Here is a 57,671-nt window from a genome sequence, read left to right on the forward strand (position 1 = left end):
AGTTTTCAGATATTTTTTCTAGGTATAATTTTTCAGCTAATTCAGGTTCTTTTTCACTCTCAATTATAGCTTCAGCAGCTAATTTACCACTGTATATAGCATTAGAAATTCCTTCTGCAGTAATAGGATCAGCAAAACCAGCAGCATCACCAATTAAAAACACATTGTTTTTAACAAATCCGTCTGTACGAGGAGAAACAGGAATTTGAAATCCATGCTGAGATTCGCTAACAATATTTGTAATATTTAAAGTTTTTAAATATTGTTGATAATGTTCTTTTAAGTTAATTTTAGTTCTTCTAGCGGAAGCAACTCCAATAGATAAATGCTTCTTCTTTGGAAAATTCCATGCATAACCATAAGGAATTGCATCAATATCAAAACGAACTTCTTTAGATAAACGTTCAAAGTCTTCATCAGAAACCTCTACTTCATATTCTAAAGCAGGAATTAATTTACGAGTATCTTCTTTCCATCCAGCCATTTTTGCGGTTGGACTTAAAGCTCCGTCTGCAGCAATAACAAAATTAGCAGTAAAATTCACCTGAGAAGTTTCTAGAGTAATAATATCATCAGAAAAAGATAATCCTTTTAATTTATGATTTTCTAATAACGTAGCTCCAAATTCTTTTGCTTTTTGAGTAATTAGATTGTCAAAAGAATCACGCATAATCATAGAAATAGTTGGTTTTTCTCTATGCGTTTTAAAATGAAGTTTTTCTCCTAGATAAATATCAACAGTATGAAACTCTTTTTCAACTACCTCTTTAATATCAAAAGGTAAGTTTTTACGCCCTCTAAAAACAAAACCACCTCCGCATGTTTTATAGCGAGGTAAAGTTTCTTTTTCAATAATAACAGTTGAAATACCTTTTTGGGCTAAATAAAAAGCTGTTGAAGCTCCTGATGGTCCGCTGCCAATAACAGCAACATCATAGTGTTGTTTCATAGGTTTGTTTTTAAATCGGTTAAAAATACACTTTTATACCGAATTAAAAATAAAATTACCAGTGTAAGCGAGTCATAACTGGGTAGTGGTCAGATAATTCTATATCGCTATAGGTTTTAAAGTGGTTAATAGTCGTATTTTGATCTGCCAAAATAAAGTCGATTCGCATAGGGTAGATGTAGCGAAAAGATTTACCCATACCCATACCGGCTTCAATAAAAGCATCTTTCTTATCTGTAGCCAGTTGCTTGTAAGCCCATGAATAAGCAGTATTGTTAAAATCACCACATATTATTTTTTTTCCTTTCCAAGTAGCTTCGTGTTGAGTTATCAAATCAACTTGATCAACTTGTTTAACAAACCCATTCTCCAAGCGTTTGAACAAACGTTCAGAACTTTTTTCACCAAAATTCTCTTTTTTCGGATTAAGTTTCAACGATTCTAAATGTACATTGTATACCCGAATAGTATCTTTTTCTACAAGAATATCAGCAAAAATAGTATTGTTAGCACTACTTTTAAAATTAAGAGAACCAGAATTGATAATTGGATGTTTGGAGTAAATAGCTAATCCAAACTTATTTGTTTTCGTTTTTGTTTTTATGTACTTATAAGGAAGTTTAATGCCTAGAAGCTTAGAATTATAAAATTCTTGAATAGCAATAACGTCAGGATTTTCATTATTAATGAGTTTATATATTTTTTGTTCGGTTGTTGTATCATCTTCATGTTTGTAGTGATTAAACAAACGAACATTATAACTCATGATTTTTAAATCATTATTAAGTATAACTTCTTTGTTAGTAAATTTAATTAAAGGAGTAGAAACAAACCATCCTATAATTAGTACTAGGAGTGATAACAAAGCATTTTTATGAATTTTAATAAGCCAATAAATAAAAAAACAAATGTTAGTAACAACTAATAGAGGAACAAATAAACTAAATACTGAAAGAAAAGGAATTGTTTTTGGAGAAATATACGGAAGCGCATATGAAAGTAATAAAACAGTAGCGAAAACTGAATTAATGAAAAATAAAAATTTATGAGTTACCGAATACTTTCTCATTTAGTTTTTTCCTTGTTTGAATAAAAATTCTTTTTCACTTTTACTAAGTGTATCGTAACCAGACTTGCTAATTTTATCTAAAATAGCATCAATTTCTTGCTGATTTTTTGTTTTATTAACGTTTTTAGAAGAAGTTTTATTACCAGATTTATAAACTGTTTTTAGTTTACGTTTTTTTTTAGTAAAAAGTTGCTTTATAGATTTAAAAATACCTAGTTCTTTATTACTAGCACTTCTTACATAAAAGAAACCTAAAATAGCGCCACCAATATGTGCTAAATGCCCACCTGCATTATCTCCTGAGATTTGAATAAAATCCAAAATGATTTTAATTATAGCTATATGCCAAAGTTTTACATAGCCAATCAAAGGTATTTTAAAAGAGTAGTTAGGTATATAAGTTGCTATACCTATTAATATAGCAGAAGTTCCAGCTGAAGCACCTAATAAAACATTTGAATCTATATCTTTTGCAAATAGAGGAAAGAAATTATAACCAACCATAAATATTAGCCCTCCAAAAACGGTTCCTAACAGGTAAAAGCTTAATAGTTGTTTTTGGGTAAAATAATCAACAAATAAATTTCCTACAAAAAAAAGTATAATTAGATTGAATAGAATATGTATAAAGTTGGTGTGTAAAAAACCATAAGTGATAATCGTCCAAGGTTTTGATAAAAAATCATTGAAATTTGCTGGTAAAGCAAACCAATTTATAAACAAGTTATTGTTAGCATGAAACAGTTTGCCAAAGCTACTAGAAAAAAGAACCAACAAAAATACAGCAAGGTTTACATAAATAAGTTTTTCAACTACACCTGCATGTTTAAATCTATATTTTAAATTATCTAGCACGTTCATAACACATAGCTTCTTTTATAAATATACTAAATTACTGAAATCTGAACTGATTTTTCTTCCAGTACCATGCTATTATAAAACCAATAATAGCACCTCCCACATGGGCAAAATGAGCAATGTTACCGATAGAATAATTGGTCATTCCGAAGAATAAATCACTTAAAATAATCAACGGAATAAAATATTTTGCTGCAATAGGAACAGGGAAGAAGATCAATGCTAGTTTAGCGTTAGGGTAAGTTAATCCGAAAGCAACTAAAACCCCATAAATTGCACCTGAAGCACCAACGGCTTCAGCATTAAATAAGTTATGAATTTCGACTAGATTATCACCTAACCCTTGATAAAAATTTAAACTCGAGTTATTAGATAATATAATATTACATTGATTTATAAATTCTTTTGTAGAATAGGAAGAGATATCTAATATTTTAGAGACTTCACTACTTGTAATACCTGATGAAATTAATTGTTCGTAAATTCCATTAAATTGGTAATAATTGGTAAGTGTATAAATTAATCCAGCACCAATTCCTGCAGAAAAATAGAAGAATAAAAACTTATTTCGTCCCCACATTTGTTCTAACGGAGTACCAAAAGCCCACAAACCATACATGTTAAAAAGTAAATGAGCAGGACCACCATGCATAAACATATGTGTAACATACTGCCAAATGCCAAAATGTTCATTTTTAGGATAATGTAAAGCAAACAAATTGGTTAAATCCATGTTTAATAACTGAGGAGCAAAAAATAGAATCACGTTAATGATTATTAAATGCTTTATGGCTTGTGTTAATCTAGGCATACAATTTTTTATTTATTGAAAATGGCATCAATTTCATTTAAAGTTAATGTTTTAAATGTTGGTTTGCCAAATGGTGAAATATTAGGTTCTTTACAAGAAAATAGATTGTTAACTAAATTTTCTTGTTCTTTCATATTTAATGAAGTACCAGTTTTTATAGCTAATGATTTAGCAAAAGATTTTGCCATCACATCAAAGTGGCTAAAGCTAGTATCGGGTACTTCTAATTTTATATCGTCTAATAACTGTTCTAAAATTAGTGTTATTTGACTTTCACTTATTGAAGTTGGAATTCCAGCAATAACCACACTTTCTTTCGTGAACTCATCAAACATAAATCCAGCACTTTCTAAATCAGATTTAATACTGTAAATCATTTCAATATCAGACGAAGAAAATGAAATGTTCACAGGAAATAATAATTGCTGACTACTGGCTTCTTTTACAGTAATGTTTTCTAAAAATTCTTCATACAAAACACGTTGATGCGCTAAGGATTGATGAATTAATACCACTCCTGACTTTATGGAACTTAACAAATATTTTTTTTGAATTTGGAAGGTTTTTCCTGTTTCGGTTTCTTGTTGTGATTCAAATAATTGTTCTTGTTGAATAGGTTCAAAAGTATCAACATTTGTGTACAAAGCTTCCCAGTTACCCGTGTCTTTTTTAAAGCTCGATTGGTAGCTGTGTGTGCTAGCATTTTTAGAAGCTCCATTAGTCTTAGAAGGTTCTTTGTAGCTAGTTTCCGTTTTAAACGGATTAAAAGTAGGGTCTACTGTTATCGGCGGAATAGAAGAATTACCTTTCTTGCTGTAATCATACGGAGTATCTAAAGTGGCATCTCTATCAAAATCTAACACAGGAGCAACATTGTATTGCCCTAAGCTATGTTTTACGGTCGCACGTAAAATAGCGTATAATGCTTTTTCATTATCAAACTTTATTTCCGTTTTTGTCGGGTGTATATTGATATCAATCGTATTTGGTGGTACTTCTAAATATAAGAAATATGATGGATGCGATCCGCCTTCCAACAAACCTTCAAAAGCATTCATAACAGCGTGGTTTAAATAAGAGCTTTTGATAAAACGATTATTAACAAAAAAGAATTGTTCACCACGTTTTTTCTTAGCAAATTCTGGTTTTGCTACAAATCCGTTTACGGTAATAATATCGGTTTGCTCATTAATAGGAACTAATTTTTCATTCATTTTAGCGCCAAAAATTGCTACGATACGTTTACGAAGATTACTCTTTTTTAAATGATAAACTTCATTATTATTATGATGTAGTAAAAAGGAAATGCTAGGATGTGCTAAAGCAACACGCTGAAATTCATCAATAATGTGACGTGTTTCAATAGTGTCAGATTTTAAAAAGTTACGACGAGCAGGAATGTTAAAAAATAAGTTTTTAACTGCAATACTTGTTCCTTTTGCTGTTGAAACTACTTCTTGAGAAACAATTTCACTTCCTTCAATTTTTATTTGTGTACCTAATTCATTTTCTTCCTGCTTGGTTTTTAGCTCAACATGAGCAATTGCTGCGATTGAAGCTAAAGCTTCACCACGAAAACCTTTAGTATTTAAGTTAAATAAATCTTGTGCTTCTTTAATTTTAGAAGTAGCATGACGTTCAAAACTTAGGCGAGCATCAGTTGGGCTCATTCCTTTCCCATCATCAATTACCTGAATTAAAGTTTTTCCAGCATCCTTTAAAAGCAAGGTAATTGAAGTAGCTCCTGCATCAATAGCATTTTCAATCAATTCTTTTACAACAGAAGCGGGACGTTGTACCACTTCACCAGCAGCAATTTGATTGGCAACATGATCAGGAAGTAACTGTATGATATCTGACATTTAGTTATTTTTTAGGGAAAAAGATTGAAAGATCAAAATCAATAATAAATAAGAAAACAAGTGTTAAAATCAATGCGATAATTACGATTGTTTTGTTAAATCGATATCCTGATTCTTTAAGATCGTCTAAAGCAGCATTGAATTTTCCTTTTAAATTCTTCTTTTTTCCAATAGTAGTTCTATATTGATCAAACTTTTGTTTTATCTCATAAGGATTCCCTTCTCCTTTATAATAACGAGGTTTGTAATCGAACTTTTTATTTTCTCTTTTGATAAATCCCATAAAAATGTTGCTTTATTAATAGCTTATGTGGAACAAAAATCACACCAAATAAGTCGAAATTCAAAGTTACTGAATTATAGAGAGGTGGTCAAAAATTGTGGATAAATTAAAGTTAAAAAAGAAGCGAGAAACCTTTATAAGATTTCTCGCTTTTTTATTCTGTTTTAAAAGAAATTAAAATCCTAATGAGTTAGATGTGCGTTCTTGGTTTTTAATAGCAGCCATTTTAATAGCAGCTACGGCGCATTCAATTCCTTTGTTTCCTAATTTTCCGCCAGAGCGATCTAATGATTGTTGTTTAGTGTTATCAGTCAGTACACAGAAAATTACAGGAACATCGTATTTGATGTTTAAATCTACAATTCCTTGTGTTACTCCTTCACATACAAAATCGAAATGCTTGGTTTCACCTTGGATAACGTTTCCAATTGCGATGATAGCATCTAATTTTTGAGTTTCAATCATTTTTTTACATCCATACACTAATTCAAAACTACCAGGAACGTCCCAAGAAATAATATTTTCTTGTTCAGTACCACAGTCTAATAAAGTTTCAATTGCCCCTTTATGAAGGTTTTGAGTGATTTCAGGATTCCATTCTGAAACAACAATCCCAAATCGAAAAGGTTTCGCATTTGGGATTGAAGCTTTATCGTAATAAGATAAATTTGTTGTTGCCATTACTGAGCGTATTTTGCGCTGTTGATATATTTTTCAATATCTCTTCCTTGATCAGAATCAGCGTATTTTTCTTTAATGGTTGTGTATAATTTTTCAGCTTTACTGTACTCTTTTAAATCCATAGCAATTTGAGCTGCTTTGAATAAGAATAAAGGAGTTGTAAATTGATTGTCTTTTTTGTTGGCTGCCTGTTGGTAGTAATCTAAAGCTTCTTTTGGTTGGTTAATGTCTGCAAAAGCATCACCAATAGCTCCTAAAGCAGTAGGTCCTAATAATTCATCATCAGACTTAAAGCTACTTAAATACTCAATAGCTTCTTCATACTTTTTCATTTTTAAGTAAGAAATACCAGCATAGTAGTTTGCTAAGTTTCCTGCTTTAGTACCACCAAATTGATCAGCAATATCAATAAAACCATATTTTCCATTAACTCCTCCTGCTAAAGCTAAGTTGTAGATAGAATCTGCTTTGGCACCAGCAAAAGTAGCAGCTTCATCAAATAAAGCTCTAGGATATGCTAATTCATTTGAAGCTTCTTGTTGTTTAGGTTCAGCAATAAACTTGCTATAAGCTAAGTACACTAAAATTAAAGCTGCAATAGCTACCAATCCGTAAAATAATGGCTTGCTGTTTTTTTCAATCCATTCCTCTGATTTGTTTGCAGTTTCGTCTAAAGTATTAAATACTTCAGCGGTAGTACTTTGCGTTTCATCAAATGTTTCTTCTACTTCTTGTGTAACCTTTTCTTTCTTAGGTTTGTAACCTCTTTTCTTGTATGTAGCCATAGTTGCTTAAAAAATTAGTGGCGACAAAAATAGTTTTTTTAATTGGATTTTAAAAGTCGTTTTTTGGTAAATTTTCGATAATTTGCGCATTCTTTTTTGAAACAACACTTATTCATGTATTTGCAAAAAATATCATTGGTTAATTTTAAAAATATTGAGTCGCAAACTTTTGATTTTCAAAAGAAAATAAATTGTTTTGTGGGGAATAACGGTATTGGTAAAACCAATATATTAGATGCAATTTATTACTTGTCTTTTGCTAAAAGTTATTTCAATTCGATAGCAGGACAGAATATTCGTCATGGTCAAGAATTTTTTATGATTGAGGGTGATTATTTGTTACATGATAGACAAGAAAAGATTATTTGTTCTTTAAAAAGAGGGCAAAAAAAGGTGTTAAAGCGTAATGGTAAAGCCTATGAAAAGTTTTCAGAACATATAGGGCAGTTACCGTTGGTAATCATTTCCCCTGCGGATAGAGATTTAATTGTTGAAGGAAGTGAAACACGTCGTAAGTTTATTGATGGTGTAATTTCACAACAAGATAAGCAATATTTACAAGCTTTAATATCATATACAAAGATTGTAAGTCAACGAAATGCTTTGTTAAAATATTTTGCAGCAAACAGAACGTTTGATGCATTGAACCTTAAGGTGTACGATGAACAGTTGATTGAATATGGGTCGATTATTTATAATAAACGAAAAGTGTTTTTAGAAGCATTTGTTCCTATTTTTAATGCAAAGCATCAAATTATCTCAGGAGCAAAAGAAGAGGTGAATTTACGTTATAAAAGTCAGTTGCATGATACGTCTTTAGAGTTGTTGTTACAGCAAAATTTAGAGAAAGATAAAATTTTGCAATACACATCGGCAGGAATTCATAAAGATGATTTAAGTTTTGAAATAGGGGAGCATCCGATTAAGAAATTTGGTTCGCAAGGACAGCAAAAATCGTATTTAATTGCGTTAAAACTGGCGCAGTTTGAGTTTATTAAGCAACAATCTAACGTAACACCAATTTTGTTGCTAGATGATATTTTTGATAAGTTAGATGAAAACAGGGTAGCTCAGATTGTAGATTTGGTAAATAGTGATGAGTTTGGTCAGATTTTTATTACTGATACCCATGCAGAACGAACAGAGGATGTGATTAAACAGAGTAACCAAGAATATCAGATTTTTAAATTATAATAGCGTTGTTAAGAACAGAGCATAAAGTAGAGTAAATGGCTAAAAGAGAAAATGATAGTTTTTCGTTAAAAGACTTAATGGGAAGTTTTATTGAGGAAAATAATTTAAAAAAAGGGTTTCAAAAAATTCAAATAGATGAAGCTTGGGCAAAATTAATGGGTGCAGGAGTTGCTTCTTATACTAGTGAGGTGAAGCTTCAAAACGGAACATTAATAGTCCGTTTATCCTCTTCTGTGTTACGAGAAGAATTAAGTTACGGAAAAGATAAGATTGTTCGTATGATTAACGAAGAAATGGGTGAGGAGTTAGTGAAAAAATTGATGTTGGTATAGACTTATTTACCTTTTTTTTAAATATAAATTTTGTTTCTTTGATATTTGGGTTTATTTAACTTTTTTGAAGATGACTCCATCTTTATCATTGAATTCAGTAGGTCGTTTACCGTTAAAACCAAATTGTAGTTTAATAGTGTTTTTCTCAATTTTTTCGGCAATACACAATAATCTGCTCATCTCACCGCTTGCTTTTGTTTTAACGATAAAATCAATTTCTATTGGTTTTTTAGAGTAATCTACTTCATATGTCATAGTTGCTTTCTCCTCATTAATAAGAAATTTCTTTCCCCCTAAAGTTTGCCCTTGATACTTAAAGTAAGCATATCCATTCTTTTTAAAAATTAAGTAAGCAGCTTCTTTTTTGTCTTCCCCTTTCCATTTCCCTATAATACTGAAGTCACTTTCGGAATATTTAGTAAACGATGTTAATGATAATGTGATAATTAATAAGATTATTATTTTTTTCATAGGTTTAATTTTTAAAGGTTAAATACAACAAGGTTTACTTGTTAATTATATTCGTTTTTTATAATTTAAAAATTCAACGTAGTTTATGTTCTATAAAGATATGAGATTAAATTTATTAAGTGTGTTTGTTGTTGTGTCTTTTTAAAGATTATTAAAATTATGTACTTTTAGTTTGTAGAATAGATTTATAAAAAAAAATATGCAAACACGTTCATACGATTGTTATATAGAGGTTACAGATATTAAAGGATATAGGCAGGTGAATGAAGATTTTACAGCTGTTATACTAGATCAAGAGACTAATTGTTACACTAATATGTATGTTGATAATATAGCTGTTAGCTTTTTACATTCGATGGAAGAAGAACAGCTAAATGCTATTCATTTTTTTGAAGATAATCAAGATGTTATCATCAGCGTTATCACAGATTATCTTGCAAAAACCTTCAAGAATCCTAAACAAGAATTGGGATTAGACTGTATAAATATTTTAAATGAACATGAGGATGCAATTTGTTATGTGACGTATCGATTTATAGATGCTTCAGGAAATAAGTATTTAATTAAGCTTCATAGAGAAAAGGTAGTAGGATTTGAAATTTTATAATTTTAGAGAAATTAAGTTAAGAGGATAGTAAAGAAATGCTTTTTAAATATTGTTACGATACAATCGCATTAAGTAAAATGAAGAGAAGAAGCATAAACACAATCATTTTCATTTTAGATGTATTTCCTGCGGGAAGGTTGAGTGTTTAGAAGGAGAAATAAAAGTAATGCTGCCTGAAAAGTATATGTCAGAAAATTTTAATGGGATGGTTTCAGGAACTTGTTCTAATTGCAATCAGTAAATAAAACAATAAAAAACTCGCTACAGTTATGCAGCGAGTTTTATTTATTTGTTAGTTTTTCTAGAATAGAAATTAAAACATTTCTCTTCCTGAAAAATGGAAAGCACCTTCGATAGCTGCATTCTCATCAGAATCAGAACCGTGTACTGCGTTTTCACCAATAGAAGTAGCGTATAATTGACGGATAGTTCCTTCAGCAGCCTCAGCTGGGTTAGTAGCACCGATTAAAGTTCTAAAATCTTCAACAGCGTTATCTTTTTCTAAAATAGCAGCGATGATTGGTCCACGAGTCATAAACTCAACTAATTCACCAAAGAAAGGACGCTCGCTGTGTACTCCGTAAAAAGTTTCAGCATCACGCTTAGTCATTTGAGTTTTTTTCATAGCCACGATTCTAAATCCTGCAGCATTAATTTTTTCTAAAATTGCACCAGTGTGTCCGTTTTCAACAGCATCTGGTTTAATCATTGTAAAAGTTCTATTTGTTGCCATTATTAAATGTAATAATTATCAATAAAATGATAAATTCCTTAATTGTTGTTGTTTACACAAACTTTGTATAAATCGGCGCAAAAATACACTTTTTAATGTTATTCACAAGTTAAGGGTATATTTCGTTGATTTCTTGTAGGATAGCTCCGTTTTTACCTCGCATTTGTAGGGTAGCTTTTTTAGTTTTTAAATCTAAAAGTAACGTACCGTAGCTTAAAGAGTTTACAACATTTCCAATTCGGAAGCTATTTTTTTCAGAAGTAAAAGAAGAATAAGCATGAGTTAATCCACTTGAAGTAAAATCAATAATAGGGTATTTTAATCCTTCAACAGTTGTTTTTGAGAATTCAGAAATATGTCTATCTCCTGAAAGAAGAATTACATTCGTGTTTTTAGCCTCTTTAATTAAGTTGAACAGTTTATCTACTTCATGAGGAAAGTTGCCCCATTTTTCAAAACCATGTTCTTTTGATAAGATTTGAATACTACTAACAATTACAGTAAATGTAGCGGTAGAACTGGTAAGTTCGTTTGTAAGCCATTTCCATTGAGTGTCGCCCAAAACAGTACCTTCGTTATAATTGTTTGGTTGAAAACGTTGTCCGTTAGTTCCTTTGGTAAGTGAAGTTCTAAAGTAGCGGGTGTCAAGTACTATAACTTTAACATCACCGTCTTTTGTTTTGAATATTTTTGAGTGATAAACACCTTGTTGCTTTCTTCTAGGAGAATCTTTAGGAATATCTAAAAAATCTAAAAACAACTGCTGACTTTTGTCTTTCATTTCAAATTCTACTCCTGCATCGTTTTTACCATAATCATGATCATCCCAAGTAGCAAGAATAGGAGTTGTTGAGCTTAACTCTTTGTACCCTTTTATGTTTTTTTGAGTTTTATACATGCGTTTCATTTTACGCATATTGTTTGTATCGGCATAAATATTGTCGCCTCCCCAAATCCATACATCTGGTTGCAGTGAAATAATATCTTGCCAAAAAGGATTGTCAAGTTTTTGGTTGTTACATGAACCAAAAGCAATGGTGAAATTTTCTTGACCAAATGAGGTAATAGAAAAAGTAACTAAAAGTATAAATGAAATTAGAGATTTCATAAATGTCATAATGATTTAATTTTTATGCGAAGAAACGAAAAGAAAAGCTTAAAAAGGTTAATAAAGCATTAATTTGTATATTCGCCACTTATGATTTTAAAGCACTTTACAGAACTAAAGCAATTTTTGTCACAACCTAGAAATATTGTGATTATAGGACATAGAAATCCTGATGGAGATGCAATTGGTTCAACCTTAGGGTTGAAACATTATTTAGATAAAAAAGGGCATACAACACAAGTGTTGATGCCAAATGAATATCCTGAGTTTTTACATTGGGTTCCAGGTTCAGAAACTGTAAAGCGTTTTGATAGGCAAAATAAACAATCGGTTAAAGCTTTAGCGAAATCAGATATTGTTTTTTTATTAGATTTTAATGCTTTGCATAGGGTTGGAGATGATATGCAAAATACCTTAGAGCAATATGAAAATGACTTTGCCTTGATAGATCATCATCAACAACCAGATGAATTCATGTATATGTATTCAGACACTTCAATGTCTTCAACATGCCAAATGGTATACAATTTTATTGAAATGATGGGAGATGTTGATTTGATAGATAAGAATATAGCTACTTGTTTGTATACAGGTATTATGACTGATACGGGTTCTTTCCGTTTTCGTTCTACAACGAGCACAACTCATAGAATTATAGCTGATTTAATAGATAAAGGAGCTGAAAATGATAGAATTCACAGTAATGTGCACGATTCGAACTCATACAGTAGGTTGTTGTTGTTAGGACAAGCTTTGAGTAACATGAAGGTATTACCAGAGTATAAAACTGCATTTATAACACTTACGGAGGAAGAAAAGAGAAGGTTTAATTACGAAAAAGGAGATACTGAAGGAGTTGTTAATTATGCACTATCTTTGAAAGGAATTGTATTCGCAGCTATTTTTATAGAAGATGAAGAGCAAGGAATTATAAAAATATCTTTCAGGTCTAAAGGAGATTTCTCAGTTAATAAGTTTGCTCGTAACTATTTTAATGGAGGGGGGCATGATAATGCTGCAGGTGGAAGAAGTGATGAAAGTATGGAAGATACGATAGCAAGATTTAAAACGTTATTAACTTCGTATCAACAAGAATTACAAAATTCGTATGAAGCATAAAACAACATTTTTTATTCTTATAACTTTATTGATAACAGTTGCTTGTGAAAAACCTGAGGCAAGAAGGCCTAAGCAACACGGTACAACAAACTTTTATAAAGAAGTTCTTAAAGAGAATAAAAAATTAAACGCTTTAGAAAAAGAGCGTTTAGAAAAATGGATTTCTCAAGATACAATTACAGAATATAAAACTTCACCTCATGGTTTTTGGTATACTTACGTTACAAAAGACACCTTAGGATTAAGTAATAGTCCTAAAACAGAAGATGTGGTTTTGTTATCGTATAGTATTTCAGATATTAACAACAGACTTATTTATGAAAGAAGAGAGATAAGTTATAAAGTAGACAAAGAAGATTTTATTCCTGCATTACAGGATGGAATAAAGTTGATGAAAAAAGGAGAAACCATTACATTTGTAATACCATCGTATAGAGCTTTTGGAGTTATAGGAGATGGAAATGAAATAGCTGTAAATCAGCCAATACAAAGTACAGTAACACTAATCGATATAAAATCAAAAAAAGACAATGAAATTAACTAATATTTTAGCAGCTACGGTAGTAGGTTTATCTGTAGTATCATGTAGCAATGGTCAATTCCAACAAAAAAGTTCATTAGCAACAGAAGTAGATTCTGTAAGTTATGCTTTAGGGCTAGATATGGCGAACAAAATCAAACAAAATTTTGATGATATGGATCAAGGTTTATTTGTTCAAGGTTTCAAAAATGGTATGGATTCTACTAATTTATTAATAGAATCAAAAGACATCAATAATATTTTAAGAGCATTCTTTCAAAAGAAGCAACAAGAAAGAATGAAGCAAATGGAAGAAGAGCAGGCTAAAAAAGCGGAAGCAGAGTTTGGAGATAACAAAAAAGCAGGAGAAGAGTTTTTAGCGGAAAATAAAAACAAAGATGGAGTAAAAACGACTGAAAGTGGATTACAGTATATCGTTTTAAAAGAAGGTGAAGGAGAAGCTCCTAAAACAAATTCTAGAGTTAAGGTTCATTATCATGGTACTTTAATAGACGGAACAGTGTTTGATAGTTCGGTAGAAAGAGGTGAGCCAACCGAGTTTGGAGTAGGTCAGGTAATTAAAGGGTGGACAGAAGGTTTACAGTTAATGAAGCCAGGAGCAAAATATAAGTTCTTTATTCCTCAAGAATTAGCTTACGGATTTAACCCTAGACCAGGAGGTCCAATAAAGCCTTTTTCAGCTTTAGTTTTTGAAGTTGAGTTATTAGAAGTAAAATAAATTTTAACCCAAAGAGTTGATAATTAATTAGGTTAGCACTAGCTGTTAACCTAATTAATTGTTTATAAAAGTAATTTTTTAAAAATAAATTAATGAAACTATTTAAAGTTCTACTATTCTTATTAGTGGTTTTCGCTTCATGTAAGACAGCAAAGTATTCTGATTTAGAAAATGGTTTGTATGCAGATATTCAGACCAATAAAGGTGATGTTTTGGTGAAATTTTTTGATAAAGATGTACCTATGACGGTGGCTAATTTTGTAGCTTTAAGTGAGGGAACACATCCTAAAATGACTGATTCTTTAAAAGGAATTCCTTTTTATGATGGAGTAAAATTTCATAGGGTAATTAAAGACTTTATGATACAAGGAGGTGATAGAACAGGTAAAGGAAGTGGAGATGCAGGTTATACTTTTCCTGACGAGTTCACTACAGATGAAGAAGGTGAGTTATTACATAAGCATGATGGGCCAGGTGTTTTATCTATGGCAAATTACTCAAGACCAGTAACAAACTCTAGTCAGTTTTTTATTACCCATAAGGCTACTCCTTGGTTAGATGGAGGGCATTCTGTTTTCGGACGTGTTTTAAAAGGTCAAATGGTGGTAGATACGATCCAAAAGGGAGACGTTATTAATAAAGTAGAGATTTTAAGGATAGGAGAAAACGCTAAACAATTTAATGCGCCATTAGTATTTGAACAAGAATTAGCAAATGCAGAAAAGAAGGAGGTAGAGCGTAAACAAAAATTAGAAGAACTAAAAAAGAAATACCAAGAAGAACAAGGAATTAATGATGCAATTACTACCAATTCAGGTTTGAAAATTTTATCATTACAAAAAGGAAATGGAAAAAAAGTTAATCCAGCTTTACCTACCACAGCACATTATACATTATATTTAACAGACGGAAAAAAAATAGATTCTAGTTTAGATAAAGGAGAAGCTTTTGTTTTTACGGTTAATGATGAGAACTTTCCTTTAATAGCTGGTTGGAAAGAAGGAGTAAAAACAATGAGAGAAGGAGATAAGGTGCGTTTATTTATTCCTTATTATTTAGGATACGGAGATCAAAGAATGGGGCCAATTCCTCCTAAATCAAATTTAATTTTTGAAATAGAAGTTTTAAAAGTAGGAAAGTAGTTTTGATAGAAAATATTATACAAAAAGATAAAGAGCTTTTAATTTATCTTAATAGTTTAGGTAGTGAGCAATGGGATGGTTTTTGGATAACAATAACGAATCAGTTTACTTGGACTCCTTTATTTGTTTTTGTGCTATTTTTAGTATTTAAGCAATTTGGATGGAAAAAGGGGGTGTTTACAGTGCTGTTTATAGCTGTTATCGTAGCCTTTTCTGATCAGTTTACGAATTTAATAAAAAACACAACCGAAAGAGTAAGACCTTGTAATGCTGAGGGTGTAAAAGAGTATTTACGCCAAATAAAATACAGATCTGGAGGGTATAGTTTTTGGTCAGGACACGCGTCATTGTCAACAACAGTAACAACGTTTATGATTTTATTATTAAGAAAGCATTTTAAGATGATTTACTTAATGATTTTGTTCCCTTTAATATTCGGTTACAGCCGTGTTTATTTAGGTGTCCATTTTCCTGTAGATGTAACAACAGGGTATGTAACAGGAATAATATTAGGTATATTGTTTTATTTCATATACTCTATTGTAGAAAAGAAGATAGGTTTAGTAAAATAGAAAAATAGCACAAAAATTTAAGGTATATTAAAATCAAAAAAAGCTTACAATTATGTAAGCTTTTTTTTCTTTAATCCCCTAAAAAAAAATCCGAAGCTTTCGCTTCGGACTTGCGGAGAAAGAGGGATTCGAACCCCCGGACCTGTTACAGTCAACGGTTTTCAAGACCGCCGCATTCGACCACTCTGCCATTTCTCCTGAGCGCCTCATCAAGTATTCCCTGATTGCGGATGCAAATATATGACCTTTTTTCAATTCTAAAAAAGTTTTTATCTACTTTTTTTATGTTTTTTTTCAGTCAAAAAGCAATGGTAATTATAACACTTTTGCAATCAGTATGTTTGCTTTAATTCGGATAAGAAAAAAATATTATTTTTCTTATTGAAGCTCATAATAGACTAGGTAAAACAGGAAGTTTATTGAGAAATAATAGACTTTTAAATGTAGTTTTTCTTGTAAAATAACTCTACCTTCGTTCTTAAATTTATTAATTATGTTTAATTCGTTTGGAAATATTTTAAAAGTAACTACATACGGAGAATCTCACGGAGTAGCAATAGGAGGTGTTATTGATGGATTCCCAGCAGGAATGAAAGTAGATTTTGAGGCAATTCAATATGAATTAGATCGTCGTAAACCAGGTCAGTCAAAAATTGTAACACAACGTAAAGAACCAGATACTGTAGAATTTTTATCTGGAATTTTTGAAGGTGTTACTACAGGTGCTTCTATTGGTTTTATAATTAAGAATACAAACCAGAAGAGTAAAGATTATAATCATAACACAGATGTGTATCGCCCTTCTCATGCTGATTATACTTACGACAAAAAATACGGAATTAGAGATCATAGAGGAGGAGGAAGAACTTCTGCGCGTGAAACTGCTAATTGGGTAGTAGCAGGAGCTTTGGCAAAGCAGTTAATCAATCATATAAACATAAATGCATTTACTTCTTCAGTAGGTGATGTATTTATGATGAAACCTTATCAAGAATTAGATTTTTCAAAAACAGAAAGTAATATAGTACGTTGTCCTGATGAAAAGTCTGCTGAAATTATGATTGATAAAATAAATGAAATACGTAAAGCAGGTGATACTATTGGAGGTACTATTACTTGTGTGGTTCAAAATGTACCTGTTGGTTTAGGAGAGCCAATATTTCATAAACTACATGCCGAATTAGGTAAAGCCATGTTATCAATCAATGCTGTAAAAGGCTTTGAATTTGGTAGTGGTTTTTGTGGAGCAAAAATGCAAGGGTCTGAACACAATGATGTTTTTAATCCAGATGGTACTACACAATCTAATTTATCAGGAGGAATTCAAGGAGGAATTTCTAATGGAATGGATATTTATTTTCGTGTAGCTTTTAAACCAGTAGCTACTATTATGCAAAATCAAGCAACAATTAATTCAAAAGGTGAAGCTACCAATATTCATGGTAAAGGACGTCATGATCCTTGTGTGGTTCCTAGAGCAGTTCCAATTGTAGAAGCGTTGACCGCATTGGTACTGGCCGATTTTTGGTTAATGAACAAAACAAGAAAAGTTTAAAATATGAAAAGCCATTCTTTACTAGAATGGTTTTTTTGTTTATAAAATCTTTTTTCTTTAACAGTTGTGTCGTGTTTTATAGTGTAATTTTAAGGTAATTTCTAATCTATTCATCTTTTTACTGTGGACATCATTAAAGGACGTGGTGCACAACATAACACCCAAAATAAGTTTTTATAGCATCAGCATACAGTGTTGGATGACTTTCTAAATTATTGCGAGGCTGAAAGTGAATCGGCCGACAATAATAAAACATCTTATTTAGAAATTTATCCTAAAACAATTTTGAACAAAGTAACGAGTCCAGATATAGGTTTTTCATATTCTATGAATCCTTATCAGGGGTGTGAGCATGGTTGTATTTACTGTTATGCGCGCAATACACATGAATATTGGGGATATTCAGCAGGGTTGGATTTTGAGCGTAAAATTTTATATAAAGCCAATGCACCAGAATTACTCGAAAAAAAACTGAGAAGTAAGAATTGGCAACCTCAAGATATAATGTTTTCGGGGAACACAGATTGTTATCAACCTATAGAAAAGAAGTTAGAGATTACCCGAAAAATGTTGCAGGTACTACTCAAGTTGAAACATCCAGCAAGTATGATAACCAAAAACTCATTAATTCTTCGCGATTTAGATGTATTGAAAGAAATGGCTGCATTGAATTTGGTAAGGGTAAGCATATCCATTACCTCGCTATCGGAAGAGGTTAGAAAAGTGGTAGAACCCAGAACAGCATCGATAAGAAAAAGGTTAGAAACAGTGCAAATTCTTTCAGAAAACGGAATTCCAGTTAATGTAATGATGGCGCCAATAATACCATCTATTAATAGTCATGAAATATTGCCATTAGTAAAAAAAGTAAGTGAGTTAGGAGCTACATCAATAGGATATACAATAGTGCGTCTCAATGGAGCTATAGGAGAAATATTTACTAATTGGCTGCATAAAACGTATCCTGATAGAGCAGAGAAAATTTTGCATCAAATAGAAGATTGTCATGGCGGAACTTTAAATGATTCTCGTTATGGGAATAGAATGCGAGGAGAAGGTAAAATAGCCGAACAAATTAACCTGCAGTTTAAGTTAGCAAGAAAACTATATTTAAAAGATCAACATTTACCTCCGCTAGATTTTTCTAAATTTGATAAACATCAAACCAATCAAATAAGTTTATTTTAATAAAAAAGCTCACCATTGGTGAGCTTTTTTTGTTATACTTTTATTAAAAACTATGCTAACATGGTAACAGGGTTTTCAATATATGTTTTTAAAGTTTGTAAAAACTGAGCACCAACAGCCCCGTCAACCGTTCTGTGGTCACATGCTAAGGTTAACTTCATTGTATTACCTACAACGATTTCTCCGTTTTTAACCACTGGTTTTTGTACAATTGCTCCTACTGATAAGATAGCAGAATTAGGTTGGTTTATGATTGAAGTAAAACTTTCAATACCAAACATTCCTAAGTTAGAAACCGTAAATGTACTTCCTTGCATTTCGGCAGGAGTAATTTTCTTAGTTCTAGCTTTTCCTGCTAAATCACGTACTGCTGCACCAATTTGAGTTAAACTCAATGCATCTGTGTGTTTTACTACAGGTACAACTAAACCTTCATCTACTGCTACAGCAACACCAACGTTAATGTGACTGTGGAATAATGTATCATTATCTGTCCAGCTAGTGTTTACTTGAGGATGCTTTTTCAATGCCATTGCACAAGCCTTTACTACCATATCGTTGAATGATATTTTAGTGTCAGGAATTTCGTTAATGGTTTTACGAGAAGCCATAGCATTGTCCATATCTACTTCAATATTTAAGTAGAAGTGAGGAGCAGAGAATTTAGAATTGCTTAATGCCTTAGCAATAGCTTTACGCATTTGAGAATTCTTAACTTCAGAAGTGTTTTCTTCGCCAGCAATAGCAAAATTAGTTACAGCTGATGGAGTAGCAGCAGTACTTGTAGCTACAGGTGCTTCAATTTTAGCAGCTGGAGTATAATTTTCTACATCTTTTTTAACGATACGTCCATTTTCTCCAGAACCTTTAACGTCTGCTAAATTGATTCCTTTATCCTTTGCTATTTTTTTAGCTAAAGGAGATGCAAAAATTCTTCCTCCGTTAGTATTTGATACAGTTGCTACAGGAGTAGCTGCTGTTTCTGTTTTCTTTTCTTCTGTTACTTTAGGAGCTTCTTCTTGTTTCTCAGTAGTAGTTGAGCTTGTTAAGGTACCTGCTTTATGTGCTTCTACTAATGAAGAAACATCAGTTCCAGCTTTACCAATAATAGCTAATAAACTATCTACAGGAGCACTTTCACCTTCTTGAACTCCGATATGTAATAAAGTTCCTTCGTTGAAAGATTCAAACTCCATCGTAGCTTTATCAGTTTCAATCTCAGCTAAAATATCACCTTCTTCAACTTTATCACCTACTTTTTTCAACCAAGAAGCCACAGTACCTTCAGTCATCGTATCACTCAAACGAGGCATAGTAACAACCTTTACTCCTTCAGGAATATCAGTGCTTGTGTTTGATGCTTTTGACTCTTCAGTTTTAGTTTCTTCTGTTGATTTTGTTTCAGCAGGAGCAGAAGTGTTTCCGTTTAATAAACCAGAAATATCTTCACCTTCTTCACCAATAATAGCTAATAAGCTATCAACAGGAGCTGTTTCGCCCTCTTGAACACCGATATGTAATAAAGTTCCTTCGTGAAAAGATTCAAATTCCATTGTAGCTTTATCTGTTTCGATTTCAGCTAAAATATCACCTTCTTCAACTTTGTCTCCTACATTTTTTAACCAAGAAGCTACCACTCCTTCTTCCATTGTATCGCTTAAGCGAGGCATGTTTATAATTGTAGCCATAGTTTACTTAGATTTTATGAATGGATAATCTTCTTGTTCGTATACCATATCATATAATTGATTTAGTTCTGGATATGGAGAATCTTCTGCAAATTGTTCACATTCTTTAACCATATCTTTTACCTCTTTATCAATTGCTTTGATTTCATCTTCAGTAGCGTAGTTGTTTTCTTTGATGATATCTAAAACTTGAGTGATAGGATCTATTTTTTTGTATTCTTCTACTTCTTCTTTTGTACGGTAGTGTTGTGCATCAGACATAGAGTGACCTCTATAACGATACGTTTTCATTTCTAAGAAAGTTGGTCCATCACCACGACGAGCTCTTTGAATAGCTTCATCAACAGCTTCAGCAACTTTAATAGGGTTCATTCCGTCAACAGGCCCACAAGGCATTTCGTACCCTAAACCTAATTTCCAAATATCGGTATGGTTTGCAGTTCTTTCAACTGAAGTACCCATGGCATATCCATTGTTTTCAACAATAAATATTACAGGTAATTTCCAGTTCATTGCCATGTTAAAAGTTTCATGTAAAGAACCTTGACGAGCAGCTCCATCACCAAAATAACATAAAGTAACGGCGTCGCTACCTTTGTATTTGTCTCCAAAAGCAATACCAGCACCTAAAGGAATTTGTCCACCTACAATTCCGTGACCACCATAGAAACGGTACTCTTTAGAGAAAATATGCATTGAACCACCCATACCATGTGAAGTACCAGTTGCTTTACCATATAATTCTGCCATAACACGTTTTGGGTCTTCACCCATACCAATTGGTTGCACGTGGTTACGGTATGCAGTAATCATTTTATCTTTAGTCAAATCCATTGCGTGTAATGAACCTGCTAAAACAGCCTCTTGACCGTTATATAAGTGTAAAAAACCTCTTACTTTTTGTTGAATGTAAACTGCTGCTAGCTTATCTTCAAACTTTCTCCAAAATAGCATATCTCTATACCAATTGATATAGGTTTCTTTGGTGATTTTCTTCATTATATATTAGTTGTTTATTTTAAAGTTTGTTTGTTACAAAACGTAGCTACAAAAGTAAGTAGTTTTTAGTAATTTAAAAAAGGGTTATTGTGAAAAGTTATGATAAGTTTTTTACAACTTTTACGATTTATTTTTCTTTTGCTACAATGATTGTAGCTTTTGCTCCTGTAGCTAAGTTCCATTCATTTGATGAAATTAGCATACCAGCATCATTGTAAATTTTAAAAGCAGCAGTATTAGGACCAGAAGTTCCTTGGTTTAGGGCAACAATTTTTATGGTGTTAATACCTTCGTCTAAAGGAAGATTAAAAGATTGATAACGTTGTTGAAGTGTTAGGTTACTTACAACAGGCACGTCATTTATATAGATGGTTACTCTGTCTCCATCAGGATATTGGTAATCTCTACAAATAATATTGATACTACCACTTTTTGTTCTGAAACTTCCTAAATCTTGATCAATAACAGGGTATTGATACATTCCATTTACTTGTTTAAAAGCTTTTAGGTGTTGTTCTTCGGCAATTTTAGCTCTTGTTAAAATTCCTTTATTTTCAAACTCACTTTTAGCTCGTTGTTTTTCAAGTTCTTTTTGTAGGTCGTTATGTGCAGTTTTAAAACCACTATCACTATTGAAATCTAAGTTCTTAGGTTTAATAACTTCTTTTGCAGGCGCAGTAATAATTCCGAAGGAAGTATTCTCCTTTTCTTTATTGCCTATTGTACCATCCATTTGAGCAAAAACATTAGATGTTATGCTATATAAAATAAAGATTGCGAGTGTTGATATTATTTTCTTCATTAAAAAAACTTAACAATTATAATGCCGATTTTATGAGGCTCTATAAATTTAAGAGTTAAAACTAGTTATTTTACAGGGAAATCGAAAAAAGTTTTAGGAAAAGGTTCACCTCTTAAGGTAAAATGCCACCATTCTTTACTGTAAGATCTGAAACCATGTTTTTTCATTACTGTTTGCAGTAATTGCCTATTTTCTTTTTGATGGTCAGAAAGATTCTCATAAGTGATATGGGAAGAAACACCAAAAAAATCATATGGACTCCCCATGTCTAATTCTTCTCCAGTTTCCAAATTGATAATAGTAAGATCAACAGTACTACCCCTAGAATGTCCAGATTTAGAAGAAATATATCCTTTTTTGAACAAGTGACGTTTATTAACCTCTGGATAATATTGTTTTTTCATTATTGTATCGCTCATTACTCTAGCCCATTTTACAAAATGGTTAACAGCTGTTTGAGGACGATACGCATCGTAAATTTTTAAACCTAGCTTTTTCAAAGCCAATTCATCTTGAACTTTTTTCAAAGCTTTAGCAGTAGCAGTAGTTGCTATAAGTGTGTTTTCTTCATATCCATTAACAGCAACTCCCATGAAGTTATTGTTATAACAATATCTTAGTTCACTCTGTATTGTTGGTGAAACATCATTGATATATGAAAAGCCTTCAGGTAGGTTTTGTGATTGAATTCCTAAGGAAATAAGTAAAAATAAAGATAAAATCCATTTCATAGGGTAAATGTAATGAAATGGATTTTAACATCATTTTTTAATAATAAAGATTAACGTTTATTTATCTAAAAGCTTTAACAGACTAGCTAAAAAAATAATAGGTAATACTGAGAAGGAATCTACTTTTAAATTTATTCATATTTTAATCTATAAAAGGGTTATTCAGTAACTTTTAAACGCGCTTGGGCAGTTACAGAAATATCAGAATAATCATTGTTTAAGTACTTTAAATATCCAGCAATAGCAATCATAGCTGCATTATCTGTGGTGTACTCAAATTTAGGTATATAGGTTGTCCATCCCCAGTGTTTTTGAGCTGTAGTTAGTCGTTTTCTAATTTCAGAATTGGCAGAAACACCCCCAGCTATTGCTATACGTTTGATACCTGTTTGTTTTACAGTGTTTTTTAGTTTATCCATTAAGATTTCAATAATGGTATATTGAATAGAAGCACAAATATCATGTAAGTTCTCTTTAATGAAGTTAGGATTTTCTTTTGTGTTTTTTTGAACAAAATATAAGATCCCTGTTTTTAAACCACTAAAACTAAATTCTAAATCCCCAACTTTAGGTTTAGTAAATTTGAAAGCTTTAGGATTTCCTAATTGTGCGTATTTATCAATTAAAGGCCCCCCAGGATAAGGTAAACCTAATATTTTAGCTGATTTATCAAAAGCCTCACCAACAGCATCATCAATAGTCTCTCCTAGGATCTCCATCTCAAAATGATTGGTAATTTTTACGATTTGTGTGTGTCCGCCACTTATAGTTAAACAAACAAAAGGGAAAGGAGGAATATTACTATCTTCTTCATTAATAAAATGCGCTAAAATATGCGCTTGCATGTGGTTAACATCAATCAGAGGAATGTTTAGTCCCAAAGCTAGAGATTTAGCAAAAGAAGTACCAACAAGTAATGATCCCATGAGTCCAGGTCCGCGAGTAAAAGCAATAGCATTTAAGTCATGTTTTGTAATACCTGCTTGCTCAATGGCTTGTTGTACAACAGGAACTATGTTTTGTTGATGCGCTCTTGAAGCTAATTCAGGAACTACACCACCATATTTGGCATGTACTTCTTGGTTAGCAACAACATTACTCAAGACTTTTCCGTTGCAAATTACTGATGCACTTGTGTCGTCACAAGAGCTTTCAATTCCTAAAATATAAATAGTTTCGTTACTCAAATCATTTCGGATTTAGACTACAAAAATATTGATATTACGTTAGATTTTCGTTAAAATCAATATTTCTTTAAAATAAGGCAACATTTTTGCAGTTTGCTGATTACTTTTGTTTATTAGGATTGTAAAAAAGGGAAATCATTAAAAGAGTAGGTAACATCATAGGTAGAATACTAAAGTACACGTTGCTTTTTCTACTCTTGCTTTTTATTTTGTTATCGCTTCCTTTTGTGCAAAGCCAATTAGCAAAGCAAGCTACAAATTGGGTGAACAAAGAGTTTAATACCAATATTGTTGTAAAACGAATAGATTTATCTTGGTTAGGGAAGGTTCAATTAAAAGAGATTGAGATAAGAGACCACCATAAAGACACCCTTATTTTTGTTAAAAACTTAAGTACTTCATTAGAAAATGTAAAACGAGTATTAGATAATAAAGTAGATTTAGGTGAAGCCTCTTTAACAGGAGTTCATTTTTATATGAAAACCTATAAAGGAGAGAAAAATGATAACATGTCTGTTTTTGTTGAAAGTTTCGAAGATGGAAAACCTAGAGATAGTTTAGCAACTCCTTTTATTTTAAAAAGTGAAAAAATCTCATTGGAAGATTTGACTTTTAAATTAATGGATGAGAATAAAAGCGAATTACTTCAATTTGCGGCGTACAATGGAGGAGGAGATTTACAAGATTTTTCTATTGTAGGACCTGATGTTTCTGCAAAAATTAGAAATCTACATTTTACTGAGAATAGAGGAATAAATATATCTAATCTATCAACGAATTTTACTTACACAAAATCATCTATGGATTTTGCTGAAACAGTACTTGAAACAGATAATAATACCAAGTTACAAGCAGCCATAAAATTCACCTATGACAGAAAAGACTTCGTGAACTTTAATGATAAGGTAAAAATTAAAGCAAAGTTTCAAGAAAGTACGGTATCAGTTAAAGACTTAAATAAGCTCTATAATGAAATAGGAGGGAATGATTTCTTGTATGTAAGTGGGGGTATTAGTGGAGTTCTTAATAATTTTAGTGCAAACAATGTTCGAATACATTCTAAAGGAGGTATGCGAATTATTGGAGATATGGGTTTTGTTAATGCTTTTAACACAGATAGAGGTTTTGTTTTTGATGCGGATTTAGAAAATCTTACAGCCAATTATCATCAGTTAAGAAATGTGCTTCCGAATCTACTAGGAAAAACATTACCTACTGAATTTCAGCGATTAGGTAATTTTACAATGAATGGTTTGGTTAAAGTAACACCAGATCAAATGGATGCGACTCTGTCGATAAAGTCAGAAATAGGAACTGCTATTTCTGATCTTCAATTAACTAACATAGATAATATAGACGAAGCAGAGTATACTGGTGAAATTGAGTTTAAGAACTTTGATTTAGGGGTTTTTGCTAACGATCCTGTATTAGGAACGGTATCATTAAAAGCAGATGTAAACGGAAGCGGGTTTAATGTAGAGAATGTAAATACTATTATCATAGGAAAAGTAACTAGTTTATATTTTAATGATTATGAATACAAGAACTTACTGGTAAACGGGCAATTTCAAAATAAAAAATTTGATGGTTTGCTAACTGCTGAAGATGATAACTTTAAATTGAAGTTTGAAGGGTTAGCAGATTTTTCATCGGAAATAAATAAGTTCGATTTTATAGCTAATGTTGATAGAGTTGATTTGAAAAAAACAAACCTATTTACTAGAGACAGTACTGCTGTGTTAAAGGGAGACATTAATTTAAATATTTCAGGAAACACTTTTGATGACATTGTAGGTAAGGCAACGTTTAAAAACTTGGTGTATACAAACCAAAAACAGAGTTATCCTTTTAAGAGTTTTGAAGTAAACTCATCGGTAAAAGATAGTATTAAAACAATAGAAGTAAATTCCGAAGATATTGTTAAAGGAAAGTTGAAAGGAAAATTTTCATTTGAAGAATTATTACCAATAGCTCAAAATGCTTTGGGTAGTGTGTATACGAACTATCGTCCGCATGAAGTAGCTCCAAATCAATTCTTAGATTTCGATTTTACTATTTACAATCAAATTATCGATATCTTTTTACCTAACATTTCAATAGGTAGTAATACGCGATTAAAAGGACGAATCAATTCTGATAAAAACTCCTTAAAGCTTACTTTTGAATCACCTGAAATAAACGTTTATAAAAATATAATAGAAGGGGTTGTTTTAAGATTAGATAATAAAAATCCATTATATAACACCCATCTAACAGCTAATAAGATTAATACGAAGTATTATAATATTGAAAAACTGAATCTATTAAACCGTACTCAAAATGATACGTTGTTTTTTAAATCTGTTTTTAAAGGAGGTAAAGATTATGCTGAGAGTTTCAATTTAGATTTCTTTTACACAATTAATGAACTTCAAAAATCGGTTGTAGGAATTCAAAAATCAACCCTACACTACAGAGGGTTTGATTGGATTGTGAATCCTAATGATGATAAAAACAATAAAGTAGCTTTTGATTTGAAAAAAGACGATTTCAATATAAGTCCGTTTGTGTTTAAGTCTGGAGAACAACGAATAGATTTTAAAGGAATTGTAAAAGATAGTACTTATAAAGATATACACGCCAATTTTGACAAAGTAAAACTGGCTAGTTTCTTACCGCCTATAGATAGTTTGAAGTTAAATGGAAGATTAAATGGAAAACTAGAGTATAAACAAGAGCAAGAAACAATAGTACCAAAAGGAAATCTATATATAGAAGATTTTTTTATTAATGATTATTCACAAGGGAATTTAGCATTAAAGGTTGCAGGAAACAACTCGTATGAAAAATATAATGTAGACCTTACTTTAGAAAATGAAAACGCTAAAAGTATTTCAGCAACAGGTGGAGTAGATTTTTCTGGAGAAAGACCTACAATAGATTTAGAAATATATCTAAAAGAATATGATATAGCTGCTTTTAGTCCTTTAGGAGAAGATGTTTTATCTAAATTAAGAGGAAAAGTAACAGGAGATTTTACAGCAAGAGGTTATTTGGGTAGTCCAGATTTACAAGGAGAACTTAATTTTGAAAATGCTGGATTAGGATTTCCTTATTTAAACGTAGATTTTGATTTAAAAGGAAACTCTAATGTAGTGTTAGATGGACAAGAATTTATCTTTAAAGATATTATTCTTGAAGATACAAAATACTTAACACAAGGAGACTTATCAGGAAGTATAGCGCACCAAAATTTTAAAGATTGGTATTTGAATTTTGATATTAATACAAGGAATTTATTAGTGCTAGATACACAAGAAAAAGAAGAATCTCAATACTACGGAACAGGTTTTTTAAATGGAGAAGCTAAAATTAGAGGACTTACAAGTAATTTAGATATTGATGTAAATGGTAGAACCAACAAAGGAACCTTATTCGTAATACCTTTAAGTGATGTTAAAACGATAGATAACTATAAATTAATTCGATTTAAAACAGGAGAAGAGGATGAAGAAAATAAAGGTAGAGTAGTTAAAGATATTAAAGGTTTAGATTTAAAATTAAATTTAACTGTAACTAAAGATGCCGTTGCACAAGTAGTAATAGACAAAGTTTCAGGAAGTGAGCTAAAAGGTAGTGGAGAAGGAAATTTATTTATAGATATTGATACCAGAGGTAAGTTTAATATGTTTGGAGATTTCACTGTAGATAATGGTTTTTATAACTTTAAGTATGCAGGTATAACTAAACCCTTTATTGTGCAAAAGGGAGGAACCATTTCATGGAATGGAGACCCTTATGATGCAGAATTAGATATTACCGCAGTATACCGAACCAAGGCGAATCCAGCACAATTGTTAGATAATATCAATTCCAACCGTAAAATTCCTATCGATTTATATACAAAAATTACAGGAGGTTTATTTAGTTCAACACAAGAGTTTGATATCAAGATACCTAATGCGAATTCAACAGTAACATCAGAATTGGAGTTTATTCTGAATGAAAATGATTTAAATACCAAAATGCAACATTTTTCATTCTTGTTAGCTTTTGGAACTTTTTACAATGCGGATGCTATTGGAAATAGTGCAAGTGCAGGAATAGCAGGAACAGCATCAGGTATAGCTTCGAGTATATTAACAAATATGTTAAATAGTGACGGAAACAAGTTCCAATTAGGGGTAGGATATACACAAGGAGATAGAAGCGAGGTAGATAACCTTAATTCAGATGATCAAGTAGATGTTTCAGTATCTACTAGATTGAGTGATAGGGTTTTAGTGAATGGTAAGGTTGGTGTTCCTGTAGGAACAAATACCCAAACAAGTGTTGTAGGTGAGGTAAAAGTTGAGGTGTTGTTAAATGAAGAAGGAAACTTAAGAGGTACCGTTTTTAACCGTCAAAATGAAGTGCAATATTCTACAGAAGAAGAAGGATATACACAAGGAGTAGGTATTTCTTATCAAGTTAATTTTAATAACTTGCGCCAGTTAGGAAGAAAACTAGGGCTAAATAAAAAAAGAGAAAAAAAAGATACTCTAAAAGACAGTATTCAACCAAAAAAGAAAAAAGGGTTGATTAACTTTAAGTCTAAAGAAAAAAAATAACCAAATAATTTTATGACGAGAACTATAAAGGATTACATGGTAATCTTGTTGAAGGGAATGGCTATGGGAGCTGCTGATGTTGTTCCTGGAGTTTCAGGAGGTACAATTGCATTTATTTCTGGAATTTATGAAGAACTGCTGGGGTCTATCAGTAATATTAACTTAAAGCTATTAAAAAAGCTAAAAAAAGAAGGAATAAAAGCAGCTTGGAAACAAGCTAATGGTAATTTTTTAGCTTCTCTTTTGGTAGGGATTTTTATCAGTATAGTTTCATTGGCAAAAATAATATCTTGGTTGTTAACGAATCATCCGATTTTAGTGTGGTCTTTTTTCTTCGGATTGGTGCTAGCAAGCGTTATTTACATAGCAAAACAAGTGACACAATGGAATATGGTATCAGGAGTTTTACTAATTGTAGGGGCAATTGTAGCTTATTATATCACTACATTAAATCCGTTAGTTTCTGAACACTCTTCTATGCCATTTATGTTCTTAGCAGGGGCAATTGCAATTTGTGCGATGATTTTACCAGGTATTTCAGGATCCTTTATTTTGGTGCTTTTAGGAGCATATAAGCCTGTTTTAGCAGCAGTAAATAACCGCGATTTAGCAACGATAGCAGTTGTAGCTTTAGGGGCAATTATTGGGTTGTTATCTTTTTCAAGAGTTTTAAAATATCTATTTGCAAACTATAAAAATTACACATTGATAGTGTTAACAGGTTTTATTATTGGTTCATTAAATAAAATTTGGCCATGGAAAAAAGTGTTAACGTATCGTACCAATTCACACGGAGAACAAGTTCCGTTTAATGAATTATCAATTTCACCTTTTTCTTACGACGGAAATCCTCAGTTAATGTATTCAGTAATGTTAGCATTATTAGGGTTTGGACTAATTTTAATGCTAGAAAAATTAGCGGTAAAAAAGCAATAGAAAATAAGTAACTTAGCGTTCTAATCAAACAATATGTATAAAGAGCGTACGCTACTACAAAAAATCCATCTTTTTTTAAAAGGCCTAATCATGGGAGGTGCTAATAAAGTACCTGGGGTTTCTGGTGGCATGGTAGCCTTTGTTATGGGGTTTTATGAAGAACTTATTTATACATTTCAGAGAATAAATGGTAAAGCTTTTAAACTACTTTTTAACGGTAGATTTAAAAGTTTTTCAAATTATACCAACCTACAGTTTTTAGTATGGGTAATGGCAGGAAGTATGTTTAGTTACTTTAGCGTTTCTTTGGTGTTAGATTATTTTCTGAAAAATTACGAGTTATATGTCTGGTCATGGTTCTTCGGAATGATTATAGGTTCTATTTATTACATTTCAAAAGACTTTGGAGATTGGAAACCTAAAACAATAATAGGTTTACTAATTGGAGCTGCAGTAGGCATCTCTATTAGCTTTATGACGCCAGCAACAGAGAATGATAATTTATGGTTTGTGTTTGTGTGCGGAATTATTGGTGTTTCTGGAATGACATTGCCAGGGTTATCAGGATCTTTTATTTTAATACTGTTAGGGAATTATGTGTTATTACTAGTCGATAGTGTAAATGTTTTAGGACACGTAATAACGAATTTAATTTCGGGTAATTTCGAGGTGTTACAAGATGAGGTTAAAGTAAGATACTTAAAAATAATAGCAGTTTTTACTGCGGGTTCAGCATTCGGATTAGTTTCTATTTCACATGTGTTAGGGTATGTGTTAAAAAGATGGCATCAGATTGTAACAGCAATTATTATAGGGTTTATTACCGGATCTCTAGGAGTTGTTTGGCCTTGGAAAAAAACAATATACAAAACCGAAGGAGCTTCTTTTTTACTAGATCAGAACGGGAATAAGATCATCGAAAACTACCAAAGATTTATTCCTAATTTTAACAATCAAGAAACATGGGTTTCAATAGGATTCATTATTATTGGAATCGCATTAATCTTAATTATTGATTTTTATGACAGAAAAAGAAAATAAGCACTTATATGCTTTAGTAGGGAAAAATATTTCCTACTCATTTTCTCGTGGATATTTTACTGAAAAATTTGAAAAATTAGACTTAGAAGATCATAAGTATATCAATTTTGATATTCAATCAATACATGAACTTCCTCAAAAGATAAAAGAGAATAAAAAAAGATTAAAAGGGATGAATGTAACCATTCCTTATAAGTTAGAAGTCTTTAATTTTTTAGATAGAATTGATAAAAAAGCATTAAAGGTTGGCGCAGTAAACACTATAAAAATCTCCAAAAAAGGGAAGTTAAAAGGATATAACACTGATGTATACGGATTTAAAAAGTCATTAAAACCTTTATTGAAAAAAAATCATAAAAAAGCATTGATTTTAGGTACAGGAGGAGCGTCCAAAGCTGTAGCTTTTGTGTTTGAAACTTTAGAAATTAAATACAAACAAGTTTCTAGAACACCAGAAGGGAAAAAGCAAATTTCTTATAGTGATATTACTGAAGAAATAATGAGTTCATATCACCTAATTGTAAATTGTACACCATTAGGAACACATCCGAATATAGAAAATTGTCCTGATATTCCCTATGAATTTATTTCAAGTAAACATTTATTATACGATTTAATATACAATCCAGCAGAAACTACTTTTTTGAAAAAAGGAAAAGAAAAAGGAGCAACCATAAAAAACGGATTAGAAATGTTAGAACTTCAAGCTGAAAAAGCTTGGGAAATATGGAATGAAGACTAATTCTTTAAAAAAGAAAATAAAATTTGCTATTATATTAGAATCCGTATCTTTATAATCTAAATCAAAGGAACTTAAACATTGTAGATATGTTAGAAAATAACGAAGAGAAAGTAGAAAACCCAGTTACAGAAGAACAAAACAACGCGAGTAAGGAAACTGAAAATGCAGTTAATGAAGTAGAAAATGAGGTAGCTAATGAATCTGAAAAAGCAGACGAAAAGCACGAAATTCCAATGCTTGATTATGCTTCGATGGAATTAGAAAAATTGGTTGATGAATTAAAAAAATTATTAAAAGATTATCCAGTTCAACAATTAAAATCAAATGTAGATGCTTTAAAAATAGCATTCAACTCAAAGTTTGGAACTTTACTTGCTAAGAAAAAAGAAGCTTTTTTAGCAGAAGGTGGTAATTCTATTGATTTTCAATTTTCTAGCCCTGTAAAAACAGAATACAACAAATTACTTGGTGAATATAAAACCAAAAGAGATGCGTATTATTCTCAATTAGAAAAGCAACTAAAAGAGAATTTAGAAAGAAGAAATAATTTAATTGAAGAGTTAAAGAGTTTAATCGAAAACGCTGATCCTAAAACGATGTATAACGATTTTCAAGAAATTCAAAATCGTTGGAAGAGCATTGGTCCAGTTCCTAAAACAAAATATAATGATACTTGGAGAACCTATCACCATCACGTAGAGCGTTTTTACGATTTATTGCATTTAAATAAAGATTTTAGAGAGCTTGATTTTAAACATAATTTAGAAGAAAAGTTAGGGTTAATTAAAAGAGCAGAGGCTTTAAATGATATTGAGGATGTAAATGTAGCTTTTAAAGAGTTACAAGAGTTACACCGTTTATGGAAGGAAGAAGTAGGGCCTGTTGCAAAAGAAAATAGAGAAGAGGTTTGGGGTAAATTTAGTGAAGCTACCAAAAAAATACACGATAAGCGTCATCAGTACTTTAGAGAACTAAAATCAAAGTACCAAGAAATGATCGATGCTAAATTGGCAGTAGCAGCTGAAATTAAGGCTTACGATACTTCTAAGAACAAAACTCATAATGATTGGCAAAAGAGTATAGTAGAAATAGAAAAACTACGAAAAAAATACTTCGATATAGGAAAACTTCCTTACAGTAAGAGTGAAGCTGTTTGGCAGGAGTTTAAAGCTGCGACTAAAAAGTTTAATACTGCGAAAAACGCTTTTTATAAAAACGAAAAAAGTGCGCAGAATGACAACTTAAAAAGAAAAATGGAATTGGTTGAACTAGCTGAAAGTTTAAAAAACAGTGAGGACTGGAATGAAACAACCAATACAATGAAGCGTATTCAATCAGATTGGAAAAAAATAGGACATGTACCTAGAAAATTTTCTGATGATATTTGGAAGCGTTTTAAAAATGCTTGTAATCATTATTTTGATAGATTACACACCTTAAAAAATGAACAAAACAAAGAACAATTAGCTACCGTAGAAGCTAAAAAAGAATATATTGAACAGGTAAAATCTGAAGACATCAAAACAGAAGAAGATGTTCAAAGAGTGTTAGGAGAGTGGAGAGATTTAGGAGCTTTACCTAGAAATGCTCGTCATTTAGATGAAAAGTTTAATAAAGCAATGGACGCACATCTAGACAAGCTAGATATGGGTAGAATTGATATTGAAATGATGAAGTTTAAAGGTGTTGTTGATACGTATTTAGCGCAAGAAGACTACAGAAAGCTAGACAGTGAGCAGTTCTTTATTAGAAAGAAAATAGATGAAACTGTACGCGAAATGCAACAGTTAGAAAATAATTTAAGTTTTATTTCTAATGCTACAGAAGATAATCCTTTAGTTCAAAATGTTCGTAAGGGAATTCAAGATTTCAAAGACCAATTAGATCTTTGGCAAGAAAAACTAGACTACTTAAAAAGATTAGATTACTAAGATAATTTAGCAATCATAAAAAAAACTCGAATTTTAAAAGGTTCGAGTTTTTTTTATGTTTAGTTTTTAGTAAGTTGTTTGGCTACTGTAAGTTCAAAATTTGATAGAATATGAAGTTTTAAACGGATTTAGAGTTTATGTAATAGTTCTTGTCAATTTTAATAGAACTTGCTTTCATAGTTTTTGTTTGCCAATTCTCAGTAGGGTTTATCAATTCAACCTTTCCATCAATAATTACCTTTACAGGCATATTAAAACCTTTAACAACATTATTCCAGCGATATTTTAAGGTATTGTTTTCAATTGTATACTCTAACTCAGGAATCTTCACCGTACGTAAATATTGATCGAATACTTTACTTAAATCAATTCCAGATTTATCAATCATATATTGTTCAATTTCTTGAGTTGTTACTGTTTTATGGTAAAAATCAGCATTCAAACCACGTAAAATTTGACGCCATTTTTTATCATCGTTTACCAATTGACGAATGGTGTGTAACATATTAGCTCCTTTGTAATACATATCTCCAGAACCTTCATTATTAACATTGTAATGTCCAATAATTGGTTTGTCATTTTGAATAGAACTTCGTGTTCCAATAACATATTCAGCAGACGCTTTTTTTCCGTAATAGTAATCTAAGAACAAGTTTTCAGAGTAAGCTGTAAAACTTTCATGAATCCACATATCAGCAATGTCTACATTGGTAATATTGTTAGCAAACCATTCATGACCAGCTTCGTGAATAATAATAAAGTCAAATTTTAATCCCCAACCAGTTCCAGATAAATCTCTACCTAAATACCCATTTTTATATTGATTTCCGTAAGTAACTGAACTTTGATGTTCCATTCCTAAGTACGGAACTTCTACTAGTTTAAAACCATCTTCATAAAAGGGATATTTACCAAACCAATGTTCAAAAGCTTTCATCATCTTAGGAGCATCTTTAAACTGCTTTTTGGCTTTTTTAAGATTGTCACGTAACACATAATAATTCATGTCTAACTCTCCATCTTCACCTTGGTATTTCTCAGAAAAATGCACATAATCTCCAATATTTACATTTACTCCATAGTTGTTAATCGGATTGTCAACAAACCAATGATAAGTGGTTGTATCATCATTGTGTTGTTCAATATTGCGTAAACGACCATTAGAAACATCCATTAAGTTTTTAGGTACACGAACACTAATCGCCATACTATCTACTTCATCATACATATGGTCTTTATTTGGCCACCAAATACTTGCGCCTAATCCTTGACATGAAGTAGCAACAAAATGATTTCCATTGCTATCTTTTTTCCAAGAAAAACCACCATCCCAAGGAGCTCTAATCGCTTCTTTAGGATTTCCTTCGTAATACACATCAACAGAATTTTTAGCTCCTTCTTTTTGCGGAGATTTCAGTTGAATAAAATGTGCATTACCTTCAGAAACAACTTTTAGCTCTTCATTATTTTGAATCGCTTTGGTAATTTTTAAGGGAGGTTGCAAGTCTATTTGTAAAACTTGATGAGGTTTTAAAACTTTATATTGTACAGTGTTTTTTCCTTTAATAAATTTTTTATCAGGATTCACAGCTACATTAAGGTGGTAATATGTTAAGTCCCACCACGATCTTTCTGGAGTAATAGAACCACGCAAAGAATCTTGGCGTGTAAATGTTTCACTTTTAGAAAATAACGATGTGCTTTTTTGAGCAGTAGAAGAAGAACATCCAGCAATTAATATCGCCAAAGATGTCATAAAAACTGATAAAGAAAATGTTTTTTTATGCATAGTGTTTGTTCTTGATGGGATAAAACGCTAAGATAAGTTTTAAAGTTTTTTTATTGGAGGCAACTTTAAGATATTTGCTTAAAATTACAAGAATGTCAAAAATAGTTTTCATAACAGGAGCTTCTTCAGGAATAGGAAAATCAATTGCTACTTATTTACATGATAGAGGATTTAAAATTTACGGAACAAGTAGAAATCCTCAAAAAGTAACTACTCCGTTTCAAATGGTAGCATTAGATGTAACTAATCAAGAATCGATAAAGAAAGCTGTAGAAGAAGTAATTAGTGCTGAAGGAAAGATTGATGTGTTAATAAACAATGCAGGAAAAGGAATTACAGGTCCTATTGAAGATACTCCAACAGAAGAAATGAAAGATAATTTTAATACAAACTTCTTTGGAGTAATTGATGTAGTTAAAGAAGTATTACCTTATATGCGAAAGCAACAATCAGGAACGATTATTAATACAACATCAATCGCAGGGTACATGGGGTTACCTTTTAGAGGGATTTATTCTGCAAGTAAAGGAGCGTTAGAGTTAGTAACAGAAGCGTTGAGTATGGAGGTAAAAAGCTTTGGAATTAAGGTTGTAAACGTAGCTCCGGGAGATTTTGCCACGAACATTGCTGCGGGAAGATACCATACACCTGTTTTTGAAAATTCTGCTTACAAAGAAAAATATGCTGAAAATTTAGCTTTAATGGATGCTCATGTCGATTCAGGAGCAGACCCAATACTTATGGCAGAAGCAATTTATAAAATCATTGAAAATAAGAATCCTAAAATTCACTATAAAGTTGGTGGATTTATGGAGAAATTTTCAATTGTATTAAAAAGAATCTTACCTGATAAAGTTTATGAAAAATTACTAATGAATCATTATAAATTGTAAATTCGCAGAAGATTAGTAATTAAAGAAAATTACGGCATAAAATATTGTTTTATGCGTTGTTTTAAAGAGGGTTGTACTCTCGTAGAATTCAAAAATTAGAACACAACTACATAATAAATATACAGATGAAATTTTTTATTGATACAGCTAACTTAGATCAAATTAGAGAAGCACAGGCTTTAGGTATTTTAGATGGGGTAACAACAAACCCATCATTAATGGCTAAAGAAGGTATAACAGGAGAAGAAAACATTATCAACCACTACAAAGCAATTTGCGAAATAGTAGAAGGAGATGTTTCTGCTGAGGTAATCTCTACTGATTTTGATGGAATGATAAAAGAAGGTGAAGCGTTAGCTGCATTACATCCTCAAATTGTGGTAAAATTACCAATGATTGCTGATGGTATCAAAGCGTGTAAATATTTTTCTGATAAAGGAATTAAAACAAATGTAACTCTTGTGTTTTCAGCAGGTCAAGCATTATTAGCAGCAAAGGCAGGAGCAACTTACGTGTCTCCATTTATTGGTCGTTTAGATGATATTTCTACAGATGGATTAAATTTAATTTCAGAAATTCGTCAGATTTATGATAACTATTTGTTTGATACACAAATATTGGCAGCATCAGTACGTCACACAATGCACGTAATTGATTGTGCTAAAATAGGAGCCGATGTTATGACTGGACCTTTAAGCGCAATTGAAGGATTATTAAAGCACCCATTAACAGATATTGGTTTAGCTAAATTTTTAGCAGATTATAAGAAAGGAAACTAATCAACAAAGTTGGTTTTAGTATTTTGTCATTCCCGCGAAAGCGGGAATCTCATTTTTTAAAAGATATGTACCCAAAAAAAGAACTCGCACAACTTGTTATTACTGCATGTCATGAATTTGATGTTGATACTGTGGTTATTTCTCCAGGTTCTCGTAATGCGCCACTTACTGTTGGATTTTCAAATCACCCAAAAACAAACGCATTAAGTGTTGTTGATGAGCGTTGTGCTGCTTTTTTTGCGTTAGGAATAGCGCAACAAACTCAAAAACCTGTAGTAATTACATGTTCTTCAGGTTCAGCTTTATTAAACTATTATCCTGCAATTGCAGAGGCGTATTATAGTCAAATTCCGTTAATAGTAATTTCTGCGGATAGGCCAAAACATTTAATTGATATTGGAGATGGACAAACCATTCGTCAAGAAAATGTGTTTGAAAATCATATTTTGTTCTCAGCGAATTTGATTGAAGAAGAGAATCAGTTAAAAAATAACTCTGACTTGTTGACAAAAGCGATACAAACTGCGATTAACAAGAAGGGACCAGTACATATCAATGTTCCGTTTGATGAGCCTTTATATGAAACGGTAGAAGAATTACAATCTTTTAATTTTTCAAATGTCATTTCGAGTGAAACAAAACAATCTTTTGATTTAGAAAAATTAGCTTCTATTTGGAATGTTTCAACTAAAAAAATGATTTTAGTAGGAAGTAGTTTTCCTGATGTTGAATTACAAAAGGTTTTATCGAAGTATGCAGAAGATGATTCTGTAATAGTTTTAACTGAAACGACTTCTAATATATATCATCCGAAGTTTATCAATAGTATTGATAAGTTGATTTTTCCTTTGTCTTCTGAAGAGTTTGAGGAATTTAAACCTGAAGTATTAGTAACTTTAGGAGGAATGGTAATTTCTAAGAAAATTAAACAACTTTTACGAAAGTCGCCACCAAATCACCATTGGCATGTCGATGAGTTAAAAGCGATGGATACCTATCATTGTTTGTCGGAGTTTGTTCAAACAAATCCTGTTGAATTTTTAACAGCGTTATCAGGGAAGAGTGAAGGTATTGAAAGTAATTATCAGCAAAAATGGTTAAAAGAAAAGAGTTTAAGAGTTGAGAAACACGAAACATATTTGCAAAACTGTGAGTATTCAGATTTAAAAGTATTTGAAGCGATTTTAGAAAAACTTCCTAATGAATCTCAGTTGCAAATTAGTAACAGTTCTACGATTCGATATTCTCAATTATTCGATGTGAATTCTACCTTAAGAGTGTTTTGTAATAGAGGAACAAGTGGTATAGATGGTAGTACAAGTACTGCTGTAGGAGCAGCGTTTGCCGATGATAAACCAACGACATTTATTACAGGAGATTTAAGTTTCTTTTACGATAGTAATGCTTTGTGGAATACTAATATCCCTAAGAGTTTTAGAATTATAATATTAAACAATGCGGGAGGTGGTATTTTTAGGTTCATTCCTGGGCCATTAAAAACAAATGCTGCAAATTATTTTGAAACGCCTCACAACTTAACAGCAGAACATTTGGCAAAAATGTATGGTTTTGAATATGTTCAGGTGGCAGGTTTAAAAGAGTTAAATGAAGAGCTAAATGAGTTTTATACAGAAACTGAACAGCCAAAAATAATGGAGATATTTACTCCAAAAGAAATAAATGACGTAGTTTTAAAGAACTATTTTAAAAACTTATAAGATGGAATTAAAAGAAGGAGATAAGGTAGATTTAGTTATTGGAGTTCAAACAGCTTTAGGTTATACGGTTTTAATTAATGAATCGTATGAAGGGTTGTTGTATAACAATGAGGTTTTTAGTGATGTAGAAGAAGGAATGCGTACTGTTGGTTACGTAAAAAAGATACGTGAAGACGAAAAGATAGATGTATCGTTACGTCCGCAAGGTTTTAAGAATGTAATTGATTCTGATGTAGATAAAGTTTTACGAAAGTTAGAAGAGAAAGGTTTTTTGTTATTGACAGATAAAAGCTCTCCTGAATCAATTAAATTTCACTTACAAATGAGTAAAAAAGCATTCAAGAGAGCTATTGGTACATTATATAAAAATAAAATGATAGAATTAGAAGAGGATAGGATAGTGTTGAAATAACCTATTCTTGACCTTCTTCTTGTTGCTCTTCATTCTGATTTTCGTTTATTTCTTCAGTAGGATTTTCTTTCTTTTCTGTTTTCATTAAATCGTTTACACGTTTAATGTTTTCGTAAAAAGCATCTGCATTAGGATTTGAAGGATCCATTTTTCCATAAGCAGCTTTGTAATAAAAATCAGCTTTTTCATATTCTTTTCCTAGCTCATAATACTTACCAATGTAAAAATCTCCCATGTGCGAGTCTGGATATTTTATCATAACAAAGTCACCTAAAACTCTAAGATAATCACCGTCTTGTCTGTCAATTACGATGTCTTCAATAACAAAAATATCATCCAAACGAACATTTAAATTAGATCCATATAAATATTGAATATCTAAGTATTTCTTCTCTACATATTTAATAGCATCTAGCGGAGCTAAGTCTTTAACGTTTGCTTCAAATTCCTCTTTGGTTATTTTTGAATACAAAGCAAACATTTGATTGAAAGCTCTTGGAATAGTTTCGGCAATAACAGCTAAATGGTTAGGAGCATTAGGGAATTCATCAAAATTAACGTGTAAGTTCTTAGCATCGTAAGAAGTTACTAATGTTTTGATTTCACTAAATAAATTGTATTGCTTAGAGTCTATATATTTCTTGTTATTACTAGTGTATAAAAAGTAAGTATTATCTATAGAACCTAGTCTGCTTAAAGAATAAGATTCTAAAATAGCTGGTGCAAATTGAGGAAACTCTGGAGTAATACAAATAAGCGAGTTAAAAATAGGTTGCTCATCTTTTAAGTAATGAGTTAAAAAGTTAGCCGCTTTACCTTCACCTACAATTGTCATAAAAGGAGAAGTTCTAAAATTACCTTCCATAAAAGGAATTAACTCATGTTTTATAAAGTTGAAAAAATGTGCCCCAGAAGTTGTTAAAGCATTGTTAGCAGGTATTATTGATATATCTTTACCATAAGTGTTTTTCATGTCAATCCCAACAACAATTTGTCTAGGAGCTTTATCTACATTAGCATACAGTTTTGCATTTCCTACATATAAATCAAAAAGATACTCGTCTCCTAATACAATTGCTAATGGATAATTAGTAGTCTCGTCTACATCATAACCTTGAGGGATATAAATTTTAACATTTCTACTTCCGCTTAATTCTTCAGAGTTAACTTTTTGAGAAATTATTTTTTGAGAAAAAAGACTAGTACTAATTAATAAGGTAAATAATAAATATACTTGTTTCATATTGGGGTAAATTATATCGTTCAAATATAGAAAAGAAAAATAAAGTTATTATGTTATTTTTGTACATCTAAATAACGACAATATTTTAAAATTATGATACAACCAGATTGGAAAGTTGCCAAAGAATACGAAGATATTACCTATAAAAAATCACATAATGTAGCAAGAATAGCGTTTAACAGACCAAATGTGCGTAATGCATTTCGTCCTAAAACTACCTCTGAGTTATTAGATGCTTTTCATGATGCTCACGAAGATACCAATATCGGAGTTGTATTATTATCAGCAGAAGGACCATCAACTAAAGATGGAGTTTGGAGTTTTTGCTCTGGAGGAGATCAAAACGCACGTGGACATCAAGGATATGTTGGAGATGATGGTTACCACCGTTTGAATATTTTAGAAGTACAACGTTTAATACGTTTTATGCCAAAAGCAGTAATTTGTGTGGTTCCAGGTTGGGCAGTAGGTGGAGGACACAGTTTACACGTAACTTGTGATTTAACCTTGGCGAGTAAAGAGCACGCTATTTTTAAACAAACTGATGCTGATGTAACTTCCTTTGATGCAGGTTATGGATCGGCATATTTAGCGAAAATGGTTGGGCAAAAAAAAGCTCGTGAAATCTTTTTCTTAGGAAGAAATTATTCAGCGCAAGAAGCTTATGAAATGGGAATGGTAAATGCGGTAATTCCTCATGATGAGTTAGAGCAAACTGCTTTTGAGTGGGCACAAGAAATTTTAGCAAAATCACCAACTTCTATTAAAATGTTAAAGTTCGCAATGAATTTAACGGACGACGGAATGGTAGGACAGCAAGTATTTGCGGGAGAAGTAACTCGTTTAGCATATATGACAGATGAAGCTAAAGAAGGACGTGATGCGTTTTTAGAAAAACGTAAGCCTAACTTCCCAAAAACTTGGATACCTTAAGGTTTAAATAATGAGTTACTCTGAGTTAAAAATAATAAGACCTTTATATTCATTATCTAAGAAAATCTCTGATAAAAATCTAAAGATAGGAGATAGGTTTATTTATAAAGAGAATTACTCTTTGCTTTTTAAGATTGATTTAACTCCAAAAGGGGATAATTATCCATGTTCTGATGAAATGGGAAAGATTACATGGATAAAAGGAGATGAAAGAGTAATTAAAATTAATGGAGTTGCTGGAAGTTTAAAAGGAATTTCCGCAGAGTTTAAGAATGAATATCTTGATAAGGTTAAAAATAATTCATAATTAAAAAATGAAAATAATTTGTATTGGGCGTAATTACGCAAAGCATATAGAAGAATTAGCGAATGAAAGACCAGATAATCCAGTAGTTTTCTTAAAACCAGATTCAGCAATTCTTCCAAAAAAGATGCCTTTTTTTATCCCACCTTTTTCAAATGATGTGCATTATGAAGTGGAAGTATTGGTGAAAATTAATAAAGTAGGAAAACATATTTCTCCAAAATTTGCACATAAGTACTATGATACTGTTGGGCTAGGAATTGATTTTACTGCACGAGATGTACAAGCACAATGCAAAGAAAAAGGGTTGCCTTGGGAAAAAGCAAAAGCTTTTGATGGTAGTGCTATTGTAGGAGAGTTTTTTCCAAAAGAAGATTTTGACTTAGAAAACTTGTCATTTCAATTACAGAAGAACGATGAGGTTGTGCAAGATGGAAATACATCTAGTATGCTGTGGAAGATTGATGAATTGATTAGTTATGTGTCGCAATATTTCACGTTGAAAAAAGGAGATATTATTTTTACAGGCACACCAGCAGGAGTTGGGAAAGTAGCAGAAAATGATATTTTAACAGGAACTATTGAAGGAAAACAAGCTTTTCAAATAAAAGTAAAATAAAATATATCCCGCTTCGGCGGGATTCTTTTTTAGATATATAAATGAATGCAGAAATCATTACGATAGGAGATGAAATCCTTATCGGACAAATTGTAGATACCAATTCTCAATGGATTGGTCAAGAACTTAATAAAATTGGAATTTCGGTTTATCAAATCTCCTCAATTCAGGATGAAAAACAACACATATTAAATGCGTTAAAAGAAGCAGAAAGTAGAGCAGATATTGTGATAATAACTGGAGGATTGGGACCTACCAGAGACGATATCACAAAAAAAACAATTGCTGAGTATTTTCAAGACGATAAGATTGTTGAATACCCAGAGGTGGTCGATAATATTAAGTATTTATTTAAGAAGGTCAATCACCCGTTCAACGAAATTCAGAAGTACCAAGCACAGCTTCCATCAAAAGCAACCTTATTAATGAATCGTTTAGGAACTGCTCCAGGAATGTGGTTTTACGAAAACGATACGGTTTTTGTGTCACTTCCTGGAGTTCCTTATGAAATGAAAGGTTTAATGCAAAGTGAAGTGTTACCAAGACTTCGAACAACATTTAAGCTACCTTTTATCTTGCATAGAACTATTATGACGGTGGGTACAGGAGAAACAATTATTGCTGAAAGAATTTCTGACTGGGAAGACAATTTACCTGATTTTATAAAATTGGCTTATTTGCCATCTTTCGGAAGTGTTCGATTGCGTTTGTCAGCGAAAGGGAATAATGAAGAGTTGTTAGCAAAAGAGATGGAGAAGCAAGTTGCTGCATTATATGTTTTAATCCCTGAGATTATAGTTGGAGATGATAATGAGACTTCACTAGAAAAAGAAGTAGGGAAACTGCTACAACAACACGGAAAAACAGTAGCAACCGCCGAAAGTTTGACAGGAGGTAAAATAGCATCAACTATAGTTTCTGTACCAGGAGCTTCCAATTATTTTATGGGAGGTTTTGTAACATATACAGCTACCTTAAAGCAACAATTATTAGGAGTTTCAAAAGAAACGATTGAGAAATTTACTGTGGTAAGTAAAGAAGTAGCTTCAGCAATGGCAAAAGGATGTTTAGAAAAACTGCAAACAGATTATGCAATAGCTGTAACAGGAAATGCGGGGCCAACGACCGATCATAATGACAAGAGTGTTGGTTTGGTATATATTGCTATTGCTAGTAAAAATAGAGTAGAAGTACAAGAGTTTAACTTTGGGCAACCTAGAGAAAAAGTAATCAATAGAACGGTAACTAAATCTTTAGAACTTTTACAAGCAAACATATTAAAATAATTAGTATTTTTGCGCCCGTTACGCTTCCAAATAGGTTAGATGCTGAACCTAAGTTTTGAATGGATTAAAATAATTTAAAATTTAATCGAGAATATTTTTGTGCAATGAATTAAAATGCATAAATTTGCACCTCGTTTAGAAATAACACTAAAAACTGTCAAGAAGATGTCTAGAGTTTGTGAATTAACAGGAAAAAAAGCGATGGTAGGTAACAATGTATCTCACGCTTTAAATAGAACTAAAAGAAGATTTAACGCTAATTTAATGACTAAGCGTTTTTATATTCCAGAAGAAGATAAATGGATTACTTTAAAAGTATCTGCTTCTGCATTAAAAAATATTAATAAAAAAGGAATCTCTGCGGTTATTAAAGAAGCAAGAGCTAACGGTTTCTTAACTAAATAATTCCTTACTTAGATAAAATTTTAGAGAGATGGCAAAAAAAGGAAACAGAGTTCAAGTAATTTTAGAGTGTACTGAGCACAAAGCTTCTGGACAACCAGGAACTTCTCGTTATATTACAACAAAGAACAAAAAGAATACTCCTGATAGAATGGAATTAAAGAAATTTAATCCAATCTTAAAGAAGATGACAGTTCATAAAGAAATTAAATAATTAGCTACGGCGTAAACTTTAATTAAAATGGCAAAGAAATCAGTAGCAACGTTACAAACAGGTTCGAAAAGATTAACCAAAGCTATCAAAATGGTGAAGTCTCCAAAATCAGGAGCTTACACTTTTGTTGAAGCTATTATGGATCCAACACAAGTAAACGACTTTTTTGCAAAAAAGTAATTCTTGTATACAGTTTAAAGAAAAGCTACTTTCATTAGAGAGTAGCTTTTTTTATATTTGACAGTCTCAAATCTTTAGCATAGTTTAAGATTTTATTGGAAAGACAACAATATAATGACAATTTGACCGTATAAATTAAATGGTATAGTTTTTAACCTATAGTAGCGATTATAAAATTTAACAATGAGTTTTTTTAAGAAAATCTTCTCAAAAGAGAAAAAAGAAACCTTAGACAAAGGATTAGAAAAAACCAAATCAAGTTTTTTCTCTAAATTATCAAAAGCAGTTGCAGGAAAAGCAAAGGTAGATGATGATGTGCTAGATAATTTAGAAGAAGTGCTCGTATCGTCTGATGTAGGAGTAGAAACTACCCTGAAAATTATTGATAGAATTGAAGAAAGAGTATCTCGTGATAAGTATTTGGGTACCGATGAGTTAAATCAAATTCTACGAGAAGAAATTGCAGGTTTATTATCAGAAACCAATACTGGTGATGAAACCGATTTTACGATTCCAGCAAAGACGAAACCTTATGTGTTAATGGTGGTTGGAGTAAACGGAGTAGGTAAAACAACTACGATTGGTAAGTTAGCTTCACAATTTAAAAAGAAAGGTTTAAAAGTTGTTTTAGGAGCTGCAGATACGTTTAGAGCTGCTGCAATTGATCAATTACAAGTTTGGGCAGACAGAACAGATGTGCCAATTGTACGTCAAGAAATGGGTTCTGATCCTGCTTCTGTAGCTTTTGATACTGTACAATCAGGAGTTAATCAAGATGCTGATGTAATTATTATTGATACAGCAGGACGTTTACATAATAAGGTAAATTTAATGAATGAGTTGACTAAGATTAAACGTGTAATGCAAAAAGTAGTACCAAATGCTCCACATGATGTATTGTTAGTGTTAGACGGTTCAACAGGTCAAAATGCATTTGAACAAGCAAAACAATTTACTAAAGCAACAGAAGTAACTTCATTGGCAGTAACTAAATTAGATGGTACAGCCAAGGGAGGAGTGGTAATTGGTATTTCAGATCAATTCCAAATTCCAGTTAAATATATCGGAGTAGGAGAAGGTATTGATGACTTACAAGTGTTTAATAAACACGAATTTGTAGATTCTTTTTTTAAGTAATATAATAAAATAGTATTTTGCAAGGTCTTTAATTTTAAAGACCTTTTTTTATGAAAAATAATTGCGTGATGAGAAACAAAATTTTACTTTTCTTTTTATTAGTATCATTAGCTGTAAAAGCACAAATATCTAATATTTCTGAGTTGGCCTCAGGTACCTTAGAGTTATTCACACCTTTAGCAGAAGTTGACGGAAGTATTTATGGATATTTTACAGTTTTTAAACTTGAAGATGTTAGTGAAATAGAAGAAAAATATGAGTATGTTTTATTAGATAAAAATCTTAATAAAGTAGCAAATGGAGAGTTTACAGATGTTCGTTATAAAAAGTTAGCTTCTAGTTTTTTATATCCTGAAAAAATTAAAGATAAAATAATTTTAAGTAAGGTTCATTATTTACCTTACAAACCTAAATTCACATTTGTTACACATCGTACATTAGACTTAATAACTAATAAATTTTCAAAAGAATTTTATTATGAAGAAGGTAGTTTTATTGAAGGAAGTAGAGGTACCAAAAAAATAAAAAAAGAAGCCAAAGCATTAAAAACATTTGAATTTCCAATCGCTTTTAAAGAGGGATTTTTCTTATTTGAAAAATTAAAAGGGACCAATACAAGTTTAAAGGAAATGAAAAGTTTGAAAGCATTTAATATCGAAAAGAATAAAGTTTGGGAGTATACTTACAATCCTAATGAAGAACCTTTAGATTATAGTTTTTCTGTTTTAGATGATGAGAATGTAATTTTTTGGACGTTTAATACCAAGACAAAGTCACAGGTATTTCACAGTCTTGACCCAAAAACAGGAAAAGTAATTTTTACGTACGAATTAGAAAATAAAAAATCAGATTATAACCATTTGTTTAATGTAATAGCATTAGAGGATAAATATGTGATTATTGGTAAAATGAGTCCTTATAAATCAACAGGCTACGATTATGAAAAAGCAAAAGGGTTATTTAAAATAGAGTTAAGTAAAAAAGGGAATGAAATTTCAAAAGAATATATTACTTGGGAAGAAATTTCTCCTGATTTACTAGAAATTAAAAAGAATGGTAAGCTTGAAGATGGTTATAAATTATCAGCAAGAAAGTTTTTTGTGTTTAAAGATGGTAGTGCTTCTATAATTACAGAAAAGAGAAAAGAAAATATGAATCTTTTTTTGGGGCAAGTAAATGTAAAAACAACCGATTTTCTAATATTAAATTTTGATAAAAACTTTAAGCTAAAAAATGTAGAAACAATTGAAAAAGAAAAATCGAAATGGACAAATTCAGATTATCTGTTTTCGCAAAAGATTAAAGATGGTAACGGAGTTGTGTTTTTTTATAATGATCATAAAAAGGATGAGGACTCAAAAAAGAAAAATTGGGTATTAGGAATTGTGACTATTATAAACGGAAAGATGACACACGAACAAATACCTATGACATCTGAAGAACACAGTATATATCCTTATGTTGCAAAAGAAGGTCATATTTTACTCCGTGAGTATAACAAAGATGCAGATTATGATCAAATTCGATTAGAAAGATTAAATTATTAAAAAGAAAGAGAGGCAAATACCTCTCTTATTTTTTTGTGTAAAAATCTGCTATGTTTTTTATTTCATTAAGGTTCAAATTCCACAAAAAACTTAAAAACTGTTGGTAGCTTTTATCTTGTTCGTTAGGAACAAGCCTATCTACATATCTATTAAATTGATACTTCTTTTTAGCTTCATACAATTTATCAAAGTTCTTTCCCAACCAACTTTTATAATAATTGTTATCAGGGAATTTTTCTAGTCTATATAAAGTTAAATAAATACTTAAACCGTATTTTTCAAGGTAATTAAGGTTTGCTACATCTTCTTTTCTAGCAATATTTTGAAGTTCTAAAAACTTATTATTGTCTGTGGTAGAAGTATTGTTTTCAATATCAGAAAATATTTTTTTTAATTTCTGAATTCGTTCAATGATTTCTGGATGTGATTTTACCGAATCTTTATCAATTTTATCTTTATAATTATCGTAGTTATAAGAAGTAAAGTCTTCCATAGTTAACCATTTTTCATTGAAAGGTTGTTTTGGAAGATGAAACACTTTTTTATAGGTTTCTTTTTTTAGCTGAATTTCAGGTAAAGAATCTAGTTTAGCAAGTATTCCTAAAGCGTTAATAAATTCAATTTTAGGGTACTTTGTTTTTTTAAAAAACACATATCCTAAAGAATCTGCTTCAGACTCTTGTTTTCTATATCTTTTACTATCAGTATATAAAAGATCTTTCATAATTTCAAAAGCTTTGTCATATTGATTAAACTTTTGTTTTTTTATCTCTTTACTCTGTTGCTTCTTTTCTTTTGAAGTATTTAATTTAGCTTTATAAATAATGTTATTTTCAGCATGTTTTAGTTTTAAATGAGCAATTTCATGAGTAATAACCGATACCAATTGTGCTTCATTTTCTAAATATTTAAATAACCCCATGTTAAGTAGAATGACCCCATTTCCCATACTTACAGCATTAGGAGAGTTGTGTCTAGAAACATAAATAGTCAATTTATCACTACTTAAATCAGAGTTGTTTTTTATTATGTTGTTAGTTAAATTTTGAATATAATCAGAGAAAATTGGATTGAAAACTAGTCTTTTCTTTTCTATATTTTTAACAAAATCTGTATTTAAAAAAGTGTACGATTTTTCTACTTCTTTCCTTATATCACCTTTATAGAGCTTTTTAAAACTTTTCTTAAAAAGTTTGAAGTCTTCGTTATACTTTTTAACCAATTCACTTCTCTTAAGGTAGTCAGTGGTGTCTATAGGAGCATAGTTTTGGGCAAAAGAATAAGTATAGACGAATAGAAATATATAAAAAACTCTTTTTTTCATATTTGCGTATTTTTAGGCAATATACTATTTTATTATAGTAGAGTAAAATAGAGATTATTAAGGAGTAATTCCAAATTCCAGTTAAATATATCGGAGTAGTAGAAAGTATTGATGATTAACAAGTATTTAATAAACACGAGTTTGTAGATTCTTTTTTAAATAGAAAATAAATAGGTGATAGTTCTAATATCATTTTTTTGTTTATTCGAAAGACCACTCAAATCATTCCAAAGGAGTAATAATTCAAAAGACCAAGTTTTAAGCTTGGTTTTTTTAGCTTGAATTTTTAGCTTTAGTTTTTCAAGGTTTTCATTAGAATAATTATTTATTGATATCTTTTCTACAAATTCAAGATATTCTTTTAGTAATAAGTAGTTGGAATTTTCAGGAGTTAAGATTGATAATTCTTTGTTTAACTCATCAAACTCTGTATGTTTTCCTGCGATGATGTAAACTTCAAGTAAACTTAAATGAGTTCCCCAAGATTTAGGGTTTTGTTGAATTTGTTTCTTATAAAATGCTATTTGGTTATCAAAGTACAGCTCATAATCTAAATCGTTAATTTTTTTTGCCAATAGAGCGGTTCTTGACCAGTATTGAGGAGAAAATTTATGAGCTAATGCTTTAAATGTTTTGATAGCACTAATAGTGTCTTTTAATCCTAGGTGGCTTAGGGCTTTAAATCTAAAGTTAGGAACAACTGAGTTTAAAAATCGAATGTTTTGGCTTGTGTCTTTTTTAATGATGATATCTGCGTAATGAATACAGTCTTTATAGTTTTTTGTTTTATATAAAGCCTCTATGTAGCTATCATCATATAAGGTTTTTAGAGCAACTTCTTTATTTATTTTAATAGCTTTGTTTGCATAGGTAATATATTCTTCATATTTGTTTTTTTCATTTGAGTAACTTTTCTTATTAGCAACTTTAGCAAAAGCAATTGCCATTTCGTCCGTTTTAGGTAAATCATTTTCAGAAATTATATTGTGTTCTAATAATAGTAAACTAATTTGATTTTTGTTACTCCTATAGGTATTTAATTTTTTTGAGTTCCTACTTATATTGAGAGAAGTTAAATATTGAGCATTTTTAATGTCTTTGGGTAATTCAGTAATTAAATTATCAGAAAGGTTTAAATCTTTTACTTTAAAAACATTCCAATTACGGGTAGGTAGTTTCTTTATGAAACAATCTGAGACATCTAAAGTGTAGTTGTAAGAGTTACTATTTTTTAATATGTTAAAAACATTATTGAAGTCTATAATGTTGTCAGATAAATCAATAAATTCAAGTTTGTTTAGCTTAGAAAAACTATCTGGGAGTGTAGTTAACATATTTTTCTTTCTAGCTAGTCTAGTATTAGTTGTATCCTTAATAAATTTACCTTTAAGATGATTGTACTTTTCAGCTCTAAAAGCGTGATTTTTCTTGTTATTTAAGTATAACTTTTTTAAGCTAATTAGTCCACCAAAACTATCAGGTAGGCTTGTAAGGTTATTATGAGAGAGTTCTAATCTTTCTAAAGAAGATAAGTCACCAAATCTATCAGGTAGTGTGGTTAAAAAGTTCGAGTTTCCTTGTAGAGTAGATAGCTTTTTTAAATTTCCAAACTTTTTTGGGAGATAAGTAATGTCGTTTGCAGTAATATTTAAAGTTTGTAAATCATGAAGTTTAGAAAAAGAGCTAGGTAATTTAGACAATAGGTTTTGAGAAAGATTTAAATAAGTTAAGGAGCTAAGATTCCCGATATTTTTAGGTAGTTCTTTTATGTAGTTATCCTCTAAAAATAAGGTGTCTAGATTTTTTAAATTTGTTATGGATCTAGGAATGGAAGTTAACTCATTATTGTTAATTTTTAAAAATGTAATGTTTTTTAAATACCCTATTTCTTTAGGCAAACTCTTGAGTTGATTGTTATTAATTGAAAAATGCTTAAGGAGCTTTAATTTTCCAATACTCTTAGGAAGGGTTTTTATTCTATTGTAATAAAGTTTTAAAGTGTTTAAACTAGATAATTTATCTATTTCATTATCAATGTTTATAATACTGCTCCCTTGTATTTCGATACTTTTTAAATTTTTTAAATCATAAAATGATTTCGGAAGTTTTTTGAACTTGTTATTAGATGAATAAAAAAGTTCTAAATTTTTTAAATATTTAATATTTTCAGAGAGACTGTCTAATTTACAGTTAGCTAATTTTAGCTCTTTTATTTTAGGGTTATTTTCTCCAATTATTTTAAAAAAAGAATCACTGTTTTTTATAGGCGAATTAATAGTTAATTTTTCAAGACCTTGTAAATATTTTAATTCTTTTAAAATAGAGTCGTTCAAGTTTTCAAAGCTAATGGATAAGTGTAGTTTTTTAAGATTGCTTTTTGAAAGGTTTTTTAAATATTGTTTCTTTTTATTTGGATAGTAGTCACACTTCAAAATTAAATTTTCAAAGGTATTGTTTTCTGGAATTTGAGGAATGTTTCTAGCAATGAAAGCAAGATCTCTTAGCTTTAGTTCTTGAAAATTTTTGTTCATTAAAATAGTTGGAGAAAATGAATAAAAAGCAATTCCTTTTAAGTTTTTTACTTTTTTAAGTTCATAAAAACCCTTGTCATAATCCCAGTTATGAAAACTATAAAAAATTAGATTTTTTAACTTTGAAAGCTTATTTAAGTTTTTAGGGAAATTTATTTCTGTAGTGTCATTTCCAATAAGTCTTCCATTGTCAAACTTAATAAGTTCTATATTTGGGCACAAAGACAAATCATCTATAACTTCTTCTAGATTTATGTCTTTATTAATTTTAATATAAGCATATCGAATTTTTTCAAGTGTTTTTATATCATTTTTATAAACTTCAATATCCTTTTTATTGTATTTAAAATAATAATGATACCCAAAACGATTTAAGCGTTCTATTGGTTCTGCTGATTTTGAATTGAAAAAAGCTAAATAATCGTTGTAATCTTCATAAAAATCTTGAGAGAAAATAAATAGAGCTTGAAATGTAAAAAGAAAGAGTAATATTTTTTTCATTTTCAATTTTTTAAGCAAAATAAGTAAAAAATCACATTTTTAAAATGATTAAGCTGTATTTTTGCACTCGTTTAAACATATACTATGCGTACCAAAACAACAAAACAAAACAAAATTAACGTAGTTACTTTAGGTTGCTCAAAAAACGTTTACGATAGTGAAGTGTTAATGGGACAGTTAAAAGCCAATGGTAAAGAAGTGGTTCATGAAGATGAAAATGATGAAGGGAATATTGTAGTAATTAATACATGTGGTTTTATCGGTAAAGCGAAAGAAGAAAGTGTAGAAACTATTTTACACTACGCACAAATGAAAGAAGAAGGTGAAGTTGATAAAGTGTTTGTTACTGGTTGTTTAAGTGAGCGTTATAAACCAGATTTAGAAGCTGAAATTACGAATGTAGATCAGTATTTTGGTACACACGATTTACCAAACTTGTTAAAGGTGTTGGAAGCAGATTATAAGCATGAGTTAATTGGTGAGCGTTTAACAACTACCCCAGATCATTATGCGTATTTAAAAATAGCAGAAGGATGTGATCGTCCGTGTTCGTTTTGTGCCATTCCGTTAATGCGTGGTAAACATGTTTCTACTCCAATAGAAGATTTAGTTACAGAAGCTACCAAGTTGGCTGAAAAAGGGATTAAGGAAATCATGCTAATCGCACAAGATTTAACCTATTATGGATTAGATATCTATAAAAAGCGTGCCTTGGCAGATTTACTACAAGAATTGGTGAAAGTTGATGGTATAGAGTGGATTCGTTTGCATTATGCCTTTCCAACTGGCTTTCCAATGGATGTATTGGAAGTGATGAAAAACGAACCAAAGGTTTGTAATTATTTAGACATTCCGTTACAGCATATTAATACCGAAATTTTAAAGTCGATGAAGCGTGGTACCACACACGAAAAAACTACTGCGTTGATTCATAAATTCCGTGAGGCAGTGCCAAATATGGCAATTCGTACAACGTTAATTGTTGGATATCCAGGAGAAACAGAAGAGCAGTTTCAAGAGTTAAAAGATTGGGTAGAAGAAATGCGTTTTGAGCGCTTAGGCGCTTTTGAATATTCACACGAAGAAAATACAGGAGCCTATGTTTTAGAAGATGATGTTCCTGCTGATGTAAAGTTCCGACGAGTAAACGAAATTATGGAAGTGCAGTCGCAAATTTCTTGGGAATTGAATCAAGAGAAAATAGGAAAGACGTTCAAATGTTTATTCGATAGAAAAGATGGAGAATACTATTACGGGCGTACCGAGTTTGATTCACCAGATGTAGATAATGACGTAATTGTTGATGCACGTGAATATTATATTAAACTAGGAGAGTTTATTGATATAGAAATTTTTGATGCAGGTGATTTTGATTTACATGGAAAACCATTAGTAAAACAAGAAAGACCAGTGCCTTTAAATCAAAAGAAGAAATAAAATCAAACCTGCTAAAAGCAGGTTTTTTTATGCATATTTGCTATATGAAAAAAGCCTATTTTAACTGGAGCTCTGGAAAAGACTCTTCATTAGCATTATACAAAATATTACAGCAAAAAGAATACGATGTGCAAAAGTTGATAACGAATGTAAATCAAGATTACCAACGTGTTTCAATGCATGGGTTGCATGAAGATTTGTTAGATGCACAGGCTGAAAGTATAGGGATTCCTTTAGAAAAAATATATTTTCCTGCTGAGGTTACTATGGATTTGTATAACCAGAGAATGAAGGAGAAAACGGCTGATTTAAAAGATGCAGGGCTTGTAAATGGTATTTTTGGAGATATTTTTTTAGAGGATTTAAGAGCTTATCGTGATTCGAAACTGCAAGAAGTAGGAATTACAGGTGTGTATCCGTTATGGAAACAAGATACAAAAGAGTTACTTCGTGAGTTTTTAGCCTTAGGTTTTAAAACAATAACTGTTTGTGTGAATGCAAAATTATTAGGAGAAGAGTTTGTAGGGAGAGTTATTGATGAAGACTTTATCAATGAGCTTCCTGAAGGAGTAGATGTTTGCGGAGAAAATGGTGAGTTTCATACCTTTTGTTATGACGGACCTATTTTTAAGAAACCTGTGGAGTTTGAAATAGGAGAGAAGGTGTTGAAATCGTATACTTTGCATAAAAGTGATGATGACAATTGTTATCAAGATTCAAAGAAAACTAAGAAAAAAGAGGAAAGCACCACTAAAAACTATGATAGAAGTTTTTGGTACTGTGATTTACTGTTAAAAAAGTAATTTGCTTATTGGTTCTAATAAATTTTTTGCTGGGGAATTTTCTAAGCAAGAGCTACAGGCGTTATACATAAATAAACAATCGATAAAATCGGTTAGCATGTGTAGTAGTAACCCTATACCGATAATGTTATAAGGTCTTTTTAAAAAAAGTAAGATAACATACAGTCCTATTGCATAGTAGGAATGGAATATGTGAAAACCAAAACTACATCGGTTAGGATCAAATATAGGACTTGCTAATAAGTGATCTACATCTACCAACATGGTAGCAAGTAGTAATAGCGCAATTTTTTTCCAGTTATTTTTAAAAAATAGATAGGCTATAATTACAGGGAAACCAAAATGTAAAAAGTAGTGAATAAATGTTTGCATTTGCTTAAAGCTTAAACTACTTCTTTTTCTAAAGCTAAAAAATGTGTGATTTCCGAGTTGTCTTTATTATGTAGCGGAATTATGTATAGTTCACATTTATAGGTAGATTTATCTTTTCTGTAATTAATGATTACATCTTTAAATGGTTTTCCTTTTAAAAGTTTTGTTTGAATTCTTTTTCTAGTAATTTCCTTTGTTTTTTCTCCTTGTAAAAATCGTGGGGTTTTGTTTAATGCAAATTCTTTTTCGTAGCCCGTCATTTTGGTAAAACCATCACTTACCCAAATTATTTTCTTTTGTATATCGGTAAGAACTAAAGATTCATAATCGTTTTCTTTTATTATAGATGTAATGTTATTTTTCCAGTTGAAGCTTTTTGAAAATGTTTTTATGAGTTTTAAGTCACTGTATAGTTCTTTTTCAATAAACAAGTCTTGAATTCCCCAACTTAAAAGGTTTATACTTTTTTTAGATGAAGGATTAAGGTTATCAGCAATTTTAACGTATTCTTCTTTGTCTAAATTTGATACATAAATATCTAAAGACATCATTTTATCAAAACTATTTTTCATACCTACTAAATAACTACTTTTTTTAGTAAAACTAAAATTTTTCAAAAACACCTAGGCCAAATAAGGCAAAATCATACTTAACAGGATCTTTTTTATCAAATTTTCTTAGAGTTACATCAAGTTCTTGAATGGCTTTCCAATCGTTTTGTTTTCTAGTAAGAATTTTTAATTTTCGAGCAATATTTCCTGTATGTACATCTAGCGGACAGTGTAAATGCGCTGGAGAATGTGTTTTCCAAATACCTAAATCGACTCCAGTAGTATTATCGCGAACCATCCAACGTAAAAACATATTAATTCTTTTTGAAGCAGAACCCTTTAAAGGATCCGAAACATGTTTTAAAGTTCTTGATTGATGTGGGATTTCAAAAAAAACTTGTTTAAAATTATGAATAGCATGCTGATAATTATCGGCATTATTTTTTGGTTGTAACACAGCTTCTAATCCACCATGATTTTGGTAGATGTTTTTTAACGATTGAACAAAGAGCTTAAAATCATCAGCATTAAACGTTCGGTGTACAAATCCGTCAAAATCAGCTAAATCTTCTTCAGAATGATTGAGGACAAAATCGTACGGAGAATTTCCCATTAAATCCATCATTTTATGGGAGTTGTTAATAATCATTTTACGATTTCCCCAAGCAATAGTTGCAGCTAAAAAACCAGCGATTTCAATATCTTCTTTTACCGAAAATTGATGTGGAATTTGAATGGGGTCACTATCAATAAAATCTGGATTATTATATTGTGTTACTTTTTCGTCTAAAAATTCTTTCAGTTCTTTTTTGTTCATCTTACATTAAATCTCCTAAAAAAGTAGCTCCTACAAAAATCCCATTATAAACAGCATGAAGTGCCATCGCCCAAAATAAACCAAAACGAACACGAATAAAACCTAAATAGAACCCTAATAAGGTTTGAGGCAACACTAAAATAGGAGAAAGTAATAATACGTTTGTAGAAATTTGATAATTACTAATATGTAGAAAACCAAATAGAACAGCAAAAACATAAAAAGCAATTCTAAATTGTTTTCCTTTTTTAAAAGCTGTAAGAGGAGCTCTAAAAAAAGTTTCTTCGAGCAAAGGAGCAAGAATAACAGCTAAGAAAAAAACTACAACTTTAGGAAGAGACTTAAATAGTTCTTCTGCTTTATGATCTTCAGCTAAATTAACTAATTCAAGTTTGTCAACAAGACCTATTAAAGCCAAACTAACCATTGCGGTTAATATACTTATTATTAAAAGATGTAAGAATTTTTGAAACCGATATAAAGTATCTTGATTGGCATCTTTTTCTAAAATAGGATTTTTTAAATAATTGATAAGCTCGTAAAAAGTTTCTTGCATAGTTTTAGGTGTGTTTTATACTATAGGTATATAGAAACTTAAAAACGTTACATTATTCAACTATAATACCGTCTTTCATTGTAAGCGTTCTATCGGCCATTTGTGCTAATTCTTTGTTATGTGTAACCAACACAAAGGTTTGTCCAAACTCATCACGTAGCTTAAAAAATAATTCGTGTAAGTTTTTTGCTGAGGTAGAATCAAGGTTTCCTGATGGTTCATCTGCAAAAATAACAGAAGGCTCATTTATCAATGCTCTAGCAACAGCTACGCGTTGTTGCTCACCACCAGAAAGCTCATTAGGCTTGTGGTTTTCTCTGTGTGATAACCCTAAAAAGGCTAGTAATTCTTTGGCTCTTTTTTCGGTTTCTACTTTTCCTTTTCCTCCTATAAATGCAGGGATACAAACATTTTCTAAAGCTGTAAACTCAGGTAATAGCTGATGGAACTGAAAGATAAATCCGATGTGTTTGTTTCTGAAAGAAGAGACTTCTTTATCTTTTAAATCTTTGATTGAAACTCCATTAACAAGTAATTCATAGTTTTTATCTTTCAAAGGTTTATCTAGGGTGCCTAAAATTTGAAGCAAGGTAGTTTTTCCAGCTCCTGACGGACCAACAATAGCAACAATTTCTCCTTTTTTTATATGAAGATTTACTCCTTTTAAGATTTCAACATCTCCGTAGTGTCTATGAATATTTTTAGCAACAATCATGAGGTAATTTTCAAAGTAACGAATGTATAAAAAAGAAATCAGATAGACTTTAAAAGCCTATCCGATTTCAAACAATAAATAATTCCCCTTTTAAAATATGTTTTTAATGTTGTTGTAATCGATAAAATATACCAATCGAACAGAAAATGTATGCTGATGTTTCTCATTAAAAAGGCGATCTAAATTTTTAAAGAAACCATGTTTTGCATGACTGTTTGAACCAAAGATTGAATTTCTGTAAAAAGCAATTAATTGGCTACCAGGTGCAAATTGCCATTGGTAATTTACGTCTAAATTCCAACTATTAAAGTTTTTATCATGATCTCCTTGATAGCTACTTTGAGTTAGTTCTCCGTTAGTTTGATCTAAACTATAAAATTGATTTTGATATGGAACTTTACTCCAATTGTGTCTAAATGATAATGATACTGCCGATTTTGTATTGAATGTATATTTACCAGTTAAAGAGTTGTTGTATGAAGTCCAATCACGTTGTCCAAAATAAATAGCATAGTCATCGTTATTTACATACCCAAATTGGTTTTCATACTTGTTGTAGTTTAAACCATAAATTAAAGAAAATTGATTATTGAACCGGTATCTAGGTCTTATTCCGAAACCATAACTTATTTGGTTAATATCGCTTATGGTTTCTCTATGAAACGTGTACCAGAAATCATAATCAAGAGCTAGCTTTTTTCTGTAGTCACTGGATCCCCAGTGATTTATATTTAATTGTTCAGGTCTTTTAAAGTAAATTCCGCTAGTACTTCCTACTCTAGGTTCAAAGAAATCCTTTTCTTCGGTACGATAGTTTAAATTTCCTCCAAAACTAAATCTATTTTTAGTGTCTGCCCAAAAAGAAAGTCCCCCATTGGTACCTGTATAAGTTCCTGGATTGTGTAAAAAGTTGATGTTGTAATATAAGTTAACACCATAATTATTGAATATTCCTTTTGGTTTTAACAAACGGTAACCAACAAACCCATAAATGGTTTGTTCATTATTGCTGAAAAGAATTCCCATGTCATTAGGGTTGTAGTCTTTATTTTCGAAATTATATCCAATTTCTCCACGCCAGTTTCCTGATTGTTTTCCTATACTAGTATCAAAAGTATATCCTGTATTAGGGTTTTTTTCATCATCAGAAATGTTACTCATTTTAAAACTACCATCTATATTGTATCTACTTTTTTTGTCTTCTACGTGCCATAATAATCCAGTTACATTGGCATCTCTAAATCGACCATCACGAGTTACGTTGGTATTGATTAAGGTTATTGATGAGTTTTGGTTAAATTGTTGGTCCAATACCATTATATTATAGTTAGAGAACGGGTTTACTGTAGTTTTATAAGTACTAATATTACTAATGGTATCTAAT

General features: G+C 31.0%; 56 protein-coding genes and 1 tRNA gene (2 of these 57 cut by a window edge). 30 read left to right on the top strand and 27 right to left on the bottom strand.

Translation table 11 applies throughout. The annotated features are described in order from the left end of the window. The 8 genes from N534_RS0113465 to N534_RS0113500 all read right to left on the bottom strand — a co-directional run. Positions 1-949, bottom strand: the 5' portion of a protein-coding gene (locus tag N534_RS0113465; RefSeq protein ID WP_028892976.1) for a geranylgeranyl reductase family protein. The gene continues 194 nt to the left of window position 1, outside the view; only the first 949 of its 1,143 coding nucleotides appear in the window; its start codon is at positions 947-949; its stop codon lies off the left edge, out of view. Between the two features lie 55 nt (positions 950-1,004). Further along, complete coding sequence (locus N534_RS0113470) at positions 1,005-2,018, bottom strand: endonuclease/exonuclease/phosphatase family protein (RefSeq protein ID WP_028892977.1); 1,014 nt, start codon at positions 2,016-2,018, stop codon at positions 1,005-1,007. Then, positions 2,019-2,879 (bottom strand): rhomboid family intramembrane serine protease, encoded by an 861-nt coding sequence (locus N534_RS0113475; RefSeq protein ID WP_028892978.1) that lies wholly within the window; start codon positions 2,877-2,879, stop codon positions 2,019-2,021. Between the two features lie 31 nt (positions 2,880-2,910). Continuing rightward, entirely contained in the window at positions 2,911-3,687 is a 777-nt protein-coding gene (locus N534_RS0113480) for a rhomboid family intramembrane serine protease (RefSeq protein ID WP_028892979.1), read from the bottom strand. A gap of 8 nt (positions 3,688-3,695) precedes the next feature. Next, entirely contained in the window at positions 3,696-5,549 is a 1,854-nt protein-coding gene (gene mutL, locus N534_RS0113485; RefSeq protein ID WP_028892980.1) for a DNA mismatch repair endonuclease MutL, read from the bottom strand. A gap of 4 nt (positions 5,550-5,553) precedes the next feature. Beyond that, positions 5,554-5,832 carry a hypothetical protein gene (locus N534_RS0113490; RefSeq protein WP_028892981.1) on the bottom strand — a complete coding sequence of 93 codons (279 nt, stop codon included), beginning with the start codon at positions 5,830-5,832 and terminating at the stop codon, positions 5,554-5,556. A gap of 174 nt (positions 5,833-6,006) precedes the next feature. After that, positions 6,007-6,513, bottom strand: coding sequence for a 6,7-dimethyl-8-ribityllumazine synthase (gene ribH / locus N534_RS0113495; RefSeq protein WP_028892982.1), 507 nt, complete (start codon positions 6,511-6,513; stop codon positions 6,007-6,009). Continuing rightward, a complete protein-coding gene (locus N534_RS0113500; protein ID WP_028892983.1) occupies positions 6,513-7,298 on the bottom strand; it encodes a tetratricopeptide repeat protein in 786 nt (261 codons plus the stop codon). Before N534_RS0113500 ends, ribH begins: the two co-directional genes overlap by 1 nt. Positions 7,299-7,412: 114 nt before the next feature. On the opposite strand from N534_RS0113500, the gene N534_RS0113505 reads away from it, so the two are divergent. Continuing rightward, positions 7,413-8,492, top strand: coding sequence for a DNA replication/repair protein RecF (locus N534_RS0113505; RefSeq protein WP_028892984.1), 1,080 nt, complete (start codon positions 7,413-7,415; stop codon positions 8,490-8,492). Between the two features lie 35 nt (positions 8,493-8,527). Then, a complete protein-coding gene (locus tag N534_RS0113510) occupies positions 8,528-8,824 on the top strand; it encodes a DUF721 domain-containing protein (protein WP_028892985.1) in 297 nt (98 codons plus the stop codon). 51 nt (positions 8,825-8,875) lie between these two features. On the opposite strand, the gene N534_RS0113515 is transcribed toward N534_RS0113510, so the two are convergent. Then, a complete protein-coding gene (locus N534_RS0113515) occupies positions 8,876-9,295 on the bottom strand; it encodes a hypothetical protein (RefSeq protein ID WP_028892986.1) in 420 nt (139 codons plus the stop codon). 199 nt (positions 9,296-9,494) lie between these two features. Between N534_RS0113515 and N534_RS0113520 the strand changes: the two genes are divergently transcribed. Continuing rightward, complete coding sequence (locus tag N534_RS0113520) at positions 9,495-9,902, top strand: hypothetical protein (protein WP_028892987.1); 408 nt, start codon at positions 9,495-9,497, stop codon at positions 9,900-9,902. A gap of 313 nt (positions 9,903-10,215) precedes the next feature. Here the strand turns inward: N534_RS0113520 and N534_RS0113525 are convergent, their stop codons facing one another. Together N534_RS0113525 and N534_RS0113530 are read right to left on the bottom strand one after the other, a co-directional pair. Further along, complete coding sequence (locus N534_RS0113525; protein ID WP_028892988.1) at positions 10,216-10,635, bottom strand: nucleoside-diphosphate kinase; 420 nt, start codon at positions 10,633-10,635, stop codon at positions 10,216-10,218. 109 nt (positions 10,636-10,744) lie between these two features. After that, complete coding sequence (locus N534_RS0113530) at positions 10,745-11,743, bottom strand: alkaline phosphatase D family protein (RefSeq protein WP_028892989.1); 999 nt, start codon at positions 11,741-11,743, stop codon at positions 10,745-10,747. A 90-nt stretch (positions 11,744-11,833) separates the two neighbouring features. Between N534_RS0113530 and N534_RS0113535 the strand changes: the two genes are divergently transcribed. From N534_RS0113535 to N534_RS0113555, 5 genes are all read left to right on the top strand, one after another. Next, positions 11,834-12,862 carry a bifunctional oligoribonuclease/PAP phosphatase NrnA gene (locus tag N534_RS0113535; protein ID WP_028892990.1) on the top strand — a complete coding sequence of 343 codons (1,029 nt, stop codon included), beginning with the start codon at positions 11,834-11,836 and terminating at the stop codon, positions 12,860-12,862. Beyond that, complete coding sequence (gene gldI / locus N534_RS0113540; RefSeq protein WP_028892991.1) at positions 12,852-13,406, top strand: gliding motility-associated peptidyl-prolyl isomerase GldI; 555 nt, start codon at positions 12,852-12,854, stop codon at positions 13,404-13,406. The genes N534_RS0113535 and gldI overlap by 11 nt, the downstream gene beginning before the upstream one ends. Then, positions 13,393-14,121: an FKBP-type peptidyl-prolyl cis-trans isomerase gene (locus N534_RS0113545; RefSeq protein ID WP_028892992.1), complete on the top strand. Its 729-nt coding sequence runs from the start codon at positions 13,393-13,395 to the stop codon at positions 14,119-14,121. The genes gldI and N534_RS0113545 overlap by 14 nt, the downstream gene beginning before the upstream one ends. Before the next feature lie 92 nt (positions 14,122-14,213). Next, the gene (locus tag N534_RS0113550) at positions 14,214-15,263 is read left to right on the top strand and encodes a peptidylprolyl isomerase (protein ID WP_028892993.1); all 1,050 of its coding nucleotides are present in this window, start codon (positions 14,214-14,216) and stop codon (positions 15,261-15,263) included. Positions 15,264-15,265: 2 nt separating this feature from the next. Beyond that, the gene (locus N534_RS0113555; RefSeq protein ID WP_028892994.1) at positions 15,266-15,835 is read left to right on the top strand and encodes a phosphatase PAP2 family protein; all 570 of its coding nucleotides are present in this window, start codon (positions 15,266-15,268) and stop codon (positions 15,833-15,835) included. Between the two features lie 113 nt (positions 15,836-15,948). Here the strand turns inward: N534_RS0113555 and N534_RS0113560 are convergent. After that, positions 15,949-16,033 (bottom strand) — tRNA-Ser (locus N534_RS0113560). Positions 16,034-16,325: 292 nt separating this feature from the next. On the opposite strand from N534_RS0113560, the gene aroC reads away from it, so the two are divergent. Continuing rightward, positions 16,326-17,390, top strand: coding sequence for a chorismate synthase (aroC, locus tag N534_RS0113565; protein WP_028892995.1), 1,065 nt, complete (start codon positions 16,326-16,328; stop codon positions 17,388-17,390). Positions 17,391-17,585: 195 nt separating this feature from the next. Next, on the top strand, positions 17,586-18,578 hold the full coding sequence (locus N534_RS14875; RefSeq protein WP_369791966.1) for a PA0069 family radical SAM protein: 993 nt from the start codon (positions 17,586-17,588) through the stop codon (positions 18,576-18,578). A 50-nt stretch (positions 18,579-18,628) separates the two neighbouring features. Here the strand turns inward: N534_RS14875 and N534_RS0113575 are convergent, their stop codons facing one another. The 5 genes from N534_RS0113575 to tsaD form a co-directional block, all read right to left on the bottom strand. After that, a complete protein-coding gene (locus N534_RS0113575; RefSeq protein ID WP_028892996.1) occupies positions 18,629-20,266 on the bottom strand; it encodes a pyruvate dehydrogenase complex dihydrolipoamide acetyltransferase in 1,638 nt (545 codons plus the stop codon). 3 nt (positions 20,267-20,269) lie between these two features. Then, positions 20,270-21,265 (bottom strand): pyruvate dehydrogenase (acetyl-transferring) E1 component subunit alpha, encoded by a 996-nt coding sequence (pdhA, locus tag N534_RS0113580; RefSeq protein ID WP_028892997.1) that lies wholly within the window; start codon positions 21,263-21,265, stop codon positions 20,270-20,272. 127 nt (positions 21,266-21,392) lie between these two features. Beyond that, positions 21,393-22,067 (bottom strand): hypothetical protein, encoded by a 675-nt coding sequence (locus tag N534_RS0113585; RefSeq protein ID WP_051435934.1) that lies wholly within the window; start codon positions 22,065-22,067, stop codon positions 21,393-21,395. A gap of 65 nt (positions 22,068-22,132) precedes the next feature. After that, on the bottom strand, positions 22,133-22,798 hold the full coding sequence (locus N534_RS0113590) for a M15 family metallopeptidase (protein ID WP_028892999.1): 666 nt from the start codon (positions 22,796-22,798) through the stop codon (positions 22,133-22,135). Between the two features lie 158 nt (positions 22,799-22,956). Further along, positions 22,957-23,985 carry a tRNA (adenosine(37)-N6)-threonylcarbamoyltransferase complex transferase subunit TsaD gene (gene tsaD / locus N534_RS0113595; RefSeq protein WP_028893000.1) on the bottom strand — a complete coding sequence of 343 codons (1,029 nt, stop codon included), beginning with the start codon at positions 23,983-23,985 and terminating at the stop codon, positions 22,957-22,959. 227 nt (positions 23,986-24,212) lie between these two features. Here tsaD and N534_RS14880 point away from each other — a divergent pair, with 227 nt between their 5' ends. From N534_RS14880 to N534_RS14885, 5 genes are all read left to right on the top strand, one after another. Further along, positions 24,213-28,574, top strand: a complete 4,362-nt coding sequence (locus N534_RS14880; protein WP_231517330.1) for a translocation/assembly module TamB domain-containing protein — start codon at positions 24,213-24,215, stop codon at positions 28,572-28,574. A 12-nt stretch (positions 28,575-28,586) separates the two neighbouring features. Beyond that, positions 28,587-29,510 (top strand): DUF368 domain-containing protein, encoded by a 924-nt coding sequence (locus tag N534_RS0113605; protein ID WP_028893001.1) that lies wholly within the window; start codon positions 28,587-28,589, stop codon positions 29,508-29,510. 33 nt (positions 29,511-29,543) lie between these two features. Further along, a complete protein-coding gene (locus tag N534_RS0113610) occupies positions 29,544-30,551 on the top strand; it encodes a DUF368 domain-containing protein (protein WP_028893002.1) in 1,008 nt (335 codons plus the stop codon). Next, on the top strand, positions 30,532-31,293 hold the full coding sequence (locus N534_RS0113615; RefSeq protein ID WP_028893003.1) for a shikimate dehydrogenase: 762 nt from the start codon (positions 30,532-30,534) through the stop codon (positions 31,291-31,293). Before N534_RS0113610 ends, N534_RS0113615 begins: the two co-directional genes overlap by 20 nt. 86 nt (positions 31,294-31,379) lie before the next feature. After that, positions 31,380-33,224, top strand: a complete 1,845-nt coding sequence (locus tag N534_RS14885; RefSeq protein ID WP_038006126.1) for a DUF349 domain-containing protein — start codon at positions 31,380-31,382, stop codon at positions 33,222-33,224. Between the two features lie 118 nt (positions 33,225-33,342). Here N534_RS14885 and N534_RS0113625 read toward each other — a convergent pair whose 3' ends face one another. Further along, positions 33,343-34,980, bottom strand: a complete 1,638-nt coding sequence (locus N534_RS0113625; RefSeq protein WP_028893004.1) for a M1 family metallopeptidase — start codon at positions 34,978-34,980, stop codon at positions 33,343-33,345. Positions 34,981-35,105: 125 nt separating this feature from the next. Between N534_RS0113625 and N534_RS0113630 the strand changes: the two genes are divergently transcribed. The 4 genes from N534_RS0113630 to N534_RS0113645 all read left to right on the top strand — a co-directional run bounded on the left by N534_RS0113630 (position 35,106) and on the right by N534_RS0113645 (position 38,815). After that, the gene (locus tag N534_RS0113630) at positions 35,106-35,906 is read left to right on the top strand and encodes an SDR family oxidoreductase (RefSeq protein ID WP_028893005.1); all 801 of its coding nucleotides are present in this window, start codon (positions 35,106-35,108) and stop codon (positions 35,904-35,906) included. 125 nt (positions 35,907-36,031) lie between these two features. Further along, positions 36,032-36,685: a fructose-6-phosphate aldolase gene (fsa, locus tag N534_RS0113635; RefSeq protein WP_028893006.1), complete on the top strand. Its 654-nt coding sequence runs from the start codon at positions 36,032-36,034 to the stop codon at positions 36,683-36,685. A gap of 65 nt (positions 36,686-36,750) precedes the next feature. Further along, positions 36,751-38,403, top strand: a complete 1,653-nt coding sequence (menD, locus tag N534_RS0113640) for a 2-succinyl-5-enolpyruvyl-6-hydroxy-3-cyclohexene-1-carboxylic-acid synthase (RefSeq protein WP_028893007.1) — start codon at positions 36,751-36,753, stop codon at positions 38,401-38,403. 1 nt (position 38,404) lies between these two features. Then, a complete protein-coding gene (locus N534_RS0113645) occupies positions 38,405-38,815 on the top strand; it encodes a hypothetical protein (protein WP_028893008.1) in 411 nt (136 codons plus the stop codon). Between the two features lies 1 nt (position 38,816). On the opposite strand, the gene N534_RS14890 is transcribed toward N534_RS0113645, so the two are convergent. Next, positions 38,817-40,058: an alpha/beta hydrolase-fold protein gene (locus tag N534_RS14890; RefSeq protein WP_051435935.1), complete on the bottom strand. Its 1,242-nt coding sequence runs from the start codon at positions 40,056-40,058 to the stop codon at positions 38,817-38,819. Positions 40,059-40,151: 93 nt separating this feature from the next. Between N534_RS14890 and N534_RS0113655 the strand changes: the two genes are divergently transcribed. The 9 genes from N534_RS0113655 to N534_RS0113695 all read left to right on the top strand — a co-directional run bounded on the left by N534_RS0113655 (position 40,152) and on the right by N534_RS0113695 (position 46,680). Then, positions 40,152-40,991: a 1,4-dihydroxy-2-naphthoyl-CoA synthase gene (locus N534_RS0113655; RefSeq protein ID WP_028893009.1), complete on the top strand. Its 840-nt coding sequence runs from the start codon at positions 40,152-40,154 to the stop codon at positions 40,989-40,991. A gap of 10 nt (positions 40,992-41,001) precedes the next feature. Next, positions 41,002-41,298: a hypothetical protein gene (locus tag N534_RS0113660; RefSeq protein WP_028893010.1), complete on the top strand. Its 297-nt coding sequence runs from the start codon at positions 41,002-41,004 to the stop codon at positions 41,296-41,298. A gap of 7 nt (positions 41,299-41,305) precedes the next feature. After that, entirely contained in the window at positions 41,306-41,914 is a 609-nt protein-coding gene (locus N534_RS0113665; RefSeq protein WP_028893011.1) for a fumarylacetoacetate hydrolase family protein, read from the top strand. A gap of 41 nt (positions 41,915-41,955) precedes the next feature. Then, on the top strand, positions 41,956-43,200 hold the full coding sequence (locus N534_RS0113670) for a competence/damage-inducible protein A (protein WP_028893012.1): 1,245 nt from the start codon (positions 41,956-41,958) through the stop codon (positions 43,198-43,200). A 165-nt stretch (positions 43,201-43,365) separates the two neighbouring features. Continuing rightward, positions 43,366-43,605: a 50S ribosomal protein L28 gene (rpmB, locus tag N534_RS0113675; protein WP_028893013.1), complete on the top strand. Its 240-nt coding sequence runs from the start codon at positions 43,366-43,368 to the stop codon at positions 43,603-43,605. 28 nt (positions 43,606-43,633) lie between these two features. Continuing rightward, positions 43,634-43,816 carry a 50S ribosomal protein L33 gene (rpmG, locus tag N534_RS0113680; protein ID WP_013070733.1) on the top strand — a complete coding sequence of 61 codons (183 nt, stop codon included), beginning with the start codon at positions 43,634-43,636 and terminating at the stop codon, positions 43,814-43,816. A 27-nt stretch (positions 43,817-43,843) separates the two neighbouring features. Beyond that, positions 43,844-43,996: a DUF4295 domain-containing protein gene (locus tag N534_RS15230; protein ID WP_081728324.1), complete on the top strand. Its 153-nt coding sequence runs from the start codon at positions 43,844-43,846 to the stop codon at positions 43,994-43,996. Positions 43,997-44,179: 183 nt separating this feature from the next. Next, entirely contained in the window at positions 44,180-45,133 is a 954-nt protein-coding gene (gene ftsY / locus N534_RS0113690) for a signal recognition particle-docking protein FtsY (protein ID WP_028893014.1), read from the top strand. Positions 45,134-45,201: 68 nt separating this feature from the next. Further along, entirely contained in the window at positions 45,202-46,680 is a 1,479-nt protein-coding gene (locus N534_RS0113695) for a DUF6770 family protein (protein WP_156025636.1), read from the top strand. 25 nt (positions 46,681-46,705) lie between these two features. On the opposite strand, the gene N534_RS0113700 is transcribed toward N534_RS0113695, so the two are convergent. Together N534_RS0113700 and N534_RS15155 are read right to left on the bottom strand one after the other, a co-directional pair. Further along, a complete protein-coding gene (locus N534_RS0113700) occupies positions 46,706-48,004 on the bottom strand; it encodes a M48 family metallopeptidase (RefSeq protein ID WP_028893016.1) in 1,299 nt (432 codons plus the stop codon). A 155-nt stretch (positions 48,005-48,159) separates the two neighbouring features. Beyond that, positions 48,160-51,036, bottom strand: a complete 2,877-nt coding sequence (locus N534_RS15155; protein ID WP_051435936.1) for a hypothetical protein — start codon at positions 51,034-51,036, stop codon at positions 48,160-48,162. Between the two features lie 84 nt (positions 51,037-51,120). On the opposite strand from N534_RS15155, the gene rimO reads away from it, so the two are divergent. Together rimO and N534_RS0113715 are read left to right on the top strand one after the other, a co-directional pair. Continuing rightward, the gene (gene rimO / locus N534_RS0113710; protein WP_028893017.1) at positions 51,121-52,473 is read left to right on the top strand and encodes a 30S ribosomal protein S12 methylthiotransferase RimO; all 1,353 of its coding nucleotides are present in this window, start codon (positions 51,121-51,123) and stop codon (positions 52,471-52,473) included. 44 nt (positions 52,474-52,517) lie between these two features. Then, positions 52,518-53,276, top strand: coding sequence for a diphthine--ammonia ligase (locus N534_RS0113715; RefSeq protein WP_028893018.1), 759 nt, complete (start codon positions 52,518-52,520; stop codon positions 53,274-53,276). On the opposite strand, the gene N534_RS0113720 is transcribed toward N534_RS0113715, so the two are convergent. The 6 genes from N534_RS0113720 to N534_RS0113745 form a co-directional block, all read right to left on the bottom strand. Then, positions 53,265-53,648, bottom strand: a complete 384-nt coding sequence (locus N534_RS0113720; protein WP_028893019.1) for a DUF6122 family protein — start codon at positions 53,646-53,648, stop codon at positions 53,265-53,267. The two genes, N534_RS0113715 and N534_RS0113720, sit on opposite strands and share 12 nt — an antisense overlap. An 11-nt stretch (positions 53,649-53,659) precedes the next feature. Continuing rightward, positions 53,660-54,220, bottom strand: coding sequence for a PAS domain-containing protein (locus N534_RS0113725; protein WP_028893020.1), 561 nt, complete (start codon positions 54,218-54,220; stop codon positions 53,660-53,662). 31 nt (positions 54,221-54,251) lie between these two features. Next, entirely contained in the window at positions 54,252-55,016 is a 765-nt protein-coding gene (locus N534_RS0113730) for a TIGR02757 family protein (RefSeq protein WP_028893021.1), read from the bottom strand. 1 nt (position 55,017) lies between these two features. Next, positions 55,018-55,572, bottom strand: a complete 555-nt coding sequence (locus N534_RS0113735) for a CPBP family intramembrane glutamic endopeptidase (RefSeq protein WP_028893022.1) — start codon at positions 55,570-55,572, stop codon at positions 55,018-55,020. Positions 55,573-55,624: 52 nt separating this feature from the next. Then, positions 55,625-56,287, bottom strand: coding sequence for an ABC transporter ATP-binding protein (locus N534_RS0113740; RefSeq protein WP_028893023.1), 663 nt, complete (start codon positions 56,285-56,287; stop codon positions 55,625-55,627). A 90-nt stretch (positions 56,288-56,377) separates the two neighbouring features. Next, positions 56,378-57,671, bottom strand: the 3' portion of a protein-coding gene (locus N534_RS0113745) for a DUF5916 domain-containing protein (protein ID WP_051435938.1). The gene runs 1,205 nt beyond the window's last position; the window shows 1,294 of its 2,499 coding nt (coding positions 1,206-2,499); its start codon lies off the right edge, out of view; its stop codon occupies positions 56,378-56,380.

This window comes from Tenacibaculum sp. 47A_GOM-205m (assembly GCF_000518405.1).
Taxonomy (GTDB): domain Bacteria; phylum Bacteroidota; class Bacteroidia; order Flavobacteriales; family Flavobacteriaceae; genus Polaribacter; species Polaribacter lutimaris.

Coding starts and splice junctions, on each gene's coding strand:
- N534_RS0113470 (WP_028892977.1), bottom strand. CDS start 2,018: ATGAGAAAGTATTCGGTAACTCATAAATTTTTATTTTTCATTAATTCA.
- N534_RS0113475 (WP_028892978.1), bottom strand. CDS start 2,879: ATGAACGTGCTAGATAATTTAAAATATAGATTTAAACATGCAGGTGTA.
- N534_RS0113480 (WP_028892979.1), bottom strand. CDS start 3,687: ATGCCTAGATTAACACAAGCCATAAAGCATTTAATAATCATTAACGTG.
- mutL (WP_028892980.1), bottom strand. CDS start 5,549: ATGTCAGATATCATACAGTTACTTCCTGATCATGTTGCCAATCAAATT.
- N534_RS0113490 (WP_028892981.1), bottom strand. CDS start 5,832: ATGGGATTTATCAAAAGAGAAAATAAAAAGTTCGATTACAAACCTCGT.
- ribH (WP_028892982.1), bottom strand. CDS start 6,513: ATGGCAACAACAAATTTATCTTATTACGATAAAGCTTCAATCCCAAAT.
- N534_RS0113500 (WP_028892983.1), bottom strand. CDS start 7,298: ATGGCTACATACAAGAAAAGAGGTTACAAACCTAAGAAAGAAAAGGTT.
- N534_RS0113505 (WP_028892984.1), top strand. CDS start 7,413: ATGTATTTGCAAAAAATATCATTGGTTAATTTTAAAAATATTGAGTCG.
- N534_RS0113510 (WP_028892985.1), top strand. CDS start 8,528: ATGGCTAAAAGAGAAAATGATAGTTTTTCGTTAAAAGACTTAATGGGA.
- N534_RS0113515 (WP_028892986.1), bottom strand. CDS start 9,295: ATGAAAAAAATAATAATCTTATTAATTATCACATTATCATTAACATCG.
- N534_RS0113520 (WP_028892987.1), top strand. CDS start 9,495: ATGCAAACACGTTCATACGATTGTTATATAGAGGTTACAGATATTAAA.
- N534_RS0113525 (WP_028892988.1), bottom strand. CDS start 10,635: ATGGCAACAAATAGAACTTTTACAATGATTAAACCAGATGCTGTTGAA.
- N534_RS0113530 (WP_028892989.1), bottom strand. CDS start 11,743: ATGAAATCTCTAATTTCATTTATACTTTTAGTTACTTTTTCTATTACC.
- N534_RS0113535 (WP_028892990.1), top strand. CDS start 11,834: ATGATTTTAAAGCACTTTACAGAACTAAAGCAATTTTTGTCACAACCT.
- gldI (WP_028892991.1), top strand. CDS start 12,852: ATGAAGCATAAAACAACATTTTTTATTCTTATAACTTTATTGATAACA.
- N534_RS0113545 (WP_028892992.1), top strand. CDS start 13,393: ATGAAATTAACTAATATTTTAGCAGCTACGGTAGTAGGTTTATCTGTA.
- N534_RS0113550 (WP_028892993.1), top strand. CDS start 14,214: ATGAAACTATTTAAAGTTCTACTATTCTTATTAGTGGTTTTCGCTTCA.
- N534_RS0113575 (WP_028892996.1), bottom strand. CDS start 20,266: ATGGCTACAATTATAAACATGCCTCGCTTAAGCGATACAATGGAAGAA.
- pdhA (WP_028892997.1), bottom strand. CDS start 21,265: ATGAAGAAAATCACCAAAGAAACCTATATCAATTGGTATAGAGATATG.
- N534_RS0113585 (WP_051435934.1), bottom strand. CDS start 22,067: ATGAAGAAAATAATATCAACACTCGCAATCTTTATTTTATATAGCATA.
- N534_RS0113590 (WP_028892999.1), bottom strand. CDS start 22,798: ATGAAATGGATTTTATCTTTATTTTTACTTATTTCCTTAGGAATTCAA.
- N534_RS0113605 (WP_028893001.1), top strand. CDS start 28,587: ATGACGAGAACTATAAAGGATTACATGGTAATCTTGTTGAAGGGAATG.
- N534_RS0113610 (WP_028893002.1), top strand. CDS start 29,544: ATGTATAAAGAGCGTACGCTACTACAAAAAATCCATCTTTTTTTAAAA.
- N534_RS0113615 (WP_028893003.1), top strand. CDS start 30,532: ATGACAGAAAAAGAAAATAAGCACTTATATGCTTTAGTAGGGAAAAAT.
- N534_RS14885 (WP_038006126.1), top strand. CDS start 31,380: ATGTTAGAAAATAACGAAGAGAAAGTAGAAAACCCAGTTACAGAAGAA.
- N534_RS0113625 (WP_028893004.1), bottom strand. CDS start 34,980: ATGACATCTTTGGCGATATTAATTGCTGGATGTTCTTCTTCTACTGCT.
- N534_RS0113630 (WP_028893005.1), top strand. CDS start 35,106: ATGTCAAAAATAGTTTTCATAACAGGAGCTTCTTCAGGAATAGGAAAA.
- fsa (WP_028893006.1), top strand. CDS start 36,032: ATGAAATTTTTTATTGATACAGCTAACTTAGATCAAATTAGAGAAGCA.
- menD (WP_028893007.1), top strand. CDS start 36,751: ATGTACCCAAAAAAAGAACTCGCACAACTTGTTATTACTGCATGTCAT.
- N534_RS0113645 (WP_028893008.1), top strand. CDS start 38,405: ATGGAATTAAAAGAAGGAGATAAGGTAGATTTAGTTATTGGAGTTCAA.
- N534_RS14890 (WP_051435935.1), bottom strand. CDS start 40,058: ATGAAACAAGTATATTTATTATTTACCTTATTAATTAGTACTAGTCTT.
- N534_RS0113655 (WP_028893009.1), top strand. CDS start 40,152: ATGATACAACCAGATTGGAAAGTTGCCAAAGAATACGAAGATATTACC.
- N534_RS0113660 (WP_028893010.1), top strand. CDS start 41,002: ATGAGTTACTCTGAGTTAAAAATAATAAGACCTTTATATTCATTATCT.
- N534_RS0113665 (WP_028893011.1), top strand. CDS start 41,306: ATGAAAATAATTTGTATTGGGCGTAATTACGCAAAGCATATAGAAGAA.
- N534_RS0113670 (WP_028893012.1), top strand. CDS start 41,956: ATGAATGCAGAAATCATTACGATAGGAGATGAAATCCTTATCGGACAA.
- rpmB (WP_028893013.1), top strand. CDS start 43,366: ATGTCTAGAGTTTGTGAATTAACAGGAAAAAAAGCGATGGTAGGTAAC.
- rpmG (WP_013070733.1), top strand. CDS start 43,634: ATGGCAAAAAAAGGAAACAGAGTTCAAGTAATTTTAGAGTGTACTGAG.
- N534_RS15230 (WP_081728324.1), top strand. CDS start 43,844: ATGGCAAAGAAATCAGTAGCAACGTTACAAACAGGTTCGAAAAGATTA.
- ftsY (WP_028893014.1), top strand. CDS start 44,180: ATGAGTTTTTTTAAGAAAATCTTCTCAAAAGAGAAAAAAGAAACCTTA.
- N534_RS0113695 (WP_156025636.1), top strand. CDS start 45,202: ATGAGAAACAAAATTTTACTTTTCTTTTTATTAGTATCATTAGCTGTA.
- N534_RS0113700 (WP_028893016.1), bottom strand. CDS start 48,004: ATGAAAAAAAGAGTTTTTTATATATTTCTATTCGTCTATACTTATTCT.
- N534_RS15155 (WP_051435936.1), bottom strand. CDS start 51,036: ATGAAAAAAATATTACTCTTTCTTTTTACATTTCAAGCTCTATTTATT.
- rimO (WP_028893017.1), top strand. CDS start 51,121: ATGCGTACCAAAACAACAAAACAAAACAAAATTAACGTAGTTACTTTA.
- N534_RS0113715 (WP_028893018.1), top strand. CDS start 52,518: ATGAAAAAAGCCTATTTTAACTGGAGCTCTGGAAAAGACTCTTCATTA.
- N534_RS0113720 (WP_028893019.1), bottom strand. CDS start 53,648: ATGCAAACATTTATTCACTACTTTTTACATTTTGGTTTCCCTGTAATT.
- N534_RS0113725 (WP_028893020.1), bottom strand. CDS start 54,220: ATGAAAAATAGTTTTGATAAAATGATGTCTTTAGATATTTATGTATCA.
- N534_RS0113730 (WP_028893021.1), bottom strand. CDS start 55,016: ATGAACAAAAAAGAACTGAAAGAATTTTTAGACGAAAAAGTAACACAA.
- N534_RS0113735 (WP_028893022.1), bottom strand. CDS start 55,572: ATGCAAGAAACTTTTTACGAGCTTATCAATTATTTAAAAAATCCTATT.
- N534_RS0113740 (WP_028893023.1), bottom strand. CDS start 56,287: ATGATTGTTGCTAAAAATATTCATAGACACTACGGAGATGTTGAAATC.